The organism is Mesorhizobium sp. M0698 (assembly GCF_040320455.1).
Lineage (GTDB): Bacteria > Pseudomonadota > Alphaproteobacteria > Rhizobiales > Rhizobiaceae > Mesorhizobium.
The window spans coordinates 443668-500633 of record NZ_JAMYPQ010000001.1; the positions used below are offsets into that span (position 1 = coordinate 443668).

General features: G+C 62.2%; 54 protein-coding genes, 3 pseudogenes and 1 riboswitch (2 of these 58 only partly in view). Of the genes and pseudogenes, 38 read left to right on the forward strand and 19 right to left on the reverse strand.

The genetic code is table 11. The features are described from left to right. Positions 1 to 856, forward strand: the 3' portion of a protein-coding gene (locus NKI16_RS02260) for an S-adenosylmethionine:tRNA ribosyltransferase-isomerase (protein WP_352784756.1). 320 nt of this gene lie to the left of the window's left edge; only the last 856 of its 1176 coding nucleotides appear in the window; its start codon lies beyond the left edge, outside the window; it ends in the stop codon at positions 854 to 856. A gap of 288 nt (positions 857 to 1144) precedes the next feature. Here NKI16_RS02260 and NKI16_RS02265 read toward each other — a convergent pair whose 3' ends face one another. After that, positions 1145 to 1651, reverse strand: a complete 507-nt coding sequence (locus tag NKI16_RS02265; protein WP_156937336.1) for an alpha/beta fold hydrolase family protein — start codon at positions 1649 to 1651, stop codon at positions 1145 to 1147. A 30-nt stretch (positions 1652 to 1681) separates the two neighbouring features. Between NKI16_RS02265 and NKI16_RS02270 the strand changes: the two genes are divergently transcribed. Further along, positions 1682 to 2632 (forward strand): hypothetical protein, encoded by a 951-nt coding sequence (locus NKI16_RS02270; protein ID WP_156937335.1) that lies wholly within the window; start codon positions 1682 to 1684, stop codon positions 2630 to 2632. Between the two features lie 891 nt (positions 2633 to 3523). Here the strand turns inward: NKI16_RS02270 and NKI16_RS02275 are convergent. Then, on the reverse strand, positions 3524 to 3631 hold the full coding sequence (locus tag NKI16_RS02275) for a hypothetical protein (protein WP_245274694.1): 108 nt from the start codon (positions 3629 to 3631) through the stop codon (positions 3524 to 3526). Between the two features lie 358 nt (positions 3632 to 3989). Between NKI16_RS02275 and NKI16_RS02280 the strand changes: the two genes are divergently transcribed. Continuing rightward, a complete protein-coding gene (locus NKI16_RS02280; protein ID WP_245274693.1) occupies positions 3990 to 4865 on the forward strand; it encodes a MurR/RpiR family transcriptional regulator in 876 nt (291 codons plus the stop codon). A gap of 61 nt (positions 4866 to 4926) precedes the next feature. Here NKI16_RS02280 and NKI16_RS02285 read toward each other — a convergent pair whose 3' ends face one another. From NKI16_RS02285 to iolD, 3 genes are all read right to left on the reverse strand, one after another. Beyond that, positions 4927 to 5760, reverse strand: a complete 834-nt coding sequence (locus NKI16_RS02285) for an SDR family oxidoreductase (RefSeq protein WP_023676598.1) — start codon at positions 5758 to 5760, stop codon at positions 4927 to 4929. A gap of 3 nt (positions 5761 to 5763) precedes the next feature. Further along, positions 5764 to 6663, reverse strand: coding sequence for a myo-inosose-2 dehydratase (gene iolE / locus NKI16_RS02290; RefSeq protein WP_352568990.1), 900 nt, complete (start codon positions 6661 to 6663; stop codon positions 5764 to 5766). A gap of 125 nt (positions 6664 to 6788) precedes the next feature. Then, complete coding sequence (gene iolD / locus NKI16_RS02295) at positions 6789 to 8636, reverse strand: 3D-(3,5/4)-trihydroxycyclohexane-1,2-dione acylhydrolase (decyclizing) (RefSeq protein ID WP_352568989.1); 1848 nt, start codon at positions 8634 to 8636, stop codon at positions 6789 to 6791. Positions 8637 to 8743: 107 nt separating this feature from the next. On the opposite strand from iolD, the gene iolG reads away from it, so the two are divergent. From iolG to NKI16_RS02355, 11 genes and pseudogenes are all read left to right on the forward strand, one after another. Continuing rightward, the gene (iolG, locus tag NKI16_RS02300) at positions 8744 to 9751 is read left to right on the forward strand and encodes an inositol 2-dehydrogenase (protein ID WP_352568988.1); all 1008 of its coding nucleotides are present in this window, start codon (positions 8744 to 8746) and stop codon (positions 9749 to 9751) included. Positions 9752 to 9754: 3 nt separating this feature from the next. Next, positions 9755 to 11191 carry an NAD-dependent succinate-semialdehyde dehydrogenase gene (locus NKI16_RS02305; RefSeq protein WP_352568987.1) on the forward strand — a complete coding sequence of 479 codons (1437 nt, stop codon included), beginning with the start codon at positions 9755 to 9757 and terminating at the stop codon, positions 11189 to 11191. A gap of 10 nt (positions 11192 to 11201) precedes the next feature. Next, on the forward strand, positions 11202 to 12017 hold the full coding sequence (locus NKI16_RS02310) for an HpcH/HpaI aldolase family protein (RefSeq protein WP_023676593.1): 816 nt from the start codon (positions 11202 to 11204) through the stop codon (positions 12015 to 12017). Beyond that, the gene (locus NKI16_RS02315; RefSeq protein ID WP_352568986.1) at positions 12017 to 12982 is read left to right on the forward strand and encodes a hydroxyacid dehydrogenase; all 966 of its coding nucleotides are present in this window, start codon (positions 12017 to 12019) and stop codon (positions 12980 to 12982) included. The genes NKI16_RS02310 and NKI16_RS02315 overlap by 1 nt, the downstream gene beginning before the upstream one ends. Further along, a complete protein-coding gene (locus NKI16_RS02320; RefSeq protein WP_352568985.1) occupies positions 12972 to 14096 on the forward strand; it encodes a Gfo/Idh/MocA family protein in 1125 nt (374 codons plus the stop codon). The genes NKI16_RS02315 and NKI16_RS02320 overlap by 11 nt, the downstream gene beginning before the upstream one ends. 137 nt (positions 14097 to 14233) lie before the next feature. Beyond that, on the forward strand, positions 14234 to 14974 hold the full coding sequence (locus NKI16_RS02325; RefSeq protein WP_352449986.1) for an ATP-binding cassette domain-containing protein: 741 nt from the start codon (positions 14234 to 14236) through the stop codon (positions 14972 to 14974). Continuing rightward, complete coding sequence (locus tag NKI16_RS02330; protein WP_156937342.1) at positions 14967 to 16067, forward strand: ABC transporter permease; 1101 nt, start codon at positions 14967 to 14969, stop codon at positions 16065 to 16067. Before NKI16_RS02325 ends, NKI16_RS02330 begins: the two co-directional genes overlap by 8 nt. A gap of 58 nt (positions 16068 to 16125) precedes the next feature. Next, a complete protein-coding gene (locus NKI16_RS02335; protein ID WP_023676588.1) occupies positions 16126 to 17130 on the forward strand; it encodes a substrate-binding domain-containing protein in 1005 nt (334 codons plus the stop codon). A gap of 210 nt (positions 17131 to 17340) precedes the next feature. Continuing rightward, positions 17341 to 18381 (forward strand): Gfo/Idh/MocA family protein, encoded by a 1041-nt coding sequence (locus tag NKI16_RS02340; RefSeq protein ID WP_352784752.1) that lies wholly within the window; start codon positions 17341 to 17343, stop codon positions 18379 to 18381. 306 nt (positions 18382 to 18687) lie between these two features. Beyond that, positions 18688 to 19183 (forward strand): annotated as a pseudogene (locus NKI16_RS34035) (IS66 family transposase); the annotation flags it as partial. 847 nt (positions 19184 to 20030) lie between these two features. Beyond that, on the forward strand, positions 20031 to 20174 hold the full coding sequence (locus tag NKI16_RS02355) for a transposase domain-containing protein (protein ID WP_301942484.1): 144 nt from the start codon (positions 20031 to 20033) through the stop codon (positions 20172 to 20174). Positions 20175 to 20858: 684 nt separating this feature from the next. On the opposite strand, the pseudogene NKI16_RS02360 reads toward NKI16_RS02355, so the two are convergent. The 6 genes and pseudogenes from NKI16_RS02360 to NKI16_RS02385 form a co-directional block, all read right to left on the reverse strand. After that, positions 20859 to 21117, reverse strand: a pseudogene (locus NKI16_RS02360) (pyocin activator PrtN family protein). A gap of 1028 nt (positions 21118 to 22145) precedes the next feature. Continuing rightward, positions 22146 to 23201 (reverse strand): lipocalin-like domain-containing protein, encoded by a 1056-nt coding sequence (locus NKI16_RS02365; protein ID WP_023676582.1) that lies wholly within the window; start codon positions 23199 to 23201, stop codon positions 22146 to 22148. After that, positions 23191 to 25599, reverse strand: a complete 2409-nt coding sequence (locus NKI16_RS02370) for an ABC transporter permease (protein WP_023676581.1) — start codon at positions 25597 to 25599, stop codon at positions 23191 to 23193. Before NKI16_RS02370 ends, NKI16_RS02365 begins: the two co-directional genes overlap by 11 nt. After that, positions 25599 to 26255 (reverse strand): ABC transporter ATP-binding protein, encoded by a 657-nt coding sequence (locus tag NKI16_RS02375; RefSeq protein ID WP_352624793.1) that lies wholly within the window; start codon positions 26253 to 26255, stop codon positions 25599 to 25601. Before NKI16_RS02375 ends, NKI16_RS02370 begins: the two co-directional genes overlap by 1 nt. 371 nt (positions 26256 to 26626) lie before the next feature. Next, complete coding sequence (locus tag NKI16_RS02380; protein ID WP_023676578.1) at positions 26627 to 26812, reverse strand: DUF3606 domain-containing protein; 186 nt, start codon at positions 26810 to 26812, stop codon at positions 26627 to 26629. Positions 26813 to 26862: 50 nt separating this feature from the next. Beyond that, positions 26863 to 27237, reverse strand: coding sequence for a DUF1488 family protein (locus NKI16_RS02385; protein WP_023676577.1), 375 nt, complete (start codon positions 27235 to 27237; stop codon positions 26863 to 26865). A gap of 411 nt (positions 27238 to 27648) precedes the next feature. Between NKI16_RS02385 and NKI16_RS02390 the strand changes: the two genes are divergently transcribed. The 6 genes and pseudogenes from NKI16_RS02390 to NKI16_RS02415 all read left to right on the forward strand — a co-directional run bounded on the left by NKI16_RS02390 (position 27649) and on the right by NKI16_RS02415 (position 32524). Continuing rightward, entirely contained in the window at positions 27649 to 28086 is a 438-nt protein-coding gene (locus NKI16_RS02390) for a hypothetical protein (protein ID WP_352624791.1), read from the forward strand. 640 nt (positions 28087 to 28726) lie between these two features. Then, a complete protein-coding gene (locus tag NKI16_RS02395; RefSeq protein WP_023676575.1) occupies positions 28727 to 29041 on the forward strand; it encodes a co-chaperone GroES in 315 nt (104 codons plus the stop codon). Positions 29042 to 29091: 50 nt separating this feature from the next. Then, positions 29092 to 30735: a chaperonin GroEL gene (gene groL / locus NKI16_RS02400; RefSeq protein ID WP_023676574.1), complete on the forward strand. Its 1644-nt coding sequence runs from the start codon at positions 29092 to 29094 to the stop codon at positions 30733 to 30735. Positions 30736 to 30777: 42 nt separating this feature from the next. Further along, positions 30778 to 30852: pseudogene (locus tag NKI16_RS02405) on the forward strand (NADH-quinone oxidoreductase subunit D-related protein); the annotation flags it as partial. A 49-nt stretch (positions 30853 to 30901) separates the two neighbouring features. After that, positions 30902 to 31267 carry a 4a-hydroxytetrahydrobiopterin dehydratase gene (locus NKI16_RS02410; RefSeq protein ID WP_023676573.1) on the forward strand — a complete coding sequence of 122 codons (366 nt, stop codon included), beginning with the start codon at positions 30902 to 30904 and terminating at the stop codon, positions 31265 to 31267. Positions 31268 to 31456: 189 nt separating this feature from the next. Continuing rightward, entirely contained in the window at positions 31457 to 32524 is a 1068-nt protein-coding gene (locus NKI16_RS02415) for a cyclic nucleotide-gated potassium channel (protein WP_352922233.1), read from the forward strand. A 275-nt stretch (positions 32525 to 32799) separates the two neighbouring features. Here NKI16_RS02415 and NKI16_RS02420 read toward each other — a convergent pair whose 3' ends face one another. Further along, entirely contained in the window at positions 32800 to 33711 is a 912-nt protein-coding gene (locus NKI16_RS02420) for a phosphatase PAP2 family protein (protein ID WP_352624788.1), read from the reverse strand. 344 nt (positions 33712 to 34055) lie between these two features. Between NKI16_RS02420 and NKI16_RS02425 the strand changes: the two genes are divergently transcribed. The 4 genes from NKI16_RS02425 (at position 34056) to NKI16_RS02440 (ending at position 37122) form a co-directional block, all read left to right on the forward strand. Then, positions 34056 to 34373, forward strand: a complete 318-nt coding sequence (locus tag NKI16_RS02425) for an ArsR/SmtB family transcription factor (RefSeq protein WP_023676569.1) — start codon at positions 34056 to 34058, stop codon at positions 34371 to 34373. Further along, positions 34370 to 34852, forward strand: a complete 483-nt coding sequence (locus tag NKI16_RS02430) for an SRPBCC family protein (RefSeq protein ID WP_352624786.1) — start codon at positions 34370 to 34372, stop codon at positions 34850 to 34852. The genes NKI16_RS02425 and NKI16_RS02430 overlap by 4 nt, the downstream gene beginning before the upstream one ends. Positions 34853 to 35201: 349 nt before the next feature. Continuing rightward, a complete protein-coding gene (mgtE, locus tag NKI16_RS02435) occupies positions 35202 to 36599 on the forward strand; it encodes a magnesium transporter (RefSeq protein WP_502897560.1) in 1398 nt (465 codons plus the stop codon). Between the two features lie 136 nt (positions 36600 to 36735). Beyond that, positions 36736 to 37122: a MerR family transcriptional regulator gene (locus NKI16_RS02440; protein WP_023676566.1), complete on the forward strand. Its 387-nt coding sequence runs from the start codon at positions 36736 to 36738 to the stop codon at positions 37120 to 37122. A gap of 18 nt (positions 37123 to 37140) precedes the next feature. Here NKI16_RS02440 and NKI16_RS02445 read toward each other — a convergent pair whose 3' ends face one another. The 3 genes from NKI16_RS02445 to NKI16_RS02455 form a co-directional block, all read right to left on the reverse strand. Further along, positions 37141 to 37647 (reverse strand): methyltransferase family protein, encoded by a 507-nt coding sequence (locus tag NKI16_RS02445; protein ID WP_352454650.1) that lies wholly within the window; start codon positions 37645 to 37647, stop codon positions 37141 to 37143. 16 nt (positions 37648 to 37663) lie between these two features. Continuing rightward, a complete protein-coding gene (locus NKI16_RS02450) occupies positions 37664 to 38662 on the reverse strand; it encodes a heparan-alpha-glucosaminide N-acetyltransferase (protein ID WP_352624782.1) in 999 nt (332 codons plus the stop codon). 218 nt (positions 38663 to 38880) lie between these two features. Continuing rightward, positions 38881 to 40074 (reverse strand): aromatic ring-hydroxylating oxygenase subunit alpha, encoded by a 1194-nt coding sequence (locus tag NKI16_RS02455; protein ID WP_352638468.1) that lies wholly within the window; start codon positions 40072 to 40074, stop codon positions 38881 to 38883. Positions 40075 to 40215: 141 nt separating this feature from the next. Beyond that, a riboswitch (cobalamin riboswitch) is annotated at positions 40216 to 40412 on the forward strand. 35 nt (positions 40413 to 40447) lie between these two features. Between NKI16_RS02455 and NKI16_RS02460 the strand changes: the two genes are divergently transcribed. From NKI16_RS02460 to NKI16_RS02480, 5 genes are all read left to right on the forward strand, one after another. Next, positions 40448 to 40627 carry a CbtB domain-containing protein gene (locus NKI16_RS02460; protein WP_023676561.1) on the forward strand — a complete coding sequence of 60 codons (180 nt, stop codon included), beginning with the start codon at positions 40448 to 40450 and terminating at the stop codon, positions 40625 to 40627. A gap of 15 nt (positions 40628 to 40642) precedes the next feature. Further along, positions 40643 to 41425 carry a CbtA family protein gene (locus tag NKI16_RS02465; protein ID WP_352624778.1) on the forward strand — a complete coding sequence of 261 codons (783 nt, stop codon included), beginning with the start codon at positions 40643 to 40645 and terminating at the stop codon, positions 41423 to 41425. Further along, a complete protein-coding gene (gene cobU / locus NKI16_RS02470; RefSeq protein WP_352539634.1) occupies positions 41418 to 41939 on the forward strand; it encodes a bifunctional adenosylcobinamide kinase/adenosylcobinamide-phosphate guanylyltransferase in 522 nt (173 codons plus the stop codon). Before NKI16_RS02465 ends, cobU begins: the two co-directional genes overlap by 8 nt. Before the next feature lies 1 nt (position 41940). Continuing rightward, positions 41941 to 42558, forward strand: coding sequence for a cob(I)yrinic acid a,c-diamide adenosyltransferase (gene cobO, locus NKI16_RS02475; RefSeq protein ID WP_023676558.1), 618 nt, complete (start codon positions 41941 to 41943; stop codon positions 42556 to 42558). A gap of 474 nt (positions 42559 to 43032) precedes the next feature. Beyond that, positions 43033 to 43347, forward strand: a complete 315-nt coding sequence (locus tag NKI16_RS02480) for a hypothetical protein (protein ID WP_051406122.1) — start codon at positions 43033 to 43035, stop codon at positions 43345 to 43347. A 27-nt stretch (positions 43348 to 43374) separates the two neighbouring features. Here NKI16_RS02480 and cbiB read toward each other — a convergent pair whose 3' ends face one another. Beyond that, positions 43375 to 44346, reverse strand: a complete 972-nt coding sequence (cbiB, locus tag NKI16_RS02485; RefSeq protein ID WP_352643381.1) for an adenosylcobinamide-phosphate synthase CbiB — start codon at positions 44344 to 44346, stop codon at positions 43375 to 43377. On the opposite strand from cbiB, the gene cobD reads away from it, so the two are divergent. From cobD to NKI16_RS02500, 3 genes are all read left to right on the forward strand, one after another. Further along, the gene (gene cobD, locus NKI16_RS02490) at positions 44345 to 45403 is read left to right on the forward strand and encodes a threonine-phosphate decarboxylase CobD (protein ID WP_352623278.1); all 1059 of its coding nucleotides are present in this window, start codon (positions 44345 to 44347) and stop codon (positions 45401 to 45403) included. The genes cbiB and cobD overlap by 2 nt on opposite strands. Further along, the gene (locus tag NKI16_RS02495; RefSeq protein WP_352623279.1) at positions 45400 to 45903 is read left to right on the forward strand and encodes a tyrosine phosphatase family protein; all 504 of its coding nucleotides are present in this window, start codon (positions 45400 to 45402) and stop codon (positions 45901 to 45903) included. Before cobD ends, NKI16_RS02495 begins: the two co-directional genes overlap by 4 nt. 77 nt (positions 45904 to 45980) lie before the next feature. Next, on the forward strand, positions 45981 to 47177 hold the full coding sequence (locus tag NKI16_RS02500) for a serine hydrolase domain-containing protein (protein ID WP_352840395.1): 1197 nt from the start codon (positions 45981 to 45983) through the stop codon (positions 47175 to 47177). 60 nt (positions 47178 to 47237) lie between these two features. Here NKI16_RS02500 and NKI16_RS02505 read toward each other — a convergent pair whose 3' ends face one another. Beyond that, positions 47238 to 48041 (reverse strand): creatininase family protein, encoded by an 804-nt coding sequence (locus NKI16_RS02505; RefSeq protein WP_352623280.1) that lies wholly within the window; start codon positions 48039 to 48041, stop codon positions 47238 to 47240. Between the two features lie 57 nt (positions 48042 to 48098). Next, entirely contained in the window at positions 48099 to 48482 is a 384-nt protein-coding gene (locus NKI16_RS02510; RefSeq protein WP_352454641.1) for a RidA family protein, read from the reverse strand. Positions 48483 to 48758: 276 nt separating this feature from the next. Between NKI16_RS02510 and NKI16_RS02515 the strand changes: the two genes are divergently transcribed. From NKI16_RS02515 to NKI16_RS02540, 6 genes are all read left to right on the forward strand, one after another. Beyond that, positions 48759 to 49763 carry an ABC transporter substrate-binding protein gene (locus NKI16_RS02515; RefSeq protein WP_352568967.1) on the forward strand — a complete coding sequence of 335 codons (1005 nt, stop codon included), beginning with the start codon at positions 48759 to 48761 and terminating at the stop codon, positions 49761 to 49763. Positions 49764 to 49766: 3 nt separating this feature from the next. Beyond that, the gene (locus NKI16_RS02520; RefSeq protein WP_352623281.1) at positions 49767 to 50609 is read left to right on the forward strand and encodes an ABC transporter ATP-binding protein; all 843 of its coding nucleotides are present in this window, start codon (positions 49767 to 49769) and stop codon (positions 50607 to 50609) included. Continuing rightward, positions 50596 to 51447, forward strand: coding sequence for an ABC transporter permease (locus tag NKI16_RS02525; RefSeq protein ID WP_352623282.1), 852 nt, complete (start codon positions 50596 to 50598; stop codon positions 51445 to 51447). The genes NKI16_RS02520 and NKI16_RS02525 overlap by 14 nt, the downstream gene beginning before the upstream one ends. Before the next feature lie 17 nt (positions 51448 to 51464). Then, entirely contained in the window at positions 51465 to 52763 is a 1299-nt protein-coding gene (locus tag NKI16_RS02530) for a cytosine deaminase (RefSeq protein WP_023676546.1), read from the forward strand. Next, the gene (locus tag NKI16_RS02535; RefSeq protein ID WP_352617684.1) at positions 52763 to 54160 is read left to right on the forward strand and encodes an FAD-binding oxidoreductase; all 1398 of its coding nucleotides are present in this window, start codon (positions 52763 to 52765) and stop codon (positions 54158 to 54160) included. Before NKI16_RS02530 ends, NKI16_RS02535 begins: the two co-directional genes overlap by 1 nt. Positions 54161 to 54367: 207 nt before the next feature. Then, a complete protein-coding gene (locus tag NKI16_RS02540; protein WP_023676544.1) occupies positions 54368 to 54949 on the forward strand; it encodes an NAD(P)H-dependent oxidoreductase in 582 nt (193 codons plus the stop codon). A 214-nt stretch (positions 54950 to 55163) separates the two neighbouring features. On the opposite strand, the gene NKI16_RS02545 is transcribed toward NKI16_RS02540, so the two are convergent. Then, positions 55164 to 56966: the 3' portion of a GcvT family protein gene (locus tag NKI16_RS02545; protein WP_352623283.1), read on the reverse strand. It continues 672 nt past the right edge of the window; the window shows 1803 of its 2475 coding nt (coding positions 673-2475); its start codon lies off the right edge, out of view — the gene reads right to left on this strand; the stop codon is at positions 55164 to 55166.

Here is a 56966-nt window from a genome sequence, read left to right on the forward strand (position 1 = left end):
TCGACTCCGGCTCGGCCCGCTTAACGCCGTCGTAGAGCGCCTTCTCGACCATCCTCGCCTTCTTGAGCTGCGTTTGCCAGGCAACCGCGCAGCGGTGCTTGCAGCACTGGCGCAGCACGGCCGACCGATCCAATACGCGCATGTTCGTGAGCCGTTGGCACTGTGGGATGTCTGGACGAATATTGCCGCCGAGCCGGCCGCGTTCGAGGCGCCATCGGCAGGCTTCGCGCTCGACTGGCGTACGCTCCAGGTCTGGCGTCGGCGCGACGTTGGCTTCGCAACGCTCACGCATGCCGCCGGCGTTTCTTCCACCGGCGATCCCGCACTCGATTCGCGTCTTCCCTTCGACGAGCCCTACCGCATTCCCGAGCGCACCGCAGCGCAGGTCGTGCGGGCGAAGCTCCGCGGCAGCCGCATCATCGCGATCGGCACGAGCGTAGTGCGCGCCCTTGAGGCAGCCGCCAATTCCGATGGCGGTGTGCGTGCCGGAAAAGGCATTGCGACAGGGCGCATGGCGCGCGGCACGCCGCTTCGCGTGGTCGATGCGATTTTTACAGGCGTCCACCAGCCCGGCGAAAGCCATTTCGAGCTCCTGCGCGCCTTTGCCGACGATGCTCTGCTCGCCAAGGCCTCCACAGCCTTTGCCGCCTACCGCTACCGCGCGCATGAATTCGGCGATTCCATGCTGCTTAATCGCCAACCGCCGCTTCTATCGCGCGAACAAAATCGGGGCGAGGGGCTCGAGACGAAGGCTTTACTCGAGGTGTGCCATGATGTCGGCAGGATCGGTGGTATTTCGTGCTCGGCGCGCAAGGAAGTCGGAGCTATGTTACAGCGGACCAAATTCGGCATTTGACCCAAAGTCGAAGTTCCGAAGCCCTCACATTGGGTCCGCATTGCGGGCGAAGCGGACAACATGGCTTGCCGGGCGTCAATGCTTCGATACGTGCCACGGCAGGCAGAGCCTAGCAGGGTCCCAAGAATCGCAGGATTTCGGCCGCGAGCGCATCCGGTGCTTCCTCAGCCATGTGGTGACCACAGTCCAGGCCCTTCCCCTGCAGTCTCGCCGCCGTCCACGGTCGCCAAACTTCGAGAACATCGCCGTAAAGCTGCTCAAGGTCATCACGCAGCGACCACAGAACCATCATTCAATACGGCGGCCCGCCTCTCGGTCTTCCGCGTCGTGCAGACGGTCTATCGTGATACCTGCCCTATAATCTTCTATCATTCCCTGAATGACCCGCGGATCGTGAACGGCCGCGCTGTAATCGGCATAGGCCTCTGGGCCCATCTGTTCGGCGGAGCCACCATGCCAAGCATCGGGATCGGCATTGATAGCGCGCTCCGGCTTCTCTTGCTGGGCGAAGAAGAACCAATGCCACCACGCGGTTGCAAAGCGTGTATCACATCGTTCAAGCGCTTCGAGGATAGGAACGCCATCGAGCACGATGAGATGTGTCACCGCGGAGGGATGACCCATAGCAGTCCGAAAGGCGGTGTGGCTTCCCCGATCGTGCCCGGCGATTGCGAAGCGATCAAATCCAAGGTGCTGCATCAGGGCGATGTCAACGTTAGCATTGCTAATTGCCGTAGGTTCGGCGCATTTATCAAATGCACTGTCAATCGCCAATTGGCCTAATTGGTCAATCAAGTGTCTGCGCTAACCATATGACAGTTCGCGGTGCTTAGCGTCGTTCGACGCATTGAAATCGACCGACCACGTGTCAAGGGCGATCTCATTGTGGATGGGCCGAGGGCGCACGATGGCGAACCTGTCATCCCGCCAAAGGCGACGGTCCCGATTTCCACGCACTTCATGGTCCCCACTAGGAAGCATCACCTGAAGGCCACGAAACGCTACGATTTCACATTCGTCGATCACAACGGGCATCGGACGCGAAAACGGGGCATCGACTACAAGCCCGAGCGCCAACGCGTCAAGACGACGAAACTCAACTCCGAGGCGATTGCAGAGATCGCTGACCAAGACGAGAAGGCTCTGGCGTCGCTCCTGAAAGAGGAGATTGGGCGCTATGCGCGGCACGGTCGCCAGCATGGCGGGCTGGGGACCATTTCGGCAGTAAAGGGGAACGCGAAGATAAAGTCGATCTACCAGGATTGGTGGGCGTCCGACCGCGCTTCCGAGCGGCAGGACATCGTGGTCGAGAGCGGGCCGAAGATCGTCTCTGAGATTGGCGATGCGATCGTTGAGTACGCCTCAAAGCTTCCCGAAGATCGCTTGGCGAAGTTCCCGTCACTTTTGCTGGACCGCCTCGATAGGGATCGCGAGTATTACGGCGTGTCTTACCTCATCGTATACGCGTTGTGGCGGCTCAACCGGCTCGAAGACGCGCTCCAAACGGTATACGAGCGCTATGAATTCAAGCCTGCTCTCGTCGACAACATATTCCGGCGCTCGTACGTGAACCGGGTGCTCGAAAGGAACCAGCAGTACGGCTACAGCGACGTACTCGGGCTGCTGAATGGCATGCTGAGATACGAGCATCTGCATCTAGTAGAACGCGAGCTGGAGAAGATCGAATGGCTTGCTATGAATACGAGCGAGCACCCATTCCAGATCGCGCAAAAAATCACCTCGATTCGGGCGCTGCGAATAGCAAACCGTGAATGAAGGCTATGCGCGGTGAGCTCATTACGGTGGCGCTGTGGGGGCATTGAGCGATGACTGACGAGAGAGTTTTGCTGACCAAATGGTTCGGCTCTTTGAAGAGCCTGTTGCGGCGATTGGGATGCTGCTCTACGGCGCCTATCTTTACATGAGCAGGAGCAGTTTCCGCCAAGAGATGAACGCGGGCGTATCGAAACCGGACTAGGCTGCTACAACCATTCAAGTGGAAGCGAAGCGGATCGAGGGACAGAGAGAAATCGCACGCTGGCGTGCAAAATCGCGCCTTAGCGTAGAAAAGGCTTTGGCCCCGGGCTGAGCGAAACTGCGAAGCATGAGCTGCCGATCCCTTTCCAATCTACAAATCTACGCCACAGCCTACCATCAAGATCCGCAAGCGTGACCGCGAGCGCGCGGAGCGCGTCCTCTTGGCCGGTGGGCCGAAACCGTCACTCAAGAAAAACGGGCGATCGCACTCGCATGGGAGCGACAAGTGTGCGAACACGCGATCTCACGGACATCGGAATTCCGGCTGCTATCTGGCCCGGATGTGTGACGAGGGCCTGCTCATCAAGATCGGCTATGGCATCTATCGCGCCACAAATCGGAAGGCGGCATAATCGGATCTTGGCTAATCTCCGGAGAATGGCAACGTTTGCAGCGGTTCGATCGCTCGAATGGAAGCTATGGCGAGAAATCGGCGACGCGGCCAGGACATCCATGTCGATTTCAATGATGGACTGGACGGACTGTCCGGAAAAGCTAATAAAAATCAAAGCTTAAGGGGGTTTAAGTTGGCGATGCAGTACCAAATGCAGTACCGCTGAAGCGCAGCCGATGATGTTTTCAGGGTCGTAGGACGGACTTGCCGTTGCGAACGTCGGCGCGACAGGGCACTTACGGAGCCCGTGGTCGCAGAGGTTGCCCGAATGCACATTCGAGACCGGCTGAATCCCAGTCCGCGAGGTCTGCGGCGGCGCGATATGTGCTCTCCAGGACGACCATGAGGCTTGGTTCCGGATCGGTAACTCTGCGGATCGCATACGGCAGCAGGAATTCTCCAAGTCGTAGTGGGCGGCGTCGGCAAAGATCTTCGCCGCCGCGAAGCCTTTTGGTCGGGCGGTGGAGCGGTCGACTTTCCGGCCTTCTATTCCTACGCCTGTCCGAAACCGCTGCTCCTCTGACGCTTCTCCTTCGCACGGAGCTGTCGCAGCCCTCTTGGTGCGCGGACGCGCGGTGCGCACACAACTTGTGGCCCGATAACAGACCCGATAACAGACCCGATAACAGAGTTGACAACTCTCTGCTGGTCAAAAACCTTCAAAGACGCCATCATGCAACAAAAATTGCAAGGATGTGCATCGTGGACGAGAAGGTCGAGGCTCCCAAGGACTATGAGGATCTCATCCGCGTGATACACGACCGGTATGATGGGATGAGCAAGTCGTACCAGAAGATTGCGTTGTACCTCACCCAAAATCCGAATGACGTCGCGGTGCGATCGGTGAACTCGATCGGGGAAGGCAGCGGCGTTCACGCGTCCAGCTTCGTCCGATTTGCCCAAGCATTGGGGTATGAAGGGTTCAAGGACCTGCAGAGCCTCTTCCAGAAACGATTGTCCACCGCGGCTCCCGGCTTCGAAGCCCGCGTCAAGGCGTTGGAGAAGGAACTGGGGGAGCGGACAGATCGCAGCGAGATGGGATTGATGCACGACCTGGTCGTCCGTGACATCGCGTCCCTGAAAGAGATGCTCACCGATCTTCAACCCGAGGATCTGGCAGAAGCCGTTAGCCTGCTCGAGAAGGCCGACGTCATCTATCTGATGGGACAACTTCGCTCGGCACCGGTCGTCGAACTCCTTCGCTATATACTGACCATGCTAGGTAAGCGCTGCGTGCTCCTGGATCCGGGCGGCGGACTGGCCACGCATATGGCCCGCGCGATGCGGAAGACGGACCTGCTGTTTGCGGTGTCGTTCCGCTTCTATGCGAACGAGGTCGTCAATGTTGTGGAAGAAGCCGTGGGGAGAGGTGTACCCATCGTGGCGATCTCGGACAGCACGCTGTCTCCATTGGCCAAGAGCGCGCGCGTTCTGTTCGCCGTACCGGAGCACGAATACACTTTCTCGCGCTCGCTGGCAGCTCCTATGTGTCTTGCGCAGGCTTTGACCGTGGCCTTGGCGGCCAGGCTTCAGAACAACGCAGTCGATCCCCGCATTCCAACGGTTACCGAGCGGTAGGGACTGCGAACCGCGAAACCTGGCCTCATTGTAGCATTTTCGGACCGCCGGCCGTCGATTCTCAATCAGTGTCGGAAGGCGAGAGCGCCATCGCCTTTTCAGGCACGGCCATGGGGCCGGATGCGGCACCGAGGACTGTCTGGTCGTAATCCACCACCGCACCTGTCATGAGCCCGGCATCGTCCGAAACGAGGAAGTTGACGGTGCGGGCGGCCTCGGCCGGATCGACCAGCCGGCCGAAGGGCAGGTTCGCAACGGCTTTCGCTTCCCAATTGGGATCGCCCGTCTCACTCGCCTGCAATTCTCGCTCGTTATCAGACGCCATCCAGCCGACATCCAGCTGGTTGACGCGGATGCGGTTCTTCATGACGGAAAACGCCGTGTTGCGGGTCAGCGTCGCCAGCGCCGCCTTAGTGGCACAGTAAACGTTGATGAAAGGCTGGCCGGCATGTTCCGAGATCGAGCCGATGTTGCAGATGGCGCCTTCAATGCCGTCGCGGATCATGCGGCGGATGGCCTCCTGCATCAGGAAGTAGGGTCCGCGCACGTTGACGGCGAACAGGGCGTCGAAAAGTTCGGGCGAGGTATCGAGGATGGTGCCACGGTCCGTGCGGGCACCGGCGTTCACCAGCACATGTATCTTGCCATAAACGCGCTCGGCCTCCGCCATCACGCTTCGGCAATCCTCGACTTTGCCGAGATCGGCCTTGACAAAGTGGACAGGCACGCCGGTGTCGTGCGTGATCGCCTCGGCCGCGGCACGGCCCTTCGCCTCGTTGCGGCCGAGAGTGACAAGACCGGCAGCGCCGGCTTCCGCCAGCCGGCGCGCAATGGCCGCTCCCAACCCCTGCGTTGAACCCGTGACAACGCAGACCTTTCCATCCATGCGATTCATACTTCAGCTCTCCACAGTGTAGCCAGCCGCGGCCATGACGCGCCGCAATTCCTTATGCCCGATCTTCGCCATTTCGAGTGGCGGACTTTTGACGGGATCCTGCTCGGCTTCAACGACGAACCAGCCTTCGTAACCGTAGGAGGCCAGCCGCTTCACGATCGCCTCGAAGTCGAGCGAGCCGTCACCGGGTACGGTGAAGGCCCCCTTTACCACTGCGTCGAGAAAACTTTCCCGGCTGCGGTCGAGCCCGTCCACGACCGCTTGGCGGATGTCCTTGGTGTGTACATGCGAAATCCGGGCGTGGTGCTTGTCCACCACCCGCAGCACGTCGCCGCCGGCAAAGGCCATATGGCCGGCATCGTAGAGCAGGGGCAGACCCTCGCCGGAATGCTTCATCAGCAGATCGACGTCCTGTTCGCTTTCGATCGGCGCGGCCATGTGGTGGTGGTAGCAAATCGGCATGCCCTGACCCGCGCACCATTCGCCGAAAGTGGTGAGCTTACGGCCGTAGGCCTTGATCTGATCGTCGTCGAGACGCGGGCGCATAGCCAGCGGCGTTCCGCGGTCGCCCTGAATGGTGCGACCCGTCTCGCCATAGACGATGCAGGGCGCGTTGGTCGCCTTGAACAACTCCATCTGCGCGGCGATGCGGTCCTTCTCTTCATCGATATTGCCGACCAGCAAGCGGCCGGAGAACCAGCCGCCACAGACGCTCATGGCATGCTGCCTCAGGATGGGCTCAAGCACCGCCGCGTCCATCGGGAAGCGGCGGCCAGTCTCCATGCCGGTGAAGCCGGCCTGACGGGCCTGCCGCAGGCACTCCTCCAGCGAGACGTCGTCGCTCAGTTCGGGAAGGTCGTCGTTCCACCAGGCGATCGGCGCGATGCCAAGCTTGGCTCTCATCGTCATCTCCAATCATGATTTTCGAATGCTGCTGGCTGCCTGCGCAGCGACAAAAAACTGCCGGAACAATGCTCAGGGAGTTTTGCATCGTTCCGGCAGGGGACGCCCCCGCGCGCCCGAACGGTTCAGACACCCACGCGCTGCTTCTTGCGACCTTCGGTTTGCGCGGCATGCGCGTCGCGGACCTGCTGGCGCCCGCTGATCTCGGGCACGCCGACGTCCCACCATGCATCCCCGGGCGTCCAGCTGAAGGCGTCGGAGACGATGGTAATGACGGTGGTTCGGTCGGTGGTCTTCGCCCATTCGATCGCTTGGCCGAGATCGGCAAGGCTTTCGACACGCCGCGCCAGCGCGCCCATGGCTTCCGCGTGCTTGGCGAAGTCGACCGAGAACGGCTCCTTGACCCGGCAGTCCTTGATAAGGTTATTGAAGGAGGCGCCGCCCTTGGCGTTCTGCAGCCGATTGATCACCGCATAGCCGCCATTGTCGCATACCACGAGAATCATCTTGTGGCCGGCGAGCACCGACGAATAGATGTCGGAGTTCATCATCATGTAGGTGCCGTCGCCGATCATGACGATCGGCGTGCGGGTAGGGTCGGCCATGGCCGCGCCCCAGCCGGCAGAGATTTCATAACCCATGCAGGAGAAGCCGAACTCGCAGTCGAAAGTGTTGGGTTCCTTCACCCGCCAGTTCTTCATCACCTCGCCGGGCAGTCCGCCGGCCGCGGTGATCAGCAGGTCACGCTCGCCCGCCTTGGCGTTCACCACGCCTACGACCTGCGCATAGGTCGGGACCGGCTCGTTGGTCGGCTTCTGGAAGCCGTCAAGCATCGTGTTCCACTTGGCGAACTCGATGCGACCCTTGTCTGTCCAGGCCCTCTCCGCTTTCCAGTCGCCGAGGGCACCTTCGAGTTCGCTCACCGTCTCCAGCGCGTCGCCGACGACGGCGAGCGCCCGGTGCTTGGTGGCATCCCAGCGTGCGGCATTGATCGAGACGAACTTTGCGTCGGCCGAGAAGGCGCTCCAGGATCCGGTGGTGAAGTCCATGAGCCGTGTGCCGACGGCGATGATCACGTCGGCTTCCGCCGCCAGCGCGTTGGCGGAGGTTGAGCCGACGATGCCGATCGGTCCGACATGCGCGGGGTGGTCGTGCGTAACCGTGCCTTTGCCGGCAATCGTCTCCGCGAGCGGGATCCCATGCCTTTTGGCGAAATCGCCAAGAACCTTCTCGGCACCCGAATAACGCACGCCACCACCCGAGATGATCAGCGGCCGCTTTGCGCCTTTGAGGAGGCGCGTCGCTTCGGCGAGCCGGCTGCGATCGGGCCGGGGGCGTGGCACCTCATTCACCGTCTGTTCGAAGAAGGCTTCGGGATAATCCCAGGCGATCTCCTGCACATCCTGCGGCAAAGCGATGAAGGCAGGCCCGCAATCGGCCGGATCAAGCAGCACCGCAACCGCCTGCGGCAACGACGAGATGATCTGCTCGGGATGGACGATGCGGTCCCAGTAGCGCGTGACCGCCTTAAAGGCGTCATTGACGTTGATGGTCGGGTCGCCGAAGTGCTCGACCTGCTGCATGACCGGATCGGGCCGGCGACTGACGAAGGTGTCGCCTGAGAGCATCAGCACCGGCAGCCGGTTCGAATGGGCGACACCCGCCGCCGTCACCATGTTCAGCGCACCCGGACCGATCGAGGTCGCCGCAACCATGATCTGGCGCCGGCGCTTCGCCTTTGCAAAGCCGATCGCTGCAAGCGCCATCGACTGCTCATTCTGGCCGCGCCAGGTCGGCAGCACGTGCTTCACCGCCTCGAGTGCTTCAGAAAGGCACGTCACGTTGCCGTGCCCGAAGATGGCGAAGACTCCCGGAAAAAGCGGAACTTTCTCGCCGTCGACGACCGTGAACTGGTTGCACAGATAGCGCACGAGCGCCTGTGCCATGGTCAGACGGACGGTGGCCCTGGTCATCTTTGTCTCCTCCCTAACGACGGTCTTTCCAAATCTATATGGAATGCCCATTGACAAATCAATATGTTTGCAACGATCATTGCAAAAATTCAAACCGGGAGGACTTCTTGCTCAGGATAGCTGTGCTCGGCTGCGGTCGGATTGGCAGGATGCATGCGGCAAACATCGCCGCACATCCTCGTGCGGAACTAGCCACCGTCTATGACATCGACGAATCGTCCGCGGAGACTGTCGCGGCGCGGCACGGCGTTCGCGCTTCGGGATCCGCGGACGAGGTATTTGCCTCGGCAGATGTAGATGCGGTCCTTGTCGCGACGGTGACTGACACGCATGCCGACTACATCGAAAAGGCGGTGGCCGCTGGCAAACCCGTGCTCTGCGAGAAGCCGATCGATCTCAGCCTGGAAAGGGTGAACCGTTGCGCCGAAGCAATTTTGTCCAAGGGCGTGCCGGTCCAGATCGGTTTCAACCGGCGTTTCGATCCCGGTCATCGTGCGGCGTGGAACGCCGTACGATCCGGCGAGATCGGCGAATTGCACCAGGTTATTATCACCTCGCGTGATCCTGGCATGCCGCCCCGTTCCTACTACGAGGTCGCGGGCGGGCTTTTTCGCGACATGACGATCCACGATTTCGACCTCGCCCGCTTCATGCTGGGAGAGGAGCCGGAGGAGGTGTTCGCCATCGGTGGCCGGCTGATCGACCCGGCCATGATGGCGGAGCTGAACGACTACGACAGCGTCATGGTCGTGATGCGGACCAAAAGCGGCAAGCAGTGCCACATCAACAACTCCCGAACCTCCACTTATGGCTACGACCAGCGCGTCGAGTTGCTGGGCAGCACCGGCATGGTGATCAGCGGCAACAGGAAGCCTCACGAACTGCGCCGCTACTCGGTCGCGCAAACCGAAGCCGCCGCGCCTTATCTCGACTTCTTCATCGAGCGATACCGCGAAGCGTTCGATGCCGAGATCGACGCCTTCGTCACCTGCGTCGAGAAGGCCGAGCCGCCGCTGGTCGGTTTCGAGGACGGGCGCCGCGCTCTGGTCTTGGCCGAAGCGGCGATGAAATCGGCGGTCGAAGGCCGCTTCGTGAAGGTCAGCGAGATCGGATAAGCCATGTACGCGAACTACGGACTGTTCATCGACGGGAAGTGGCGCAAGGCATCCGACGGCGGGACGGCGCCGGTGACGAGCCCGGTGACGGAAAAGCCGCTGGGCGAGGCTCCGGTCGCCACCCGCGCGGACACGGAAGAGGCGCTGGTTAGCGCCGCCCGTGGGTTTCCCGCATGGAAATCCAAGGGTGGTTTTGAGCGCGCGTCCGCCCTGCATGCTATCGCGGACGAGATGATCCGCCGCAAGGACGAAGCCGCGCGGATGATCTCCAGCGAGACCGGCAAACCTATTGCCCAGTCCGAGCGCGAATGGGGGCTGGCGGTCGATCAGTTCCGCTGGTACGCCGAGGAGGCCCGCCGGATCTATGGGCGCGTCATCGAATCGCGCGTGCCCGGCGGTCGTTTCGAAGTTCTGCACGAGCCTGTCGGGATCGCAGCCGCCTTCACCGCCTGGAACTTTCCGGCGGCACTGGTCGCCCGCAAGGTGGCGCCGGCGCTTGGCGCTGGCTGCTCGACCATCGTCCGGCCGTCAAGTCAGACGCCCGGGACGGCGATGCTGATGGTCGACTGCATCCGCGCCTGCAATCTTCCTGCCGGCACCGTCAGCCTGGTCGTTGGGCCCACGAGCACGACCTATGCGCCGATCATGGCTTCGCCGGCGGTGCGCAAGGTGTCCCTCACCGGCTCGACCCGCGTCGGCCAGCAGATGATCCGCGATGCTGCCGACACGGTGAAGAAGGTGTCTATGGAGCTTGGCGGCAACGCGCCCCTGATCGTCTTCGACGACGCCGATCTGGATGCCGCGCTCAACGTCTCCGTGCCGACCAAATACGCCAATTCCGGCCAGGTCTGCGTCACACCGGATCGTTTCTTCGTCCACGAAAGCCTGCACGACGCCTTCGTCGAGGGCTTTGTGCAACGCGCCAAAGCGTTGAAACTGGGCGACGGGCTCGACCCATCCGTGCAGATGGGCCCGCTCATCAATGCCGGCCGGCTTTCCGAGATCGAAGACATCGTGTCCGACGCTATGAAAGCCGGTGCGAAGCTCGTCGCGGGTGGCCATCGGGTTGCGGCGTTCAATGCCGGCCATTTTCATGAGCCCACGGTCCTGACCGATGTTGCCGACGACATGAGGGTCTTTGCCGAGGAGAATTTCGGGCCGATCGCGGCGATCACCCGGTTTTCCTCGGATGAGGAGGCGCTGGAGCGGGCGAATGCTTCGCCAATGGGATTGTCGGCCTATGCCTTCACGTCGAGCCCGAAGCGTGCGCGCCGCACGGTAGCCGAGCTGAAGGCAGGCATGGTGGGCATCAACAGCTTCGCTCTCGCCGCATCGGAAGCGCCGTTCGGCGGCACGAAATATTCCGGAATGGGTCGCGAAGGCGGCAGCGAAGGTATCGGTGACTACCTCGACACCAAGCTTGCGCAGATTGTGTTCTGAGGAGGCCGCCTTGATCAAGAACGAGCTCAAGCAGATCTGGGCCGAAGGGCGGCCCACGATCAATGGCTGGCTTTCGATCGGCAGTCCATTCACCGCCGAGATCATGGCCGCGCAGGGCTATGACAGCGTGAGCATCGATGTCCAGCACGGCGCGCTCGACTATTCGATGCTGCTTCCGATGTTCCAGGCGATGCGTGCATCCAGGGTGGTGCCCATGGCGCGCGTGCCGTGGCTGGAGCCGGGCATCATCATGAAGGTGCTGGATGCCGGCGCCTATGGCGTGATCTGTCCCATGATCAACACACCGGAACAGGCGGCTCAGCTCGTCAGCTACCTGCGCTATCCGCCGGCCGGCCAGCGCAGTTTTGGGCCGACGCGTGCCAACTTCTCGGCAGGTGCCAACTACGCGGCCGAAGCCAATGACGAGATCCTGGCTTTCGCCATGGTCGAGACCGCCGAGGCGATGCGCAATCTCGATGCGATCGCCGCAACGCCAGGGCTCGACGGCATCTATGTCGGTCCCGCAGACCTGACCTTCAGCCTGCACCAGGGGCGTCTCGCGCCGTCCTTCGATCGCGAGGAGCCTGACATGATCGCCGCTCTGCGGACGATCGTTGCAGCCTGCAAGAGGAACGGCAAACGCGCCGCGCTCCATTGCGGCACGGCCGACTACGCCGCACGTGCCATCGAATGGGGTTTCGACATGACCACCGTGTCAGGCGACTCCCGCCTGCTCGCAGCAGCGGCCCAGGCGTGTGTTGCCCGCTTTCGCGAATTGACCGGCGCGAAGCCCGCCTCTCTTGAAGCCGGCAAGGGAGGCTATTGATGCCGCACGTTCTGGTCGCCGGAAAACTTCATCCGAGCGGCATCGAACTTCTCGATGCGTCGCCCGGCGTCACCTACGACTATGTCGAAGATGTCTCCGAACCAAGCTACGCACCTCTGATCGGCAAGGCCGATGGCCTCGTCATTCGCACCCAGCCCTTGTCGGCTCCGACCGTCGCACGCGCCGAGAGGTTGAAGATCGTCTCGCGCCATGGCGTCGGCTACGACGCTGTGGATCTGCCTTCTCTCAACGAACGTGGTATCGCGCTGGCGATAGTCGGCGATGTGAACTCGGTGTCGGTGGCCGAGCACGCCATGATGCTGTTGCTGGCGGCAACCAAGCGGCTGATCCGAGCGGATCGTTCGGTGCGCGGTAACGAATGGGGTTGGCGCAACCGGCTGGAGCCAAGCGAACTCTCGGGCAAGCGGCTTCTGATCCTCGGGTTCGGCCGGATCGGCCGCCACCTGGCGCGCATGGCGGCGGCATTCGGCATGGACGTGCGTGCCTATGATCCATTCCTTGAGAGGCAAGGCTGGCCGGAGGGGCCGGTCGCGCCGGTGAGCGATTTGCAAACGGGACTCGCCTGGGCCGATGCGATCTCCGTCAACGTACCCAAGGCCGAGCGCCCGGTGATCGGCCCCGTGGAACTCTCGGCGATGAAACCGACTGCTGTTCTCATCAACACAGCGCGGGGCGGCATCGTCGACGAGGCGGCGCTGATCGCGGCGCTGCGAGCGGGGCGCATCGCAGCGGCCGGTATCGACGTCTTCGACGATGAACCACCCGCCGCGGACCATCCGCTCTTCGGCTTCGACCAGGTGATTCTGACGCCGCACATTGCCGGGCTCACCGCCGAGTGCGGCGAGCGCATGGCAATCTCGTCCGTGCAGAACGTGCTCGATTTTTTCGCCGGGCGGATCGACTCAGCGCTGGTGGTAAACGGAGCCGAGTTGAATGGCCGGTGAAAAACCTCAACTCAGAATCGGCCTGATCGGCACCGGCTTCATGGGCAAGACCCATGTGTTCGGCTTTGCTGCCGCACAACGTGTCTTCGATCTTCCCTACGAACTGGTGCTCCACACGGTTGCGGACAGAACCGAGGACCTCGCCGCGCAGGCGGCGCAGGCCTTGGGGTTCGCGCGGGCGAGCGGGGACTGGAGGCGTCTGGTCGAGGACCCGGAGATCGATATGATCGATATCACGGCGCCGAACGGCTTCCACAAGGAGATGGCGCTCGCCGCCATTGCCGCCGGCAAGCACGTCTATTGCGAGAAGCCGCTGGCGCCCCTTGCGGCGGATGCCCGACGGATGGCCGAGGCGGCGGAAGCGGCCGGCGTCAGGACGCAGGTCGGGTTCAATTATCTCTGCAACCCGCTGCTCGCGCTGGCGCGGCAGATGATCCGCGCGGGCGAGTTGGGCGAGATCCGCAGCTATCGCGGCATTCACGCCGAGGACTACATGGCGGATGCGGAAAGCCCATTTACCTTCCGGCACGATCCTGTCGGCGGTGGCGCATTGGCGGATCTGGGCAGCCATGCTCTGGCCACGGCGGAGTTTCTGCTTGGCTCGGTGGAACGGGTCCTCGGCGATTCCGTCACCGTCATAGCGAGCCGTCCGGATGGCCGAGGCGGGCGCCGGACCATCGAGGTCGACGACATCGGTCGCGCATTTCTGCGTTTTGCCAATGGTGCATCCGGCAGCATCGAAGCGAGCTGGGTCGCCACCGGCCGCAAGATGCAGCACGATTTCGAGGTTTATGGCACCAAGGGGGCGCTCGTCTTCAGCCAGGAGCGCTTCAACGAGCTGCATTTCTACAGCACGGCCGATCCCGGCGGCCGGCGTGGCTTTCGGCGCATCGAGGCCGGTCCGGATCACGATCCCTATGGACTCTTCTGCGTCGCATCAGGCCATCAGCTCGGCTTCAACGATCTGAAGGCTATCGAGATTGCGCGGTTCGTCGATGCGATCGCCGGGAAGCGAGACGAGTCTTTCGGCTTCCGGGCCGGCCAACGCATCCAGGAACTCGTGGAGGCAATTCAGGGCTCGGCCCGGGAGAGCAAGTGGCTGCGAACAGACTGATGCGAGGGAGAGTTGGTCGCCGCCCCGCATGCGTCTGAAATAAACATTGCATGTTTGTACATTTTGCAATATAGATTGCAGCCGGAGAGAGGTACGTCGGCTGAGTGCTCAAGTCGACGTCGCACAGGGAGGAGAATGTGTCTGTGCTGGACGTACGAAGCGTCTCGAAAAGCTTTGGTGCTATCCGCGCCTTGTCAGATGTTAGCTTCGCGGTTGCTGCCGGCGAGGTGGTTGGCCTGATGGGCGACAACGGTGCCGGGAAATCGACCATGGTGAAGCTGATTGCGGGGAACTTCCCACCCTCCGACGGCGAAATCGCGGTGGACGGCAAGGTTTGCCATTTCCACAAGCCGATCGAGGCACGGGGCGAAGGGATCGAGGTCGTCTATCAAGATCTGGCCTTGGCCGACAATCTGACGGCCGCCCAAAATGTCTTTCTCGGCCGCGAGATTAAGAAGGGGTTTTGGCCGCTCCGCGTGCTCGACAAGCAGGCGATGATCAACCGCTCGGCAAAACTGTTCGCGGAGCTGAAGTCGGAGACGCGGCCGCGCGATCTGGTCAAAAAAATGTCAGGCGGCCAGCGGCAGGCGGTCGCCATTGCCCGCACCCGGCTATCCAACTCCAAGCTCGTGCTGATGGATGAGCCGACCGCGGCGATTTCGGTCCGCCAGGTAGCCGAGGTGCTGGAGCTGATCCGGCGGCTCAAATCGCAAAATGTGTCGGTAATGCTGATCAGCCACCGCATGCCCGATGTGTTCGCGGTCTGCGACCGCATCATCGTGCTGAGACGCGGCTCGAAAGTGGCCGACAAGGCGACGGAGAAGACATCGCCGGAGGAGATCACCGGCCTAATTACGGGAGCGATCCGTGATGCATAGCCAGAGCGACATGCTGAAGGAAGGCCATGCGTCCATCGGTGATGTGGTCGGCATAATAGAGCAGAGCGTTTTCCAGAAGATGATCGCCAGCCAGGCCTTCTGGGTCGCGATCGCGCTTTTCGTGTTGGTGGTCTTCATGACGTGGCTGGAGCCCAGCTTCGGCACGGTCGACAACGTTACCAACACCACCCGCAATTTTGCACCTATCGCCATCATGGGGCTGGGCATGACGGTGGTGCTGATCACCGGCGGCATCGATCTGTCGGTCGGCTCGGTGATGGGGCTGGTCGCGATCGTCGCCGGCCTGCTGCTCACTTGGCACCAGCCTTGGTATGTGGCGTTTGGCGCGGGTCTGCTCGCAGGCATCGCCTGCGGAGCCTTTAACGGTTTCTTCGTGGCCTATATCGGCATGCCGTCCTTCGTGGTGACGCTAGGCATGCTGTCGATCGCGCGCTCGCTGGCGGTCGTGCTGTCCGGCAACCAGATGCTTTACCAGTTCGGACCCGATGCGCCGATCGTCAAGGCCATCGGCCAGGCCAAATGGCCGAGGCACACGCCTGACGGCTGGGTGCCTCATTGGATCCCGGAACTGTCCTCGCAGTTCTGGGTGATGGTGATCCTCGCGCTCATCGTCGGCTCCGTCTTCATTTTCACCGCCTGGGCGCGCCACCTCTTCGCGATCGGCGGCAACGAGAACGCCTCGCGGATGACCGGCGTCCCCGTCGACTGGATCAAATTCCAGGCCTATGTCTTCTGCGCATTTACCGCATCGATCGCGTCCCTGCTGCTGCTCGGCTACAGCGGCTCGGCCATCAACGCGATGGGAACCGGCTACGAGTTGAGGGTGATCGCCGGCACCGTCATCGGGGGGGCCAGCCTGATGGGCGGCTACGGAACCGCGTTTGGCGCTGTGATCGGTTCGGCCTTCCTCGAGGTCATCCGCAACGCGCTGCTGATGGCCGGGATCGATTCGAACTGGCAGGGCGCCTTTGTCGGGGCCTTCATCATTCTTGCCGTGCTTCTCGGCATGCAGACCTCGGGCAAGTCGCTGCGGGCGACGCTGGAGGGTATGTTTACCTGGAAGCGCAAATAGAATCCGGCGGCCGCAAGCCGTCGGGGATAGTGGACGTCAAAACAAAGTGGAGGAACAGGTGAAAAAATACATTCTGACGGCGGCCGTGGCGTTTTCCGCGCTGATGGCAGGGCAGGCCTATGCCCAGCAGAAATACGTCTTCGCCCTTGTGCCGAAGAACATGAACAATCCTTTCTTCGACCAGGCTCGTGACGGCTGCAAGAAGGCCGAAGCCGAATCCAGCGGCGCGATCGAATGCATGTATATCGGCCCCGGCGAGCATGGCGGCGGCGAGGAGCAGGTGCAGATCGTGCAGGACCTGGTGGCCAAGAAGGTCGACGGCATCGCCGTCGCCCCGTCGAACGCCGCGGCAATGGCCGTCGCGCTTCAGGCCGCCAAGGAAGCGGGCATTCCCGTGCTTACCTGGGACTCGGATGTGCTACCGGAGAACAAGGACCTGCGTGTCGCCTATATCGGCACGCACAATTACGAAATTGGCGTCAACCTCGCCAAGATCGTGCAGACCATCAAGCCGAAAGGCGGCACCATCTGTATCCAGTCGGGCGGAGCTGCCGCGGCCAACCACAATGAGCGCATGAAGGGTATACGCGATACGCTGGCCGGCAAGGAGTCGGCCGCCTCGCCAGGTGATGCCCTGACCGGCCAGAACGGCTGGACGGAAGCACCGGGCTGCCCTCTCTATACCAACGACGACTTCCCTCTGTCGGTTCAGCAGTTCCAGGACTTCATGGCGAAGACGCCAAACCTCGACGCCTTCGTGCCGACAGGCGGCTTTCCGCAATTCATACCGGATGCGAATCGCGCTGCGGTCGAGCCGTACAAGGATAAGATCGCCAAGAAGGAGCTGGCTCTGGTCGTCGCCGACACGCTGCCGGTGCAGATGGACCAGATGAAGGAAGGCCTGTCGCTCGGCCAGGTCGGACAGCGGCCGTTCGAAATGGGCTACAAGACCATGCTGGCGCTGAAGGACATCAAGGACGGCAAGCCCGCGCCGGCCGACCCGACCTACACCGGTCTCGACGTCTGCACCCCCGAAACCGCCGACACCTGCATCGGAAAGTAGGCGGGGGGCGCAACTCTGCGGCGGGCGAGGGATGACTCTTGCCCGCCTTTGCCCCTGAGAGGCGACAACAGACCCATCGAGCGACTGGCTCAAATCGACCGCTGCCGTCAGGCCTCAGAGACGCTCCGCTGGCCACGGCGTGACCATTTTTAGACGAGTGCCGGGAGTGATCCCATTCGGGAGGAGCAATTGAGAAAGATACGATATGCCGTGGTGGGCGCGGGCTGGATCACACAGGAAGCCTTTATGCCCGGTGTGTCCCAGACCGGAAACTCGACAATCACGGCGATCGTCAGCGGCTCGGCCAAAAACGCCGCCAAGCTCGCCGAATTCTACGGCGTGGAACACGTCTTCAGCTATGAGCAGTACGACCAGATGCTCGCATCGGACGTCGCCGATGCAGTTTACGTGGCATTGCCGAACTCCATGCATGCCGACTATGCGATCCGAGCCCTGAGAGCCGGCAAGCACGCGCTCGTTGAGAAGCCGCTGGCCACGACCGAGGCGGAATGCGAGGCGATGATCGCCGCCGCCAATGAGAGCGGAGCGTACCTGATGACGGCGTATCGGCTGCACAACGAGCCCGGCACTGTCGAGGTCCTGGAGCGCATCCGCAGCGGTGAGATCGGCGATCCCCGCATCTTTGCCGCGGTCTTCTCCTTCGTAGCGTCGTCCGACAATCACCGCCTCAAGGCCGCCTATTGGGGCGGTCCCTTGCAGGACATCGGCGTCTACTGCCTGAATGCCGCGCGCCATATCTTTGCCACTGAGCCGATCGAGGCAGTCGCGGTAAGGAGTTTCGGCAGCGCCTCAGTCGGGGAGGTAGAGGAAAGCATTGCCGTGACGTTGCGCTTCCCCGAGGGCCGGCTTGCGCAGTTCATTGCCAGCTTCGGCGCGGACAATTCGGATTTTTACCACGTGGCCGGAACGAAGGGGAGCGTAACGGCCGACCCTGGCTTCCGTTTCGAGACTGCCGTGCAAATGAAGCTTCGGCATGGCGACATCAGAACCGAAAAGGCGTTCCCGCAGACAGACCATTTCGCCGGACAGACCGCGTACTGCATCCTGAATGCACAACCGCCTGAAGCCGACGGTGGAGAAGGATTTGCCGACGTGCGCGCCCTGCTTGCCATTGAGCGCGCCGCCAGCACCGGTCAGCCTCAGAAGATAGACACGCCGGCACGGCAGGTTCATCCTACTGCGGATATGATCCGCATCTTGCCTACAACGGACCAGCGGCTGCTTCTCTGACGCGCTTTCGCCCGCGGAGCCGGCCAGGATTCATTGCGAGAAGCGTCTCACGAAACGGCATCGCGTACCGCGTTGTACGGTGCAACCGTTCATGCGGAGGCAGTCACGATCTTGTTTCCGAACGTGCTCGACGGGCTGCGCTGGGTGAAATTCATCCAGGCGGCCGCCGACTCGCACGAGGCCGGAAAAGCCCGGACAACCGGCTGGCTTGACTGAACGCATTGGAATAATACGGAGGTCAACTTGAGTATACGCGTTGGAATTATCGGCGTAGGGGTAATGGGTGCGGATCACGCGCGGATGCTCGCATCACCTCAAGCCCGGCTTGCCGCCCGACGGGAGCATTCCGCGCCCATCATCGCTGCCCTGAAACCATGGTTCGAAAAGCAGCTATCGATGATCTCCTCCGGCTCTGGCCTGGCCGAAGACATCCGGCATGGGCTCGGCCACTGGCAAGGCCTGACCCGCTTCCTGGACGATGGCCGCCTGGAACTCGACACCAACCCGGTTGAAAACGCGATCAGGCCAGTATGCCTGACCAGAAAAAAATGCCCTGTTTGCAGGTCACGAAGTCGGGGCCGAAAATTGGGCGCTGCTCGCCTCCATCGTGGCCACCTGCAGGCTCAACGACGTCAACCCGGTCGCCTACCTCGCCGAAACCCTCGACGCCATCATCAACGGCCATCCGCAAACCCAGATCGAGGAACTCATGCCCTGGCGATTCCGAAAAACGTCAAGCCCAAATCCACAGGCGATCCGCGAGGCGCTCACCCTAAGTTTTATCATTGACGGTCTGACTTGACGTCTGGCCCGAGGGCGGCGTTCGCTACTATTCCGAAACTTAAGGTTTCGCCCTACCGCGTAATTGGGGTCGGCTGTCTTAAGAGGGCCGCTGCCCACGGTGCCTACTTCTTAACGCATTGGCGGACTGGTGCGGCCGAGCAAACTTCGCCCACGCCGCAGTCCAGGTCGCGTGAACAAGGTTTCGGCATTTGCGGTGGCTCCAGCGTGACGAAGGGCGTCCTCGGCTCTTCCCCCGGTCTCGCCGTTCTCGGGAGGAAGGCGCCGGGATCACCGAGCGACTTCACATATCGATAGAATGACCGAATGTCGCTCTCCGGCATGACGCGAACGTTGTACCAAGGCATCGGCGGCAATGTGCGAAGTGTCTTGATGTAGGTTACATACCCGTCTTCGCTAAGGTCTTGCGCGCTCCATCTCAGATTGCTTGCATACGTTGTGCCCCACGGCCCCCGCCAACCTATTACTTTCCCTCTCAATGCCTTGGTGGGGTCGAGTGCGCCTTCGGCTTCCCTGTAGCCGTCAGTATGGCAGTCGTGACAGCTGCTGATGATGGAAACCAGCCGTCCTCTCTCGACAGACACCTCCTCTGCCGCAAACGCTGCCCCCGATGCTGTCAATATTGCTGAGCCAACCAGGAGCTTAATGAAGTGCATGGTAGCCTCCAGCGCCCTCACACCGCTCGCTCAAAGCCAATAACAACGTCGAGACTTTACCACAATTTTGAAAGTTGGGGTGGGGAAAGCAACGGATCGTTGGAGGCAATAGTCCCTAAGAGGCTCCTGGGACACTGTCGACAATCGCAGCACAGCACTACGTTCGACAACTGGGCGCTGCTCGCCTCCATCGTGGCCACCTGCAGGCTCAACGACGTCAACCCGGTCGCCTACCTCGCCGAAACCCTCGACGCCATCATCAACGGCCATCCGCAAACCCAGATCGAGGAACTCATGCCCTGGCGATTCCGGAAAACGTCAAGCCCAAATCCATAGGCGATCCGCGAGGCGCTTACGCTTCCACCGCAACGGTCTCGCTGCTTTCGCCCCTGCGCACCGAGATCAATTCGGGTCTGTCGCGAGGAACGGCCTATCCCGCGGACTGGCGTCCTCGCTTCACCGATGCCTATCGCCTGCAGGCCCAGGCCTGGATCCATTCAATACTCAGCGGAATTCCGGCCGGAGCAAGCTGCTGGACGGATACCGGGCTGCAATCGCCGCCGAGGCGGGTCTGCAATCACTATCAGAAGGGCGAAAGGCAGTTATTGGCGCAATGAGTAAGCCAGAACTGTACAAATAGCTGACGGCATTTGAATTCATAATGACCTCGGCAGCCGACTAATAATCTTCTTTTTCAGGCCCCTCCCGTCAGCGTGTTCCACGCAGCCGGTGCGCTGCTTCGGCTCGTCGCAGGGACACGTGCGTGTTCTGTAGGATCATTTCGCGAAACGCCTCGTTTGATACTGCAAAGTTGTACCATCGTGTCCAACATCAGATGGGACGCGGTCCCAGCAAACATGCAGTTCAGACAATCGATTACGCGTCTTTGTTGAAGTCGTGCTGTACCAATACAGTACCGGCCTTGAAACGGTTGATCCAGTTTCGTCGCTCATCAGGCCATAAGCCGCCGGCGGCTGTGTACGGCAGGCGCCGAATGAAACTCTCATTCACGCTCCCTCGCTACTCCGTGAGACCCCTCATTTCCTTCCTTGCAGCCTCAGCACGGAACTCAAGGTATGTGACCAAATCGGCGAGATGGACGCCCTTGGCACACTTCTGGCTGTCCTCGATCCGCACGAGCGGAAGGGCAATTTCTCCCATGGAAATCTTTCGGACCAACTTCGGCGGCGTCAGGTGAGAGAAATAGTCTCGGCAGACGTCATCGATCGGTATGGTCGCCTTGCCCATACTGAGCCATCAAAAGCAGTGCTGTGTTCATTCCAGGTTGCTATCCCTTGTTAGGAGCTTGGCAGACTAGCAAGCCGCCCAACGGGTTCAACGGCCGGGCAGGGGGGCGCGTGCAAAAGGGTGGGCGCGACCTAAGCAACGGCCGGGGCGTTCAAGTCGCTAGAGGGATACCGCCAATACAGTGCTGTGACCGAGTTCGTTTGCTGACGGGCTTCTTAATCGGCGCAAATCGGTCCGACTCCAACCTCCGCAACCAGTTCCAGCATAAATCACTAATAGTCGCGATCTGATCAAAGCCCCGCCGGAAAAAACGGCAAGGCTTTTCCCACGGCAGGTTTGGCGAAGCGCGGAAGGGCACTCTGCCGCCCAGAGTAAGCGGCCTGCACGGTGAAGACGAGAGGGACGCTTTTCCAAGCGCGGAGTTCGAATCCCTCCGAGCCCACCAAGTCGCCTCCCTGCAATGCTGGCCTGGACCTGTCAAATCGTCACGTCAATGATGTCGGTATCGGTGGTTGCGTGTCCCCGCAACCACTTCTGTCATAGTACGATAACCGTCTCGGTCTAACCGAGGCGGTTTTTTCGTGTGGCGAGTTTGAAAATGTCTGGATTGCGTGAGGCCGTGAGGCCGGGCATTAAGGCGCATATTTTGCGGGAAGGCCTTCATGAACCTCAATCATCGGCAGAATGCGCCGTGCAGCGTAACCATCCGGTGTGGACCGCGGCAGACGCCGTTTCGCGTGTTAGACTGCTTGGCATGGAGATCGACACCGACAAGATTGACGCGTGCAGCGGTGGTGCTTCGACGTAGAAATCGGAAAACACGCTCGCGGCAACTCTGCACTACGCAGATGCGCGCCCATCTCCGGCCACGCAACATCGATCCGCAATTCGGAGCCATGTAGTGGTAGGTGGCGGCGCAGGACCGCTACATCGCCAGAGCCATTACCTGAGATAGTGGGTTTGAGGTGGTGGTAGAGGGAAGGGCGCTGGAAACTAACCTTCTCCATTTTCGGCAATTCGCCAACCGTCGCGATCTCGCGATTGAGCAGTGTCCTCCAGTCACTCATAGCCTGTCATCTCGAGATAGCCGCGCCCGGCATGGGTTCCCTCAAATCGGATCGGGCCTTCCCAATAGGGAGAGCGTGTGTCCATCCAGGCTTCTGGGTTTAGCGTCCGGATGGTCACATCCACTCCGTTTTCCGGCAATTGCACCCTCCAGCGGATCGGCACGCTACGTCCCGCGACTGCCGCCGTTTCGAGCGGCGTCACCCTTAGCGCGCCGGGGGCCTGCGGCTGCGGCCTGCCGTCGGCCTTGATCCATGTGGCCGATGTAAAGCCCGCGCCTCCGTCGCGCAGGCGAAAGCCCATCATCTTTTCGCCGCTGTCGAAATGCAAGGAGAACCAGTCCCACCCGGTCTGATCCTCAGCCAGCGGCTGCGAGGACCATTCGTGGTCCAACCACGCCTGACCGGACACCGCGATCACGCCCGCCGGAAGGGTCAGTGTACCGGTCACGTGGTAGAATGGTTGCGAGTAGTAATAGCTCGCCTGCCCCTTCTCGGATTTCACCGAGTAGCCCTGCACTCCCTGCGGCACCAGAGGGCCTTTGGCGTCCAGTGCCAGTTCGTAGGAAAACGCCTGTCCCGCCGCGTGCAGGTCGAGCGCCGACAGCGCATCCGCCTCTGGCAGGGCCCGACCTGCCATCTGCCAATTGTCAATCCAGGCCGCAAAGGGTGCAGCCGAAACCCCCGCCTGGCCGATGCCGCCCCGTGCCAGCCGTTCGGCCACGAATTGGTGCGTTCGCGTCGTCAGCCCGGCATGGCCCATCCAAAGCTGCGGACTAGACCAGCCGGACCGCTCCACCGGGGCCAGGGCGGATCGGAAAAGAGTCCATTGCACGCCAAAGTCCGCTCCATCCGCAGCTTGCAGGTTGGCCGTCAAATACCACCATTCGATCCGGTAACCGGGGTGCGGGCCGTGGTCTGCCGGAAAGTTGAATGCAGTCCCCGGCTGCGGCACTGAAAACCCGTCAGCCTCTGTGCCAAGCCCAGCAAAACCCTGGCCAAAGGCAGGTGCGGCCAAGCTCATGTAGATCAGCAATGCTCTAACGCTCATGTGCAAATACCTTCAGCAAATCCGATGGCGAAAGACGCGCCAGCCGCCAGGCAGGCACGGCGGCTGCAAGTCCGGCCGCCAGCAACGCGAGCGCCGCCAGCCGCGCCCAGTCACCGGGAAAAAGGTGCATCGGCAGACGCCAGCCAAAAGCCTCCACATTCACCACCGCCAGTAGAACAAAGGCGAGCCCGATACCTACAGGCAGAGCGGCCAGCATGGTCAAGGCTGCCAACAACAAGCCGCGCCAAAGCTCCAGCCATACGAGGTGGCGGCGGGGCAGACCCATGGCCCAGACCGGCGCCAGTTGCGGTAGGCGCATCCCCGACAGGGTCATGAGGCTCGCAAACATCGCCAGCCCCGCGACTCCCAGCGTCAGCACATTCAGCGCGGCTGTCACTCTGAATGTGCGCTCAAACACTTTGAGCGAAAAGACCTTGATCCCGGCCTGGTCAATCACGTTCTGCGCGGGCAGCCCGAATTCCGCCCGCAAACCCGCAGCCAGTGCTTCGGCCTTGCCGGGGGCAATCCGAATGGCATAGCGCAGGCGGGAGACGTCAGGGTAGTGCCGGACCAGTGTGTCGATCCCGATGATCACTTGGCCGATCGGGTTGCCATAGTCGGCATAGACGCCGACGATGCTGGCCCGCCAGCCACCGGGCAGCGTGATCTGGTCCCCTAAGCCCAACTCCTGGCGCCGCGCCAGTTGTTCGTTGATCAGGGCGCCGTCGCCTGTGGCGATCCGGTCCCACACCCCCGGCACTGCAGAGAGGATCGGCCAGTTGTCGCGATAGGTGCCATGATCGGCCACGCCGTATATTGCCGCGGGCTGGCCTGCGACCCGGCCCTCAATGCTCCAGATCGGCAGGACCGCGTCGCTGCGCTGGGCCAGCCAGTCGCGTATCGCCGTGGCCTCTGCTTCGGTGCGGGCGGTCACGTAAAGCTCTGAGGCGAGACGCTGATCGAGCCAGCCGGTGAAGGTCAGCCGAAAGCTCGACACCATCGTGCTGACGCCCACATTGACGGCCAGCGCAAGCAGCAGTGCCATTAGCGCCAATGACAGGCCGGGAAGCTGTTGACGCGTGTCGGCCCAAAACCATTCAGCCAATGGTCCACGCGCCAAGCGGCCGCCAAGGTGCAATATCCCCGTCAGCACGAGCGGCAGCGCCAGTGCCGCCCCCAACAGCAGTGCCGCCAGAAGCGCAAAGCCCGCCTCGAGGCCGGATCCGAAGTGTGCAATTCCCGCCGCCGTCAACAGGAGCACCATCGCAGCCACGCCTTGCGCGCGCAGGGCCCGCTCCGAAGCCCGCGCCCAGGCCCGAGGCTGGGCCGGCGCAAGCAGCGGCAGGTGCCATAGCCGCCAGAGGCTTTGTGCGGCCGCTACCAGCGTGCCGATTACCGCGATCGCCAGCCCCGCTGCCCACACTGCGGGGCGGATCGACAGCGTTCCCGGCACATCGGCCCCGTAAAGTCCGCGCAGGGTGGCGGCGACGTCGGGCAAAAGGGCCGAGGCGACTACATAGCCAAGTGCCACGCCCACCAATCCCGCGAGGAGGGCGAAGATCAGCAGCTCGGCGATCAGCAAAAGGACCAGCACGCGGGCCGGCAAGCCCAGTGCGCGCAGCGTGCGAAACACCGGGCGGCGCTGTTCAAAAGCCAGACCGATGGCGGAATGCACGATGAAGAGCCCCACCGCAAAGGCAAGAAAACCGAAAGCCGTCAGGTTCAGGTGAAAACTGTCGGTCAGCCTGGCAAGATCCCCCGTTTCACTCGGCTCGCGCAGGGTCAGGCCGGGGGCTGTCACCTCTAGAGGGGCACGGCCAATCGGTTGGTCCGGCCAGAGCAAAAGACGAGAGATCTTGTCCTTTGCCCCAAGCAAGACCTGCGCCTGCCCGATGTCGGTGAGGACTGTGCCAGGCGGCAAACCCTCGGCCACGCGCACGGGAGGTGTTGCTTGCTCGGTTAGTCGTGCCGCGGTTTCCGGAGTTGCATAGAGCACCCCGGGCGCCGTGATGAACGGCAATAGCTCATCACCCACTGCAACATCCACCTGCTGCGCCTGCGGCGGCAAAGTCAGTGGGTCAATGCCGAGGACGCGCAACCGCACATCCCCAAACCGCATTTCACCTTCAATCACCGGCGAAGCCAGCCAGCCTGCTCGCCGCAGTCTCACAAACACCTGTTGATCCATCCGGGTCCCGTCCTCACGCACCAGTTGCGCGAGCCGGTCCTGCCCAAGGATCGCCGCTGCACGGTCATAGCTCGCCCGCGCCTCACCGTTGATCGCCTGAATCGCTGACCACAACGCCGTTGCCAGCGATAGCCCCAAAAGCAGCATCGCCAGTTGGACAGGCCGCCTGCGCCAATGCGACAAGAGCGCTGACAACCCGGTCCACACCATCAAGCCAGCCGTCCCGCGTGCAGGTGAACGCGGGCGTTCAGCCGGTTTGCCAGACGGTTGGAATGGGTAACCATTAACAGGGCGGCACCCGTTTCAGCCACCAGCGACAGCATAAGATCGAGTACAGCGTCCCCTGTTGCCTCATCGAGATTGCCCGTGGGCTCATCGGCCAAAACCAGCCGGGGCCGAACGGCTAGGGTCCGCCCAATCGCCACCCGCTGTTGTTGCCCACTCGACAGCTGTTCAGGGTAGCGCGTTAGGACCTTGGCCAGGCCCAGCCGTTCAGCAAGGACCTTCAGCCACGCCGGATCAGGACGGCCGGCAAGTCGAGCCTGAAAGGCAAGGTTGGCTGCCACATCAAGCGAAGGGATCAGGTTGAACTGCTGGAACACAAGTCCGACTGTTCCCCGCCGCAGGGCGGCAAGGGCCGTATCGTTCAGCCCCACAATATTGGTACCGCCAAGGTGGATTTCTCCCGCATCAGGGCTGTCGAGCCCTGCAACGAGGTGCAAAAGCGTGCTCTTGCCGCTGCCAGACTCGCCGGTCAGCGCAAGGCTCTTGCCCGCCTCCAGCGAAAGATCGATCCCGTGCAGAACATGCAACGGCCCTTCGCCAGTGGGGTAGAATTTGTCGATCTGGTCCAGCCTCAGCAGCATGTTACTCCCCGGAGGCCCGCGTGCTTCTGACACGGCATGCCAGTGAAATAGCGCCAAACAACGACCCCTTTCATACAGCCTCCAAACCCACTGCCTTAATTGGACAATGGTTTTCTTCAGAGGCTCGCGTTTTGCATCTAACGCGACCTCCACTTGGAATTCGATGTACAATTACGATCTAGAGCGGTTCTCAGCTAGGCGGGATAGGCGTTGACCGTGCCGTCGCAACTCACTCTCCAAACGGAACTGGAGCGCTGCCTTCAATTCCTCAGCAGTGCCGATGCCGTTGCTGAAAAGCGCCATGATTATGCCTGCAGCCTGGTCACACTCAGGCGTGCTTGGCTCTATGCCAGCCTCACGGGAATACGCGATCAAACCTTTCGGGCAAAGAGTTCCTCTTCGATCTTTGCGCGGTTGTTTCCATACTTTTTTACCAGCCTGAGGGCATCAGCCCGTTCGAGATGGTGCTTCTTCATGAGGTACCCGACTTCATAGTCTTCGCCACCGTCGACCCGTGCTCTGTCTTGCGGACCACGCTTTGACTTGTCGTCTGCCATGACAACCTCCATGGGCGATCGCCTCGCCCAAACGTGTCAATGATAATCCTCTAATCGACGGGGACAAGGACGTAGTCGCCAACCATGTCGAAACCGCACAACTCCGCGGTCGCAGGGATAAGCCGATCCCTTACGGGGAACGCTTTGCTCGTCCGCCGTTCGAAGCGTCGAGGTCTTCTGGGCTGGTACACGTTCTTGCGGCCGTGGGAGGAAGCTTTCCGCGCGACATCACGAATGGAGTCCCTTGATGCATCGAAGGTCGCCAAATAACCCGCTTCGGCTGTGGCTGCTTCCGGTTTTGCGTTCGCGAGCGCTTCAATCTCAATCAAGAACGGCATTTCAAACATGCCATCGTAGCCGAGAAAATGGAGGTATTGTCCGGCCTCGTCGTAGCTGCGGCTTCGGTTCGGAAAAGTCAGCGCCAAGGTTGAACATACCTCAAGCCGTCAAGAACCGCGTAGCGAACGTCTGTTGCAGGCTCGCGGCCTTGCGTCTCTTCGCATTGTGCGCGTTCAGAATTACGGCGGTTTCGAAGCTAAACTGCCACTCGCTTGATCCCGCTGCCCGGCCAGCGATGGAGCCGGGCTACTCCAGCACAGACTCTGCCGTCGATCACCTCGATCGGCACGGACTCCAGACCGACATCGTCGAACAGCCGCGCATTTGACCGCGTTCGCCAAATTAATGGCCGGATCTTTGCGAAGCCTCCGCATTTTTGTGGGGGGAAGCCCTCCCAGCATCATCGTGATTGGACTTCACGATCGGTCGGAGTCACGCTGGCCGCAGGTATAAGAAGGATATGGGTGGGCCAACTATCGTCCGAATAGGAGGCTAAAATGAAGCACCAGACGCTTGAGCAACTGCAGATCGTCGCCGAGATCGATCAGGACTACCTGCGCCAGGCCATGTCGCGCAGCGAACGTCTTGAACGCTGGGCGGAGCTCCTTGAACGGAACCCTGACCGGCGACTCTCGACGCTACACCAAACCGAGTATCAGCCGGTTAGATCACGCGGGGCCATGCGCGGCGACGGCTCGCCGATCTCAGTCGCTTTCGAGGATCCTGTCCTCCGCGCCGCCGGGTTGGAAAGCGACAACTACGGCGAAGCGAAGCGGTTCTTCGAACTGACCGACAGGCAATTGCATGAGATCATCTGCTATTGTCATTTCGGCGCGACGGTGAGCGCCGTAACGGCCGCCCGTCACATCCGTGCGGCGATTGCCCGGAGACAGCCCGGCATGTTCGCTCGGATGCGTGAGGCGTTCGTCGGATAAAGCCGGAGCCGTTTCGCAGCATCATTTTTGAAGCGGCTCGCATGGAAAGCCGCCGCCGTAGCGCGGGCAAGCGCTCCCCACGCGGGGAGGCTGCGTTGCATGAGGGGGTGCGGCTTTCCGCAGGAGCACGCCGACGCCCCTCCTGCATCTTTTCCATCCGAACCGGAAAGATCCCAATGCTGCCAGTACATCCGTGGTCAGCGCCGTGGTTCAAAGGCTCGAACAGAGCGACATGCGCGCCGGATAAGCGCTATACATTCGCTGTCGAAAATTCGGTGCTTCATGGTGGGTCGAAGGTCGCGGACCTATGTCGATCGGGACCGGGAAAGCCAAATCGTGCCAAATTTTCGCGAACTGTATATATCTCTCGATGCACATTCAATCAAGGCTCGATAGGTTTGTCTCGTAATTGCGGATTAATATAGTCTGTTGTCGGCAAAATTAAGAGGGATGAATTACAATAAAATTGCTTATGGCTCCGCCTTTCGGACGGCCAAAAGCGCCGGTAAAAACGACTGATTTCATTTCAAATATTTTCGGTTTGAGGAATTAAAAATTTGGCACTCCTATCATTCGAGTGCCAAAGGGGCTATGTTAAGTGTTGCAGTCGCTCTATGTGCGGCGGCAGAAAGAACCCCCAATGAAATTCCGGCCACTCCACGACCGCGTCGTCATTCGGCGCGCGGAAGGCGATACCAAATCCAAGGGCGGGATCATTATTCCCGACACCGCCAAGGAAAAGCCTCAGGAAGGCGAAGTGATCGCCGTGGGCCCGGGCTCGCGTGACGAGAGCGGCAAGCTGATCCCGCTCGACGTCAAGGCCGGCGATCTCATCCTGTTCGGCCAATGGTCCGGCACCGAGGTCAAGATCGACGGCGAGGACCTCCTGATCATGAAGGAGAGCGACATTTTGGGCATCGTCGAGAAGATCAAAGCGGCCAAGAAAGCCGCCTGACCGGGCGATTTCCGATCCCGCAATTTCAAGACTGAACTGGACGTAAAATCATGTCTGCCAAGGAAATCAAATTCGCTACCGATGCCCGCGACCGGATGCTTCGCGGCGTCGAAATTCTGAACAACGCCGTTAAGGTGACGCTCGGCCCCAAAGGCCGCAATGTCGTCATCGACAAGGCCTATGGCGCGCCGCGCATCACCAAGGATGGTGTCGCCGTCGCCAAGGAAATCGAGCTTGCCGACAAGTTCGAGAACATGGGCGCCCAGATGGTGCGCGAAGTGGCCTCGAAGACCAACGACCTCGCCGGCGACGGCACGACGACAGCCACGGTGCTGGCCGCTTCCATCCTGCGCGAAGGTGCCAAATTCGTTGCCGCGGGCATGAACCCGATGGATCTCAAGCGCGGCATCGATCTTGCTGTGGCTGCTGTGGTGAAGGACATTCAAGCCAGGGCCAGGAAAGTCAAATCTTCGGACGAGATCGCCCAGGTTGGTACGATCGCCGCCAATGGCGACGCGTCGGTCGGCGCCATGATCGCCAAGGCGATGAACAAGGTCGGCAATGAGGGCGTGATCACCGTCGAAGAAGCCAAGACAGCCGAAACCGAACTCGATGTCGTCGAAGGCATGCAGTTCGACCGTGGCTATCTCTCGCCCTATTTCGTCACCGATGCCGAGAAGATGCGCGCGGAGCTGGAGGACCCTTACGTTCTCATCCATGAGAAGAAGCTCGGCAATTTGCAGGCGTTGCTGCCGATCCTCGAAGCTGTGGTGCAAAGCGGTAAGCCGCTGCTGATCATCTCGGAAGACGTCGAAGGCGAGGCGCTAGCAACGCTGGTCGTCAACAAGCTGCGCGGCGGCCTCAAGGTCGCAGCCGTCAAGGCGCCAGGCTTCGGTGACCGGCGCAAGGCGATGCTGGAAGACATTGCCGTGCTCACCGCCGGCCAGATGATTTCCGAGGATCTCGGCATCAAACTCGAGAACGTCACGATCGACATGCTCGGGCGGGCTAAGCGCGTGCTCATCGAGAAGGATACGACGACGATCATCGACGGCGCCGGCGAGAAAGCCACCATCCAGGCGCGCGTCCAGCAGATCAAGTTGCAGATCGAGGAAACGTCCTCGGATTACGACAAGGAGAAACTCCAGGAACGTCTCGCCAAGCTGGCTGGCGGCGTTGCTGTCATTCGCGTCGGCGGCGCGACCGAGACGGAAGTCAAGGAAAAGAAGGACCGCATCGATGATGCGCTGAACGCCACTCGTGCAGCCGTGGAAGAAGGCATCGTTGCCGGCGGCGGTGTTGCGCTTTTGCGCGCCAAGGCAGCTTTGACTGAGCTTACTGGCGCGAATGCTGACATGACGGCAGGTATTTCGATTGTGCTGAGAGCACTTGAAGCGCCGATCCGCCAGATTGCCGAGAATTCCGGCGTTGAAGGTTCGATCGTCGTCGGCAAGCTCTCCGACAGCAAGGATCACAATCAGGGCTTCGACGCCCAGAACGAAGTCTATGTCGACATGATCAAGGCCGGTATCGTCGACCCCGCCAAGGTCGTTCGGACGGCCCTGCAGGATGCCGGCTCGATTGCCGCGCTCCTGATCACCGCTGAAGCAATGATCGCGGACATTCGGCAGAAGGTTTCGCCCGCTATGGGTGGCGCGGGAGGTATGGGCGGAATGGGCGGAATGGACTACTGAGCGGCGCCTGAAACTATAGCCAGGACGACGGAAGGCCAGCGACGCGGGCACATGCGAGCCGATATCTCGGCGATCATCGGTTCGCTCGACATCGTGTTCGGGGAGATCGATCGATAGGCTCGTCGCTGTCGTATTTGCTGCTAAAAATGGTCTTGGAGACAAGAACATGACCGACACTCTTGCCGAGAAAACATGTACGCCTTGTCGCGGCGGCGTCCCGCCGCTCACGCGTGATGAAGCCCAACGCTTCCAGGCACAGGCTCCTGATTGGGAGCTGGGTGACGATGCCCACCGCATCCAGCGGAGCTTTCGATGCCGCAATTTCCGGGACGCGCTCACCCTTGTTCAGGAGATCGGTGAGCTCGCCGAAACCGAGGGCCATCACCCCGACATCAGCTTCGGCTGGGGTTATGTGACGGTTTCCCTGAGCACCAAGAAGATCAAAGGACTGCACGAGAACGATTTCATCATGGCGAGCAAGATCGATCGGATGCTCGATCGCGCGGGGCGGCCCCTCGACCGCCAACGGTGACACGGCAAATCCATTGCCAATCAAGTGAGGTCGTTTATGCCACACATCCGTCGAGGGGCAGCTCGATCTCGCCCGTGATCGGATGGTTCATGGCCTATGGTCCAGCGACGATCGCAGCGAAAATAAGCACCTTTGCGCTTGCCTTGAAGGCATCCTATTCTGGAGGGTAGTATCCGCTCGGGGCATAGAATGTCGGTACTGCCTTCCTTAAGAATTTGCGCGCCGCTCAACGCGGTGCTGGCTGCGACTGGGCTTGTGGCGGTGGCTACGCTCACGACACCGGACCTGTCCGGACGAAGCAGACTGGCTTTGGCTGCCGTGCTCGCGGTCATTTGGGGCGTCTATCTCCTGGAATTGGCCGAGAAACTGCTCAAGCGCCGGGCGGGAGACGTTCGGGACAGGACGCCGGCAATCGCCATTGATGTGCTCGCGGTTTTGGTTCCACTCGCCGCATTTCTGCTCGTCGGCACGCCCGACCGGAGCCTCTACTGTGCTGTCTGGCTGCTGAAACCGCTGCGCGATTCAACTTTCTTCCCGCTGCTGGGCAGAATCCTGACCAACGAAGCGCGCAACCTGATCGGCGTCGCCACGGTCTTCGGCATCGTTCTTTTCGGTTTTGCGCTCGCAGCCTATGTCCTCGAGCGCGACGTCCAACCGCAACAGTTCGGCAGCATCCCCCAGGCAATGTGGTGGGCGGTGGTCACGCTGTCCACCACCGGCTATGGCGACGCTATTCCGGAAAGCTTCGCCGGCCGCGTCCTTGCCGGGGCGGTCATGATGAGTGGCATCGGCATCTTCGCGCTCTGGGCTGGCATTCTTGCCACCGGCTTTTATCAAGAAGTCCGTCGCGAGGATTTCGTCCGCAATTGGCAATTGATCGCCGCCGTGCCGTTGTTTCAGAAGCTCGGCCCGGCCACGCTAGTCGAGATCGTGCGCGCATTACGACCTCGCATCGTGCCGGCGGGCGCTGTGATCTGCCGCAATGGCGAGACCGGTGATCAGATGTTCTTCGTCGTGGAGGGGCGCGTCAGCGTCGCGACGCCGTACCCGGTGGAGCTGGGCCCTGGCGCCTTCTTCGGCGAGATGGCGCTGATCACCGGCGAACCGCGCTCGGCGACCGTCAGCGCCACAACGGTGGTCTCACTCCTGTCGCTACACTCGGCGGATTTCCAGATGCTGTGCAGCAGCAGCCCGGAGATCGCAGAAATCATCCGCAAGACCGCGCTCGAGCGGCGTGGCGCGGCGCCTAACGGTTGACCGTATTAGACTAGGTGTTCGTCAGGAGGAGGATGCGATGCCAAGGCGGCCAATTGCCTGCCGATGGCGGCTGGCTGGAACTACATGCTCTGCCGCTGCCGAACCACCCTCAATACAAATCGAATTCGAAAGTGGAATCTCTTGCCCGTTGAATTCGAGCACGGCAGGGAGCGTCCTTGTCAGGGCACGTGCTGTTTGCCTGATTGCGGTCGCGAGTTTGGCTTATGCGAAGTGGCCATCGGCGGGCATGGCCATCTATCGAAAAGCGCACATAACTATTCGCGCACCAGGCGTCCGGTCGCCCACCAGATCACCGATACAACAACGATCGATGCGTAGCCGTCCACGGCATAGTGCCAGCCAGTGAACACCGATCCGTACAGGATCAGGGCTGCAAAGGTCCAACCCGGAACGCCAAGCCAGCGATTGATCGATGACAGCAAATAGGCGTTCAATGCGGCAAAGGCGACATGCATGCTTGGCATGGCCGAGATGCCGCCGCCAAGACTTGGCCGGCCGCTTTGGTAAGCCATCAGGAGATATGCCGCGGGTTCCCGCACCATGTAACTATGGTCCAGCCTGTCCAAGGCCGCATTCAATCCGTGGAAGCGATCCACGCCGACAAAGTGGTGGTAGTAAACCGGTCCGACCGATGCCAGCGCCAGGGCCAAGACCGTTCCGAGTGCGGACAGCGTCAGCGCTGCTGCGCAGAGATAGCGGATGCGGGCAATCTCGTCCGACCAGAGCGACACGAAAAGGATGGTGCCGAACCACTGGTAAAACCAAATGACTTCATAGCTGTTGAAGACGACGAACGACCAATTGTTGCTGTCGAGCTTATGGACGATCTCCCATGGCGGCATCCCGTGCAGCCATTCATCAGCGTCGGCCAACCAGTTGTCGGCATAGTATGGGACGACGGACGGGATGGCGATCTTGTAGGTAGAGAACGCGGTCAAGCTGGCAAAGCAGAACAGCAGCACCAGCAGACAACCGCGCCAGCGCCCTTGAACCAAATCCAGTGCGTAGCGAACCGGTTGCCGCCGGCCATGGATTAGCGCGGCACAGCAGACGCCACCGATAAACAACACCGGAATGCCAACAAGAAACTTGTGAGAATAGATTAAGGCTGACGTATAGAATACTTCTGGATATAGTGCAGATGCGCCTAAAATGTATGTCGCCATGAACAAGGAGAGGCGCAATTGCCATATGGCGGAGGGCCTGTAGCGAGAGGCTTCCGTGGTTAGGGCCAAACCAATTTACCCGTTCTTAACGTTTCGCCGGAGAGACACAAACACCGATAAGGTAAAAACCTTGCCGCCAGGTTTACTTTTCCCCGGTGGTCGACATTTGCCGGCTGGCCCGCATGCGGTGGATTGATTCCCTGAGCAGTCTTGCATCCGCATCGCTGTCCATGCCCCCGCGTCAAGGAATTGCCCCGGAGCCTCGGGGCCGAGCCTGCCGGTTGCTTGAACACGGTCCACCGCTCCCTGTTTGACATATCATAAGTTTTAGCTTATCATAAGTCATGATTTATGATTATGCAGGAATGGTGGCCTTGGCCGATCCGACGCGCCGCAAGGTGTTCGAGCTCATCGCCGATCGGCCACGCTCGGTCATCGATCTGACGCGAGTGCTTCCGGTCTCGCAGCCGGCGGTATCGCAGCACCTCAAGGTTTTGAAGGAAGCCCGGCTGGTCCGCGCAGAGCCGAAAGGTGCCAGCAACATCTATCATCTCGACCCGCATGGGCTCGGCGAGATGCGCGCCTGGCTCGACCGCATGTGGGGCGATGCGCTCGACGCCTTCAAACGGGAAGTCGACAACAGCAAGGAGAAGAGGAAATGACGACCATGATCAAGCCCGCGCCGGTCAGGAAGTCGGTGACGGTGGAGGTGCCGCTCGACAAGGCATTCGATGTGTTCACCACAGGATTCGGGCACTGGTGGCCGGCTTCGCACTCGATCGGCAAATCCGCCCTGACGACCGCGGTGATCGAACCGAAAGCCGGCGGCCGCTGGTACGAGATTGGCGAGGATGGGTCACAATGCGATTGGGGCGAGGTTCTCGCCTGGGATCCGCCGTCCAGGCTGACGCTCGCCTGGCGCATTGGAGCCGGCTGGCGCTACGATCCGGCATTGCTGACCGAAGTCGAGATCCGCTTTGTCGCGCTCGGCGAGAACGCGACGCGTGTGGAACTCGAGCACAGGCTTCTGGAGAACATGGGCGAAACCGCAGAGGCGATGCGCGAGGCCTTCGAATCGGAGGGTGGCTGGAGCGGTCTCCTGGACCGCTATGCGGCTGAGGCCAAGCGCCACGCCGCCTGATCGGGAAGCTTTCCAGTCCAATACCAGCGAGGCCCTCGCACTGTCGGCCTCGCCGTTTTGAATCGGTGTCGATCTGCCCATCTGGTTGACCGGGGCGGGGAGATACGCTGCCCTTTACCTGCCGCGGCGAAGGTTTGCAGCGCCGCAGGTTTGTAGAACGTCCTCTCCTCCTACCATCCGGTATGCGCCGCGTCGTTTGGACGCGCGAACGGCGCTGTAGCAATTTGTCGTTGTGCATGGTCCTTTCGCAAAATCGATTCCGATTGTCAGGGTCATGCGTTAGACCTGACAGGCACCTTATCCGGAAATCCGATGGCGGGAGGCGCTGGTGGAAGGCCAGGACGAACAGATGACCGGCGCCAGGGCCGCCGAGGAGCGCCGCGCCGACATCTATGACGAGGACGGCGTCATCCTGTCGTCGTTCCTCGCCCAGATCGGTGCCGCGATTGCCGATCGCGATACGTTGACGCTGAAGCGTGAAGTCGACGATCTGCACCAGTCGGAACTCGGCCACCTGCTCGAGGCCCTGCACCCGGAACAGCGACGCGCGCTGGTCGAATTGCTGGGCAAGGATTTCGATTTTTCCGCGCTGACCGAGGTTGACGAGGCGATCCGCCGCGACATCGTCGACAGTCTGCCCAATGCGCAGATCGCCCAGGCGGTGCAGGATCTCGATTCCGATGACGCGGTCTACATTCTCGAAGACCTCGACCAGGAGGACCAGGACGAGATCCTGTCGCGACTGCCGTTCACCGAGCGGATCAGGCTGCGGCGTTCGCTCGACTATCCCGAAGAGACCGCCGGCCGCCGCATGCAGACCGAGTTCGTCGCGGTGCCGCCGTTCTGGACGATCGGCCAGACCATCGACTACATGCGCGAGGACAACAATCTTCCCGACCGTTTCAGCCAGATCTTCGTCATCGATCCGAGCTTCAAGCTGCTCGGCGCCATCGACCTCGACCAGATCCTGCGTACCAAGCGCTCGGTCAAGGTCGAAGAGGTCATGCATGAGACCAGGCATGCCATCCCGGCCACCATGGACCAGGAGGAGGCGGCACGCGAATTCGAACAATACGATCTTCTGTCCGCCGCCGTCGTCGACGAGAACGAGCGGCTGGTCGGCGTGCTGACCATCGACGACGTCGTCGACGTCATCCAGCAGGAGGCCGAGGAAGATCTGCTGCGCATGGGCGGCGTCGGCGACGAAGAACTCTCGGACAGCATCTTTTCGACCTCGCGCTCGCGCGTGCCCTGGCTGCTGGTCAATCTTTTGACGGCTTTCCTGGCGGCCTCGGTGATCGGCCTGTTCGACCGCACCATCGAGCATATCGTGGCGCTGGCGGTGCTGATGCCGATCGTCGCCGGCATGGGCGGCAATGCCGGCTCGCAGACCATGACGGTCACGGTGCGGGCGCTGGCGACCAGGGACCTCGACATCTACAATGCCGGCCGCATCATCCGCCGCGAAATCGGGGTGGGCTTCATCAACGGCATCATCTTTGCCATCCTGATCGGCCTCGTGGCTGCTGCCTGGTTCCACGATCGCAATCTCGGCGGCATCATCGCTGCTGCGATGATCATCAACATGTTCGTGGCGGCTCTGGCGGGCATCCTTATCCCGCTGCTGCTCGACCGCTTCAAGATCGATCCGGCTGTGGCATCGGCGGTTTTCGTCACCACGGTCACCGATGTCGTCGGTTTCTTTGCCTTTCTCGGGCTCGCCACATGGTGGTTCGGCGTGCGTTGAACGTCACCTCAATTGACTTTTACGTAAATGCCATGCGAGGCTTTGAAAGGTGCCTTGTCCGCCGATTCTGGTACGCGCCTGGGCGCCGGCGCCGGCCAGTTGGAACTCGCGGCGTGGCCGGGGCATTGGAGTGACGATGCGGGAATATTATTCGATCACGGAGCTGACCCGCGAATTCGACGTGTCGACGCGGACGTTGCGCTTCTATGAGGACGAAGGGCTGGTGCAGCCAGTAAGACGCGGCCGCACTCGGCTGTTCCGTCCGTCGGACCGGCATCTCATCCGCCAGATCATGCGCGGCAAGAGGCTCGGCTTCTCGATCAACGAGATCCGCGAAATCATCCAGATGTACAGGGAGCCGCCCGGCGAGGTCGGCCAGCTCAAGCTGATGATCAAGCGCATCGAGGAAAAGCGCGAGGATTTGCGCCAGAAACGCCGCGACCTCGAAGAGACCTTGGCCGAGCTCGACCAGGCCGAGGAATCCTGCGTCGAGCGGCTGGTGGAGCTCGGCGTCACCACCTAAGCCGGTGTCAGCCTCGGCTCAAATCCAGCGCCGCACCCTTTTGGCGTAGTCCCGGTATTTCTTGCCGAATTTGGCCGTCAGCACCTTCTCCTCGCTCTCGATCGTCAGCTTCTGCGTCAGGAACGCCGCGATGACCGCCAACGGCAGAAACCAGGCGATCCCAGTGACAAAGGCGAGGCTGACCAGCAGCAGCGTGTTGGCGAGGTAGATCGGGTTGCGGCTGACGGCGAAGGGTCCGGTAGTCACCAGATGGTCAGGCACGCCGTTCGGGTTGAGCGTCGTCTTGGCGCGGATCATGGTGCGAATTGCCGTGAACCAGAGCGCGGCAACCGCCACCAACCCCACAAGGCCGGCGGCGAACAGGATGTCGCCGAGAAGATCGCCGATCCACGGCAGCGGATAGAACAGCCCTAGCGCGACGCTGACGATGATGGCGGCGATATAGATCAGCGGCGGCCATGGGATGTGCCCCAGCTTCGGCTGCCCAGGATTTTGCTGCACGGGTTTCGGGTGACTGTCGCTCATTATTGTCCTCCCTCGATTAGCGCGTTCCCGGTTCCGCCGCCTCGGTTTGGGCGGTGCAGGTGCCGGCGAGCTCGCCAATATGCGCCTTCCACTCCGGGGACTGGTCGTTGCTGTAGAGCCGGTCAAGCGAGGCTTCGCCCTGGAGACTGTCCAGCATGCAGGCACAATAGCTGGAGCAGAACTCGGTGTCGCGTGCCTGCTCGCAGGATATCTGGCAGGATTTCAGAAAACGCACCTCCCTGATTTCGGCCTGCGCCGGCATGAATTGCGAAAACAGCCAGACCGAGCCGATCAGCACCGGCTGATGGATCAGATAGAAGGCAAGGCTGTGCCGGCCGATGAAGACCAGCGGATTTGCCCAGCGGCCGGGCGCCAAGGCCGACAGCCGCGTCAGCGCGCCGGAGGTGGCGGCGAGCTTGGTAACCGCGATGCCGGCAAGTACGGCGCCGAACCAGGGCAGCAGTGGAACGTAGTCGTTGGAGCGCGGGTTGGTCGCCGACAGGCCGACCCACCACAAAGCCGGATGATCGAAAAGCTCAGATCGCAGGTAGAAAGGCGCGGCAATAGCGAGGGCCGCCACGGCAAGCGTCAGCAGCGCCGGGAGGCGCAGGAACGCCAGGCCGAGCAGGCTGGCGAGCGCGATCTCGTGCAATATGCCGAAGAAGATGAAGCCATCGGGCGTGGCGATGCGGGTGACCAGCGATATTGCGAGCGCTGCCCCGGCAACCATGGCGAAGCGCTTCCAGAAGCCGGTCCAGCGGATTTTCTTGCCATGGGCGAGATAGAGGCTGATGCCGACCAGGAACAGGAAGCTCGAGGCGATGCAGCGCGCGTAGATTTTCCACCAGCCGAAGGCGGTGAGGCCGGGATCGGTGTAGCCGAAGAATTCGAGGTCCCAGGTGAAATGATAGCTCGCCATGGCAAGCAAAGCGATGCCGCGTGCAATGTCGATAGCGGCGATGCGCTTCGACTTCGGTTGATCCTGAACGGCTGCGCTCGGCGTGTCGATGCTCATGGTCTCGCTGTCTTGGTTCAGCCCCGGCAAGACGACTATCACGGTTGCCACCGTCAAAAGAAGCAGGGCCTTGCGTCGCGTTGGTACCGGTCGGCATCAGAGCTGCTTTAGGCCAGAGCCGGAAAGCCTTTGGCCGGCGTGCAGGCGTTCTTCGGCCTGGGCGCGGTTTTCGCAACGCTCGGGCTGCTGGCGGCGGCCTGCGGCTTCGTCACCTGGCGCTATCTGCCCAAATCGCTTTGATGTTCGAGCGCCGCATGGCGCTCGCGCACCCAGTTGTGGAAGCGGTGCAAGTCGTATTCCTCGGGCATCAGTACGCCGGCCTTGTGGCGCATCGAGCGCAGGCCCATCTGGTTGACCTCGCAGATATCAGCATCCTCCTCCAGCACCTGGGTACCGAAGGCGACGATGTTGTCGATATCCGCGGCCGGTTCGGCGAGCGCTTCGGGCGAAAAAAGCCATTCGGCGGTAAGTTCGGTCTGCTCCGGGCCAAGCGGCACCAGCCGCACGGTCCTGACATAGTCGACATGGCCGACGACGAACATCGACGGCATGCTGGTGGCATAGGTCTGCCCGGCGGCACGCTCGCCCGGCGTCAGGCCGGAAAAGACCGAGCCGTGGACGCGCCCGTCGCGCGACCAAGTTTCGGCCCCGGCCCGCAAGCCGCCGGCAAATTCCGGCGCGTCATTGTCGGCGTGGCGCGCCCATTCGGGGTCGTCGTGCCGGCCCATCAGGCCGCGGCCATAGATCGGCACCAGCCGCGACAGGTCCTTGTGGACGCCGGGGCAGTGCAGGCACTCGTTGAAATTTTCCCAAAATACCTTCCAGTTGCAGTTTATCACCTTGCGCAGCACATGGCCGCTCAGCAGCGTTTCCAACGGCCAGTTGGCGAGGTTGCCGGATGCCGGATCGAAGGATGTTTCAGCCGAGCCGGCAGCGTCTTCCGCCAGATTGACGAAGACGAAACCGCGCCACACCGAAAGCGCGACCCGGTAGAGCGGATGATCGGCCTTGTCGAAGCCGTCCGGCAGCGATTTCGACGGCACGCGCACCAGATCGCCGTGCAGCGAATAGGACCAGGCATGGTATGGGCAGGTGATGAGCCGCGCCTTCAGCCGTCCTTCGCTCTGCTGGCAAAGCTGCGAGCCGCGATGCCGGCAGGTGTTGTGGAAGGCGCGCAACTCGCCGGTCTCGTCGCGCAGCACGACGACCTCCTGCGTGCCTATGCGGAACGTCCTGAAAGCCAGCGGCTGGGCAAGGTCGGCCTCGCGGCAGACGAGCAGCCAGTTGCGATACCAGATGGCCTCGAGATCGCGCTGATAGGCCGCGATGTCCCAATAGGCTGATGACGGCAGCGTCGGCTCGGCCCGCGTCAGGCCGTTGTAGGGACCGCGCTCATTCGGGCTGGGTTGCATGCCGGCTTCCTCCCCATCCGCCAGCCGACACCCGGCTGCGAAAATTGTCAATCGCGGCGCCGGCCGACCGGGCTTGGCGAGGCGGCGCATTCGCCACACGATCCGGCGGAATTTGGTTTGCCGGGCGCGGCGATTCTGCCTATAGTCACTGATGTCGTCGGTTCCGTTTGGAACCAAGAGGGAATGCGGTGAGGGCAAGTTGTTTGCCCAATGCCGTGGCTGCCCCCGCAACTGTGTGCGGTAGTCCTCTCCATATGCCACTGAAGGTTCGCCTTCGGGAAGGTGGGGAAGGGCGCTGATCCGCGAGCCAGGAGACCTGCCGGCGACAGGAAACTGACTTCTATGCCCTCGGGTGGAGGGCGAAAGGAAAGACATGAATACCGCTTCCGTTTCGCTCGGCGCTTCCGCCTCCTCGCAGTCGCGTCTCATGCAGCTGGCGCTTGCTGCATTCCTCGGCATTTTCGTCATGGGCTTTGTCGGCTTCTCGCATATCGATGCGGTCCACAATGCCGCGCACGACTATCGCCATTCGATGGGCTTTCCCTGCCACTAACAAGGGGCTGACATCATGACACTGTTTCGCAACGTCGTGTTCATCGCGGCGATCGCAGGGCTTGTGGCCGGCGTGGCTCTCGCCTGCATGCAAGCCTATGCCACGGTGCCGCTCATCCTGAAGGCGGAAGTCTATGAACAGGCCGGCGGCGGCCATGACCATGCCGCGGCACCTGCGACACCGGCCGAAAACGCCGCGGGCACGACGGCTATGAGCAGCGCCGCGCCGGCAGCGGCTGAAGCGATGGCTCCGGCGGAAGACGAAGGCTGGGCGCCGGCCGACGGTTTCGAACGCTTCGGCTTCAGCGTCGTTGCCAATATCGTCACCGGCATCGGCTTTGCGCTGGTCCTGGTTGCGGTTTCGGAATTCGCCGGCGGCATCGGCAATTGGCGCCAGGGCCTGTTCTGGGGGCTTGCCGGCTTTGCCGTGTTCACGCTGGCGCCGGGCCTCGGCCTGCCGCCGGAACTGCCGGCGATGCCGGCGGCCGACCTTGTCCAACGCCAGATATGGTGGTGGGCAACAGTGGTGGCGACAGCGGCCGGTCTCGGCCTTATCGTCTTCCGCAGATCGCTGCCGCTGGTGGCTCTTGCCGTGGCGTTGATCGTTGCGCCGCATATCGTCGGCGCGCCGCAGCCCGATAGCTTCGAGACGGCGATCCCGGAAGGCCTGCACCACCAGTTCGTGGTGGCGGTGACGCTGACCAATCTGGTGTTCTGGCTGGTGCTCGGCGCGGTCGTCGGCGTGGTGCGCGGACGCTTCACGGGCACGGCGACCAGCCTGCGCGACAGCTTTGCCTGACCGCGCTGCCGGGGCACTGACCCTGGTCATCGGCGGTGCGCGCTCCGGCAAGAGCGCGCATGCCGAGAGCCTGGTGACGGTCGGCCCGCCGCCTTGGAGCTATATCGCCACGGCGCAAGCCTATGACGACGAGATGCGCCAGCGCATCGCGCTGCACCGCTCGCGCCGCGGCGCCGGCTGGACGACCATCGATGCGCCGCTCGACCTTGCCGGCGCGATCGGAGCGCTGCCTGACGGCCAGCCGGTGCTGATCGACTGCCTGACGCTGTGGCTGACCAACCATATGCTGGCCGACCATGATGTCGAGGCCGAATGCCGGAGGCTGGCCGATGTGCTGTCGCGGCCGCGTGGGCCGTGGTTCGTGGTGTCCAACGAGGTCGGCCAGGGCATCGTGCCGGACAATGCGCTGGCAAGACGGTTTCGCGACGCCGCCGGCCGGCTGAACCAGGACGTCGCGGCTGTTGCCGGCACCGTGCTTTTGATGGTGGCGGGGCTGCCGCTCAAGGTGAAATGACATGGCTGATACTATCGATCCCAAGGACGAGGAACGCCACCGCGCCAAGATGGCCAAGCGCAAGGCGGTGCAGGACGCCGAGGTCGCGGCCAAGACGGTCGAGAAGGGGCTGCTGATCGTCAACACCGGACCGGGCAAGGGCAAGACCACGGCCGCCTTTGGGCTGGCGCTCAGGATGCTCGGCTATGGCAAGCGCGTCGGCGTCGTTCAGTTCATCAAGGGCAAATGGCACACCGGCGAGAAAGACGCCTTTGCCGCCTTCGGCGACCGTGTCGTCTGGCACGCCATGGGCGAGGGCTTTACCTGGGAGACACAGGATCTGAAGCGCGACATCGCGGCGGCCGAGGCTGCCTGGGCGAAAGCGCTGGAGCTGATGGCCGAGCCGTCGATCAGCCTCGTGGTGCTCGACGAGCTGAACATCGCGCTGCGCTACGACTACCTCGATCTCGAAAAGGTGGTCGCGGCGCTGAAGGCGCGTCGCGAAGGCCTGCATGTCGTCGTCACCGGCCGCAACGCCAAACCGGCACTGGTCGAGGCGGCCGATCTGGTCACCGAGATGGGCGTGACCAAGCACCACTTCTCCGCCGGCGTGAAGGCGCAGCAGGGGATCGAGTTCTGAGGGGGTTGCTGGGGAGGCAGAGGCGCGGTGTCTCGACCTCTCAAGATTTGGGTTCCTCGCCCGCCGCGAAGCGGGGGAGAGGTGGTCGCGAAGCGGCCGGAGAGGGGCTTTCGTAGAGCGCGGTTCCCCTCTCCGTCTCGGCTTCGCCGAGCCACCTCTCCCCACTTTCGTGGGGCGAGGAACCCAAGCTGGAACTAAGCTGCGAACCTTCAAGGCTGAAGGCGCCCTATTTTGTTCTTGCTTTGTGCCGGCAGCTATGCTACTAATTTCGGTATGGTGCTAATTGGCTCCAACGACCCGCCGCATGGTGGGTTTTTGTTTCGCCTGGGATCGGGCGAAGATCACAACAGAATTACGACCGTCGAGATTACCCCAAACAGTGCGATCAGCAGAAAGTCGGCGATCCGGTAGAGTTTCAGTGCCGCCGGATGTCAGGGATAGAGTTCTGGTCGCTTGCGAAGCTGGAGATTGTTCGTGGACCAGGCGGTAATCGTCTATCTTATTCTCAATGATGGTCAGTTTGGTGCCGCTGACGAACGCGAATCCATTTATGCGCTCGAGAATCGGCTAGAGAAAGCTATCGAGGATGCATCGGTCGGCGAGTTTGACGGTGACTTGTTTGGTGAAGGCGAATGCATCCTCTACATGTATGGGCCAAACGCTGAACGACTTTTTGTCGTAGTCGAACCCTTATTGAAATCTTCTCCCGTAGCTGCCGGTGGGTACGCGATCAAAAGGTTTGGCGTGGAAGCCGATCCGAGCGCAAAGGAAGTCCGTGTTACCTGGTAGGTCGGGTTTGCCGACCCATTCGGACGTTCACGCGGCGATGACGATCACCGCGACCACGCCGAACAGCGCGATCAGCAGTAAGTCGGCGACGCGGTAGAGTTTCAGCGCCCGTCGGATGTCGGTGCTCTCGACATCATCGCGCCGGCCGCCTTCGCCCATCAATGCGTCTTCGACCATGACGCCGTCATAGGAACGGGGGCCGGCGAGCGCCAGGCCGAGCGCGCCGGCCATCGCTGCTTCCGGCCAGCCGGCATTGGGCGAGCGGTGTTTTTTCGCATCGCGCCGCACGGCGTGCCAGGCGCCCTTGGCGTCGGCGCCCTTGACCAGAAAAGCGGCGAGTACGATCAGCAGCGCCGTCAGCCGCGACGCCGGCAGATTGATCCAATCGTCGAAGCGCGCAGCCGCCCAGCCGAAGGCTTCGTGGCGGGGGGTGCGATGGCCGATCATCGAATCGGCGGTGTTGGCGGCCTTGTAGGCGACGCCGCCGGCGAGCCCGCCGATACCGAGCCAGAAGGCCGGAGCGACGACGCCGTCGGAGAAATTCTCGGCCAGGCTTTCGATCGCGGCGCGGCAGACAGCGGCCCTGTCGAGCTTTTCCGGGTCGCGACCGACGATCCGCGAGACGGCAATGCGGCCCATATCCAGTCCGCCGCTGTCGAGTGCGTCGGCGACCGCTTCGACATGCTCGGCCAGGCTCTTCTGCGACAGCAGCGACGTCGCCAGGATTGCGGTGACCAACCAGCCGAGGGGAATGCTCCAAAGCAAGGTTTCGAGCCAGAGGGCGAGGGCGGCCGGCACCAGCACGATCACCAGCAGCGCGAAGACGCCCCAGCCGCGACGGTCGGCGTCGGAATCAGTGGCGCGGTTGAGCCTGCGGTCGAGAAAGGATATCAGCCTGCCGAACCAGGTGACGGGATGGCCGATGGCATCGAAGAGCCGGGCCGGGTAGCCGAGTACAAGTTCGATGGCCAGCGACAGGAAAGTGATCAGGATCGGCATGAAGTCTCTTGATGGAGTGACGGCGGCAGTGGACCACGGCGGAAGCCTTGGCCGGGCGAGGGCGCTTTTCCCTCACGCGCCGCTGCCTTTCGTCGACCTCTCGACCGGGATCAATCCGCACTCCTACCCGCTTTTCGATTTGCCCGCCACCGCCCTGTCGCGATTGCCGGAAACAGCGCGCAGCCGCGACTTGGCTGAACGCGCGGCAAGCGCCTATGGCGCCCCGTCGGCGGCGAATGTCGCAGCGGCGCCCGGCACGCAGATCCTGTTGCCGCGCGTCGCTTCCCTGGTCAGCCCGGGCACGGCGCTGGTGCTCGGGCCGACTTATGCCGAGCATCGGCGGGCAGCGGCGATCGCCGGCCATGCGGCGGCTGAAGTCGATGATTTCGAAGCCCTGGCGGCGGCCGACCTTGCCGTCGTCGTCAATCCCAACAACCCGGACGGGCGCGTCGTCGAGCGCGAAAGATTGCTTCGACTTGCCGGGACATTACGCGCCAGAGGTGGGCTGCTGGTGGTCGACGAGGCATTCATGGATGTCGGCCCGCGCAGCGAAAGCCTGGCCGGCGACGTCGACCAGGGCGGCATCGTCGTGCTGCGTTCGTTCGGTAAGTTCTTCGGCCTGGCCGGCCTGCGGCTTGGCTTTGCACTGGCCGATGCGCTGACGGTCGAGCGGCTGGAGGCGCAATTCGGGCCATGGGCGGTTGCCGGGCCGGCGCTCGAATATGGCATAAGGGCGCTTGCCGATACCGGCTGGCAGGCCGGGATGCGGCGCCGTCTGGCCGAGGATGCCGCACGGCTCGATACGCTGTTCGGCCGCTTCGGCGTGCCTGTCGCCGGTGGCACCGCGTTGTTCCGCTATATCAGGCTGGCGGGCGCCGCCGGCCTGTTTTCGGTGCTCGGCCAGCGCGGCATCCTGCTTCGGCATTTCGCCGGCCGGCCGGATGTGCTGCGCGCCGGCCTGCCGGGAGCCGACGAAGAATGGCGGCGGCTCGAATCGGCGCTTGCCGGCTGGGCCTCGCGGCGCGACGATGATGCCAAGGGAGAAACTACCCAATGATCCACGTCTGCTCGCTGTCCAAAGTCGAGGAAACGGTAACGAAGACCGGGGCCGAGCGGCTGCTTTCGCTGCTCGCTGCCGGAACGGAGGTGATGCGACCGGCCTCGATCACCAGGGAAAACCATCTGCATCTGGTCATGCACGACATTGCGGTAGCGCAGGAGGGCATGACCATGCCGGGCGAGGAGCATGTCCTGAACCTGCTCGATTTCGCCCGCCAATGGGATCGGTCGCGGCCGCTGGTGGTGCATTGCTATGCCGGCATCAGCCGCTCGACCGCCTCGGCCTACATCATCGCGGCAGCCTTGGCGCCGAAGCGCGACGAGGCCGAACTGGCCGAGACGCTGCGCGCGCTGTCGCCCACGGCGACACCCAATCCGCGGCTGATCGCGATCGCCGACACGCTGCTCGATCGCAGAGGCCGGATGATCGAAGCGATCCAGGCGATCGGGCGCGGCGCGGATGCTTTCGAAGGCACGCCGTTCGAATTGAAAATCTGAGCCTAAAAACAAATTCCAGGAAAAGTGCGCAGGAGTTCTAGGACACGGCCAAGGGGCGAATGATGATCGGGAGAATTTTGGCGATCGTTGTTGGCGTGGTCTGCGCGACAGGCAGCGCCATGGCCGCGTCCATGCCGGCTCTCAAGTCGATCGACCTGGCAGCGCTCCAAGCCACTGTCGAGGGTTTGGCCAAGGAACTTATGCTGCCCGGTGCCATGGTTTTGCTCAAGACTCCGCGGGGCAACCTCGTCTTCGGCTACGGTACGACTGAACTGGGTGCCACGAACCCGCCGCGCGCCGATACCCACTTCCGTGCGGCCTCGAACACCAAGACGATGACCGCCGCTGTCATCGTGCAACTGGTGCAGGAAGGGAAACTGAGCTTCGTCGATCTGATCTCGAAATACGTCCAGCGCGTTCCCAACGGCGACGAGATAACCATTCGGCAGCTCATAACAATGCGGAGCGGCCTCCCTAACTTCACCAATCCGCCGGAACTTGCCGAAAGCCTGGACAAGTATCCTTACAGGGTATGGACCGCTGATGAAGTACTCGGCATGGCGTTCAAACGGCCGCCGGACTTCGCGCCGGGTGCCGAATTCGAGTACAACAACACCAACTACTATCTGCTCGGCCTTGTTGCCGAGAAGATCGACGGCAAGCCGCTCTCGACCATCTTCCGGGACCGCCTGTTCGGGCCGCTCGGCATGAAGAACACGGCGTTGCCGCCGAGCACGTCGAACGCCATCCCCGAGCCATACTCAAACGGCTATCTCTACGGCAGTACTTCGTACGCCCTGGCTGATGCGCCCTATCCGGACGACCTCCAGGCTGCGGCCAGGGCGGGAACGCTCAAGCCCAACGACGACACATGGCAGAACCCGTCCGCCTACTTTGCGGCTGGCGGAGTCATCTCCACCGCGGATGACCTCGCGACCTGGATGCGCGCGCTGGTCGGGGGCAAGCTCTTCAATGCCGACTTCCAGCGGCAGTGGCTTGCAAGCCCTGAGGCGCCGGAGCCGGGCGAACCCGCCATGCAAAAATACGGCTATGGCATCCTAACGCTGACCTTCGGGCCTAACGAAATCTACTATCACGAAGGCGAGATGCCCGGTTACCAGTCCTTCATGGGCTACGATCCGGCCAATGACGTCACCCTGGTCATATGGACCAACCTGACTCTCGCGCTCGACGGCCAGGCGACCGCCAACACCTTGATGGTGAAGATACTGGACGAAATCTACACGGTGTCGCCGCTTCAAGAGGTGAAGTGAGGATCCTCGCGTGCGAATGGAATCGCCCCTCGTGAGCGAGGCCTGAGTTGGTTCAAACACCTACGCCAACCAATCCGCCAGCTTTGCCTTGCCCACGTCCCTCAGCAGGCCGATGAAGCCGTCGGACTGATGTTCGGCGGTCAGCCGGCCTTTTTCGGCGGTGGCAATGCTGGCGTCGCCGACCACGCCATTCGGGTTGAGGTCGCTGGAGATCCAGGCGAAGGCGTGCGTTCCGGTGTGGCGCAGCAGCGAAAATTCCTTTTCGGCGCGGGCGACCTTGGACACGAAATTGTCGGCCTTCCCCATATCGACGAGGTCGGGCCGGAAATGCAGCATCAGCGAGGTCTCGACGTCGCCGCCATGAATGCCGTGGCGGTCCTCGAGCTCGGTGTACATGCCGGCCGGCCGGCCAAAACGCTGCCAACTGGTCTTTACCGCCAGCATCTTTGCCCGCACGCGCAACTCGCGGGTGACGATGCCCATGATCTCTTCATTGCCGCCATGCGAGTTCACGACAATCAGTTTTCGGACGCCGGCGCGCGCGACCGACAGGCCAAGTTCGGTCCACGCCTCGACCAAGGTCGTCGCCGGCAGGGTGAGGGTGCCCGGTGCGTGCAAATGTTCGTTCGACTTGCCCACCGCCTGGACCGGCAGGATGCGGATGTCGAGATCGCCGGGCAGGCGCGCGATCACCGTTTCCAGCATGCCGTTCATGATCGAGGTGTCGGTCGAGACCGGCAGATGCGGGCCGTGCTGCTCAATCGCCGCCAGCGGCAGAACGGCAATGGTCGCCTCAGGATCGACGGTCGCGTATTCGGTGGTCCGGTAGTCACCCCACCATACGCGTTTTTTTGCAGCGGTCATGTCATGCCCTCTTGAACCGACAAGCCCAGACCTAACGCGGGAACGATCGGCTGTCGATCATCCCGCCGCGATGACCTCGATCTCGATCTTGAATTCCGGCCGGGCAAAACCAGAAACGATCATCAGCGTCGAGGCCGGCGCAGGGCTGGCGAACAGCCGGTCGCGAACCTCCATATAGGGGCGCAGGAAGGCGCGGTCGGTGACGTAGGCGTTGATGCGGACGATGTCGGACAGGCTGAGCCCGGCCTCGCCGAGAATCGCCGATATGTTCTGGAAACAGAGCTCGGCCTGTGCGCCGGCCTCTTCGGGGATCTGGTCGTCCGGGGTGATTGCGACCTGGCCCGAACACAGCACCAGCCGCTTGCCGGGCGGCAGTTCGACGCCATGGCTGTAGCGGGCGAAGGGCGGCTTGATCGACTTCGGCGTGAGAAATTTGAACATGGCAATCTCCGTTCACGGCAGCCTAAAGCGGGATCGATGCGGGCATCAAGATGGCGGTGCATGTCACGAGGGCGATTGTGGACAGGCGATCAAAAAATAGGCACGATGCCTTTCGTACAGCATGACCCGTCCGGCCTTCGCGCCGCCATTGCTCAGGCGGGCATTGCACAAGCGGGCGGTCCCGGCGCAACGCGCCGGTGGCATGTGTCTTGCTTCTTGAAACAATGGTGTCGAGCCCGGCGCGTGACGCGCCGGAGCGAACAAAGGGTGGTGTGGATGTACGGAAAACTCAAGATTTCGGCGGGCGCGATCGTGCTGCTTGGCGCAGGCACGCTTGCCGCGGCAGCGAACGAAAAAGTCACCTTCGGCACCAACTGGCTGGCTGAGCCGGAGCATGGGGGTTACTACCAGGCCGTGGTGGACGGCACCTATGCCGCCTGCGGCATCGACGTGACGATCATGCAGGGCGGCCCACAGGTCAGCGGCCGGCCGCTGCTGCTGGCCGGCAAGATCGATTTTTACATGGGCGGCAATCTGCTGTCGGCCTTCGATGCCGTGCAGCAAGGCATACCGATGCGCGTCGTGGCGGCCGACTTCCAGAAGGACCCGCAGGTCATCATGTCCCATCCCGGGCAGGGGCTGGACAAATGGGAAGACCTGAAGAACGCCGAGCAGTACATCCTTGGCGACGAAGGTGCGCAGACCTTCTTCCAGTGGATGGTCACCGACCTCGGCTTCGATGCCGCCAAGCGCGCGCCCTACACCTTCAATCCGGCGCCGTTCATCGCCAACAAGAAGTCGATCCAGCAGGGTTACGTCACCTCGGAGCCATTCGCCGTCCAGAAGCAGGGCGGTTTCACGCCGAACCAGTTCCTGCTGGCCGACTATGGCTGGGACACATATGCAACGACGGTCGAGACCATGCAGGAGACGGTCGACAAGCGGCCCGAGGTGGTCCAGTGCTTCGTCGATGGCTCGGCCAAGGGCTGGTACAATTATCTCTACGGCGACAACAAGGCCGCCAACGAGATGATCAAGAAGGAAAATCCGGATATGACGGATGAGCAGATCGCTTTCTCGATCGAGCAGCTGAAGAAGTTCGGCGTGGTCGATTCCGGCGACAGCGAAAAGCTCGGCATCGGCGCCATGACCGATGCGCGCATCCAGAGTTTTTACGACAAGATGGTCAAGGCCAAGGTCACGCCGGCGGGCATCGACATCAAGAAGGCCTACACGCTGGCCTTCGTCAACAAGAGCGTCGGGCTCGACCTGAAGAAGTAGGCCGTGAAGCTGGAGAAAGTGGCGCAACAGCCAGGAAGCGTATCGGGGCCGACGCTGTTGGCGCTGCGTGGCGTCGGCAAGGTTTTTTCCAACGGCGTCACCGCGCTCAGCAATGTCGAGCTGACGATCCGGGAAGGCGATTTCCTCAGCCTGCTCGGACCGTCGGGCTGCGGCAAGTCGACGGCGCTGCGGCTGATTGCCGGCCTGTCGACGCCGACCTCGGGCGTGCTCGACTGGCGCGGCAGCGGCGCCCTCGAGCGTTCGAATATCGGCGACCGTTCAAATATCGGCTTCGTCTTCCAGGAGCCGACGCTGCTGCCCTGGGCCGACGTCTTCGACAATGTCTGGCTGCCGCTGCGGCTGAAGGGCGTGTCGCGTGCCAAGGCGGCGCCGGCGGTGATGGAGATGCTGGCGCGGGTTCACCTGACCGGCTTCGAGAATGCCGTGCCGCGCGAACTGTCGGGCGGCATGAAGATGCGCGTCTCTATCGCCCGCGCCATGGTAACCAAGCCGCGCATTCTGTTGATGGACGAGCCGTTCGCCGCACTCGACGAGATCACCCGCTTCAAGCTCAACAACGACCTTCTCGAGCTATGGCAGGATGAGCGTTTTACCGTCGTTTTCGTCACCCACAGCGTCTTCGAAAGCGTATTCCTCTCCAACCGCATCGTCGTCATGGCGGCGCGGCCGGGCCGGGTGTTTGCCGAGCTTGCCGTCGATGCATCCTACCCGCGCGACGAGGCGTTTCGCACCTCGCCCGACTATGCCGCGCTCTGCCGCCAGGCATCCGACGTGCTGATCGGCGCCATCAACTCAACTGCCGGACCGCATCATGACGGCCATTGAAGAACAGATCCCGGCGCTCGACCCGGAGGAGGCGCGCCGCGTCCGCCAGGAGCGCTTCGAGCGCATCGGCAGATGGCTGCTGCCGCTGGCGATCATGATCCTGGCGATCTGGCTGTGGGACCGCGTCTGCGTCTGGAACGACATCCCGAAATACATCCTGCCGCGCCCCGGCGTGGTGCTGCAAACGCTGCACGACGATGCCGGGCTGCTGTTCTCCGCGCTGCTGGTGACACTCAGGATCACCTTCTTGAGCCTGCTTCTCGCCGTGGTCGGCGGTGTCGGGCTGGCAGTGCTGTTCGCTCAGTCGAAATGGGTGGAGATGTCGTTCTTTCCCTTCGCCATCGTGCTGCAGGTGACGCCGATCGTCGCGATCTTTCCGCTGATCAACATCTATGTCGACAACCAGACGACGAAGCTTTTGCTTTGTGCCTGGATCGTCGCCTTCTTCCCGATCCTCTCCAACACCACGCTCGGCCTCAACTCCGTCGACCGCAATTTGCGCGACATGTTCAAGCTCAACGGCGCCACTCGCTGGCAGCAATTGCGCTATCTGCGCCTGCCGGCCGCGATGCCTTATTTCCTCGGCGGGCTGAAGATCGCCGGCGGCCTGTCGCTGATCGGCTCGGTGGTGGCCGAGTTCGTCGCCGGCGCCACCGGCCAGTCGTCCGGCCTCGCCTCGCGCATCATCGAGGCCGGCTACCGGCTCAACGCACCAAGACTGTTCGCGGCGCTGATCCTGATCTCGCTCACCGGCATCCTGATCTTCCTGGTGCTGTCGCTGATTTCGCATCTCATTTTGCGGCGCTGGCACGAGAGCGCGCTGAGGCAGGAGCGGTGATGGTGAGCAGCGCCGCCTTGATACCAGCTTCTGGTTCCTACCATCTTTCCAACGTCCGGCTTCACGCGTCGCTGACGCCGGGGCTTGCGGCTGCCTTTGGCGCCGACGGATTTGCGCTCGCGGACGTTGCCGTCGCCGATGGCAAGATCTCCGGGATTACGGCGCATCGATCCAACGCACCGGCGGACGCCACCGATCTCGGCGGCCGCATCGTGCTGCCGTGCTTTGTCGACTGCCACACCCATATCGACAAGGGCCATATCTGGCCCCGAAAGCCCAACCCGGACGGCACCTTCATGGCCGCTTTGAACGCCACCGGCGCCGACCGCGCGGCGCGCTGGAGCGCCGACGACGTTGCCCGCCGCATGGATTTTTCGCTGCGCTGCGCCTACGCGCACGGCACCAGGGCGCTGCGCACGCATCTCGACAGCGTCGCGCCGCAGGAAGAGATCTCCTGGCCGGTGTTCGAGACGATGCGGGAGAAATGGCGCGGCCGCATCGAGCTGCAGGCGGCCTGCCTGCTCGGCATCGAGGGCGTGCGCGACAGGAAATGGTTCGAGAGGCTGGCCAAACGGGTGGCTGCCGCCAAGGGTGTCCTCGGCGTCGTCACCTATATGGTGCCGGATCTCGAAGAACTGCTCGACCAGGTGTTTGCGCAGGCGATCAAGCATGGCCTCGACCTCGATTTCCACGCCGACGAGACCGACGATGTCTCGGCGATCTCGCTGAAGAAAATCGCCGAAGCAGCCCTTTGGAACGGTTTTGACGGGAACATCCTGGTCGGCCATTGCTGCTCGCTGGCACGCCAGCCCGACCTCGACGTGCTCGACACGCTGGATAAGGTCGCCAAGGCCGGCTTGGCGGTGGTGTCGCTGCCGATGTGCAATCTCTATCTGCAGGACCGGCGAGGCGACAGGACAACGCCGCGCTGGCGCGGGGTGACGCTGCTGCACGAGATGAAGGCGCGCGGCATTGCCGTCGCCGTCGCCTCCGACAATACGCGCGACCCGTTCTACGCCTATGGCGATCTCGACATGCTGGAGGTCTATCGCATGGCGACGCGCGTCCTGCATCTCGACCATCCCGTCGCGGACTGGCCGCAAGCTGTCACCGCAACGCCGGCCAAGGTGATGCGGCTCGATAATTTCGGCACGCTTGCCGCCGGAGCGCCGGCCGATTTCGTCGTCTTCAGGGGGCGAAGCTGGACGGAATTGCTGTCGCGGCCCGAATCGGATCGCATCGTCGTGCGCGACGGGCATGCGATCGAGCGCCAGCTGCCCGATTATGCCGAACTCGATGATCTGATGGTGGAATGATGGATATTGCGGCGCTCAAGCGCGACCTGGACGGCCTCAAGGTCGATGACCATCCGGCCATCGTCCAGCAGAAGAGCCGCGACTTCTACTGGTACAGCCCGGTGCTGAAGCAGCAGCTCGAGCACGTCACCGGTGACCTGATCGTGACGCCGAAAACCGAAGACGAGGTCGTCCGCATTCTCGCCGCCTGCCACCGGCACGGCGTCCCGGTGACGCCGCGCGGCAGTGGCACCGGCAATTACGGGCAGGCGATGCCACTGTCCGGCGGCGTGGTGCTCAATCTCGCCGAGATGAACGCGGTCAAGATGATCGCGCCGGGCCGTGTCGTCACCGGCCCCGGCGCCGTGCTCGCCGACATCGACAGAGCGACGCGGGCGCATTCCGGCCAGGAGCTCCGCATGTCGCCGTCGACCTACAACACCGCATCGATCGGCGGCTTCGTCGCCGGCGGCTCCGGCGGCATCGGTTCGATCCGCTGGGGCGGACTGCGCGACCTCGGCAACGTCATCCGGCTGAGGACCGTGACGATGGAGGCTGAGCCGCGGGTCATGGAGCTCACCGGCGAGGACGTGCTGAAGGTGATGCACGCCTACGGCACCAACGGCATCATCACCGAAGTCGAGATGCCTCTGACCGCCAGCTATGACTGGATCGACGTCATCGTCGGCTTCGACGATTTCATGGATGCGGCTGGCTTCGGCAACGATCTCGCCATCCAGGACGGCATATTGGCGAAACTGATCACGCCGATCGCAGCACCCATCCCCTACGATTACTTCAAGCGCCACCAGCGGTTTTTCCGGCGCGGCCAAAGCATCGTCGTCTTGATGATCGCGCCGCATGCGATGGATGCCTTCCTCGCCTTCACGGCGCGCAGCAAGGGCGAGATCGTCTTTCGCGCCGACAAGGAGGCCGATCTCAAAGGGCTGCCGCCGGCCTATGAGCTGACCTGGAACCACACGACGCTGCGTGCCATCCGGGTCGATCCGACGATCACCTATCTGCAGACCCGCTATCCGTCGCCGGACCACCTCGGCCACGTCAAGGCGATGGTCGACCGCTTCGGCGACGAGGTGCCGGCGCATCTCGAGTTCATCCGCTTCGACGGCGCCATCGGCATCGCCGGGCTGCCGCTGGTCCGCTTCACCACGGCGGAGCGGCTCGACGAGATCATCCGCATCCACGAGGACAATGGCTGCTGGATCTTCAACCCGCACCGCTACACGCTGGAAGAAGGCGGCATGAAGCGCACCGACGAGGTGCAGCTCGCCTTCAAGCGCGAAACCGACCCGCAAGGGCTGCTCAATCCAGGCAAGATGATCGCCTGGGAAAACCCGGACTATGATTATCGCTCCGGCAAGTCGTTCCTGTTCAAGGGGCTGGAGAAGGCGGGTTGAGACGATGACGGGCGAGTGGCGCTGTACCCCCCTCTGGCCTGCCGGCCATCTCCTCAAGGGGGGAGATTGGCAGTTCCATCGTCTCGACCATCTTCCAACGTCGTCAACTGGCGAAAGCGATACTGACAGCCGATCTCCCCACTTGGGGGGGAGATGCCCGGCAGGGCAGAGGGGGGTGCTTGGTGCCGACTTGCGAGATGTTCTCCTGTGAACGTCTTCGTCCTCTACGCTCATCCTGTGGAGACCAGCTTCAACGCCGATCTGCACCGGACGATCATCGAGCGGCTGAAGGCCGCCGGCCATGTCGTCGACGACTGCGATCTCTATGCGGAGGGTTTCGATCCCAGGCTGACGCGGGCCGAACGGCTGTCCTATCACGACGAACGCAGCGACGGCGATCCGGCGTCAGCCTATGTCGAGCGCTTACTGCGGGCCGAGGCGCTGGTGCTGTCGTTTCCGGTGTGGAACTTCGGCTATCCGGCCATTTTGAAAGGCTTTTTCGATCGCGTCTTCCTGCCCGGCGTGTCGTTCAAGCTGGTCAACGGCAAGGTGCAGCCGTCGCTGCACAACATTCACAAGGTCGCGGCGGTCACCACCTATGGCGGCAGCCGGTTCCGCGCCATGCTGATGGGCGACCCGCCGCGCAAGCTGGTCAATCGGGTGCTGCGCGCCACCATCAAGCCTGGCGGGTCGGTCTCCTATCTCGCGCATTACTCGATGAACCTGTCGACGAACGAGACGCGGACGAAATTCATCGCGAAGGTCGCTGCCAAGATGGACGCGTTCTGACGCGGGAGGGGACTTTTCCTTCTCCCCTTGTGGGAGAAGGTGGATCGGCGCGTAGCGCCGAGCCGGATGAGGGGTGCTGGAAGAAACGCGGCGTGGGAAGATTGGGACGGGAGCGCTAAACGCTAATTCCGTTGAGGTAGCGATCCTTCCAACACCCCTCATCCGACCGAGCTTCGCTCGGCCACCTTCTCCCACAAGGGGAGAAAGAAAAGAGTTACATCCGCACCCGTTCCGATTTCGGATCGTACATCGGCTTGAGCGAGGCCTCGGCGGCAAAGCGCTCGCCGGCGATCTCGATTTCGTAGGACGACGCCAGGACGTCCGCCTCGCTTTCGCCCTTGCAAGTCACGTAGCCAAGCCCGATCGCGCCGCCGAGATGATGGCCGTAATTGCCCGAGGTGATCGGGCCGACGATCGTGCCGTCGCGCAGGATCGCCTCATTGTGGAAGAGCAGCGGCTCGGGGTCGTTCAGGCGGAACTGCACCAGCCGGCGTGACAGGCCGGTTTCTTTCTTCGTCAGCACCGCATCGCGGCCAAGGAATTCGCCCTTGGCCGTTTTCACCGCGAAACCCAGCCCGGCCTCCAGCACATTGTCCTCGTCGGTGATGTCGTGGCCGAAATGCCTGAAGGCCTTTTCGATGCGGCAGGAATCCAGCGTATGCAGGCCGCATAGCTTCAGGCCGGCGTCAGTGCCGGCTTCCGCGATCGCTTCGAAGACATGGGCAGCCTGGTCGGTCGAGACATAAAGCTCCCAGCCGAGTTCGCCGACATAGGTGACGCGGTGAGCGCGGGCCAGGCCCATGCCGATCTCGATCTCCTGAAACGTCCCGAACGGGTTGTTCTCGTTGGAGAAATCGTTCGGGCTCACCTTTTGGATCAGCTTTCTCGAATCCGGGCCCATCAGGCAAAGCACGGCTTCGGCCGCCGTCACATCGGTGATGACGACGAACTCGTCGGCAAGGTGTTTTCTCAGCCAGGCCAGGTCGCGTTGCAGCGTCGCACCGGGCACGACGAGCAAGAAGGTCGTTTCGGACAGTCGCGAGACGGTGAGATCGCTCTCGATGCCGCCGCGCTGGTTGAGCATCTGGGTATAGACGATCTTGCCCGGCGCCACGTCCACGTCGTTGGCGCAGAGCCTTTGCAGGAAGGCGCAGGCATCGCGGCCTTCGACACGGATCTTGCCGAACGAAGTCATGTCGAACAGGCCGACGCCGTTCCTGATCGCAAGATGTTCCTCGCGCTGGTTGTCGAACCAGTTCTGCCGCTTCCAGGAATAGCGGTATTCGCGCTCCTGGCCGGGCCTAGCGAACCAGTTGGCGCGCTCCCAGCCGGCGACCTCGCCGAACACGGCGCCGCGCGCCTTCAGATGTTCGTGCAGCGGCGAGCGCCTTATGTTCCGCGAGGTCGCCATCTGCCGGTAGGGGAAATGATCGGCGTAGAGCAGGCCGAGCGTTTCGGAGACGCGCTCTTTGAGATAGCGGCGGTTCTTCTGGAACGGCTGGGCGCGGCGGATGTCGACCTCCCAGAGGTCGAAAGGCGCTTCGCCATCATTGATCCATTGCGCCAGCGCCATGCCGGCGCCGCCGGAGGAGACGATGCCGATCGAATTGTAGCCGGTCGCCATCCAGTAGCCGGAAAGCTCCGGCGCCTCGCCGAGATAGTAGCGGTCGTCGGGCGTAAAACTCTCGGGACCGTTGAAGAAGGTGTGAATACCGGCGGTGGCCAGCATCGGCATGCGGTTGACGCCCATTTCGAGGATCGGCTCGAAATGGTCCATGTCCTCCGGCAACTGGTCGAAGCAGAAATCCTCGCTTATGCCGTTCATGCCCCAAGGCTTGGCCACTGGCTCGAAAGCGCCGAGCATCATCTTGCCGGCATCTTCCTTGTAGTAGGCACACTCGTCCGGCACGCGCAGCACCGGCAGGCGGGAGAGCCCGGGGATCGGCTCGGTGACGAGATAGAAATGTTCGCAGGCGTGCAACGGGATGGTGACGCCGTTCTGGGTGCCAAGTTCGCG

Bases quoted from the DNA above. Each gene is read 5' to 3' on its own strand.
- NKI16_RS02275 (WP_245274694.1), bottom strand. From the start codon at position 3,631: ATGGTCGTCCTGGAGAGCACATATCGCGCCGCCGCAGACCTCGCGGAC.
- NKI16_RS02285 (WP_023676598.1), bottom strand. From the start codon at position 5,760: ATGAATCGCATGGATGGAAAGGTCTGCGTTGTCACGGGTTCAACGCAG.
- NKI16_RS02445 (WP_352454650.1), bottom strand. From the start codon at position 37,647: ATGAGCGACAGTCACCCGAAACCCGTGCAGCAAAATCCTGGGCAGCCG.
- NKI16_RS02440 (WP_023676566.1), top strand. From the start codon at position 36,736: ATGCGGGAATATTATTCGATCACGGAGCTGACCCGCGAATTCGACGTG.
- NKI16_RS02305 (WP_352568987.1), top strand. From the start codon at position 9,755: ATGTACGCGAACTACGGACTGTTCATCGACGGGAAGTGGCGCAAGGCA.
- NKI16_RS02380 (WP_023676578.1), bottom strand. From the start codon at position 26,812: ATGGCAGACGACAAGTCAAAGCGTGGTCCGCAAGACAGAGCACGGGTC.
- iolD (WP_352568989.1), bottom strand. From the start codon at position 8,636: ATGACCAGGGCCACCGTCCGTCTGACCATGGCACAGGCGCTCGTGCGC.
- NKI16_RS02315 (WP_352568986.1), top strand. From the start codon at position 12,017: ATGCCGCACGTTCTGGTCGCCGGAAAACTTCATCCGAGCGGCATCGAA.
- NKI16_RS02410 (WP_023676573.1), top strand. From the start codon at position 30,902: ATGACCGACACTCTTGCCGAGAAAACATGTACGCCTTGTCGCGGCGGC.
- NKI16_RS02320 (WP_352568985.1), top strand. From the start codon at position 12,972: ATGGCCGGTGAAAAACCTCAACTCAGAATCGGCCTGATCGGCACCGGC.
- groL (WP_023676574.1), top strand. From the start codon at position 29,092: ATGTCTGCCAAGGAAATCAAATTCGCTACCGATGCCCGCGACCGGATG.
- NKI16_RS02395 (WP_023676575.1), top strand. From the start codon at position 28,727: ATGAAATTCCGGCCACTCCACGACCGCGTCGTCATTCGGCGCGCGGAA.
- NKI16_RS02430 (WP_352624786.1), top strand. From the start codon at position 34,370: ATGACGACCATGATCAAGCCCGCGCCGGTCAGGAAGTCGGTGACGGTG.
- NKI16_RS02370 (WP_023676581.1), bottom strand. From the start codon at position 25,599: ATGGTGTGGACCGGGTTGTCAGCGCTCTTGTCGCATTGGCGCAGGCGG.
- NKI16_RS02495 (WP_352623279.1), top strand. From the start codon at position 45,400: ATGATCCACGTCTGCTCGCTGTCCAAAGTCGAGGAAACGGTAACGAAG.
- NKI16_RS02330 (WP_156937342.1), top strand. From the start codon at position 14,967: ATGCATAGCCAGAGCGACATGCTGAAGGAAGGCCATGCGTCCATCGGT.
- cobO (WP_023676558.1), top strand. From the start codon at position 41,941: ATGGCTGATACTATCGATCCCAAGGACGAGGAACGCCACCGCGCCAAG.
- NKI16_RS02515 (WP_352568967.1), top strand. From the start codon at position 48,759: ATGTACGGAAAACTCAAGATTTCGGCGGGCGCGATCGTGCTGCTTGGC.
- NKI16_RS02460 (WP_023676561.1), top strand. From the start codon at position 40,448: ATGAATACCGCTTCCGTTTCGCTCGGCGCTTCCGCCTCCTCGCAGTCG.
- NKI16_RS02375 (WP_352624793.1), bottom strand. From the start codon at position 26,255: ATGCTGCTGAGGCTGGACCAGATCGACAAATTCTACCCCACTGGCGAA.
- mgtE (WP_502897560.1), top strand. From the start codon at position 35,202: ATGACCGGCGCCAGGGCCGCCGAGGAGCGCCGCGCCGACATCTATGAC.
- NKI16_RS02425 (WP_023676569.1), top strand. From the start codon at position 34,056: ATGATTTATGATTATGCAGGAATGGTGGCCTTGGCCGATCCGACGCGC.
- NKI16_RS02525 (WP_352623282.1), top strand. From the start codon at position 50,596: ATGACGGCCATTGAAGAACAGATCCCGGCGCTCGACCCGGAGGAGGCG.
- NKI16_RS02455 (WP_352638468.1), bottom strand. From the start codon at position 40,074: ATGCAACCCAGCCCGAATGAGCGCGGTCCCTACAACGGCCTGACGCGG.
- cobD (WP_352623278.1), top strand. From the start codon at position 44,345: ATGAAGTCTCTTGATGGAGTGACGGCGGCAGTGGACCACGGCGGAAGC.
- cbiB (WP_352643381.1), bottom strand. From the start codon at position 44,346: ATGCCGATCCTGATCACTTTCCTGTCGCTGGCCATCGAACTTGTACTC.
- NKI16_RS02535 (WP_352617684.1), top strand. From the start codon at position 52,763: ATGGATATTGCGGCGCTCAAGCGCGACCTGGACGGCCTCAAGGTCGAT.
- NKI16_RS02505 (WP_352623280.1), bottom strand. From the start codon at position 48,041: ATGACCGCTGCAAAAAAACGCGTATGGTGGGGTGACTACCGGACCACC.
- NKI16_RS02465 (WP_352624778.1), top strand. From the start codon at position 40,643: ATGACACTGTTTCGCAACGTCGTGTTCATCGCGGCGATCGCAGGGCTT.
- NKI16_RS02450 (WP_352624782.1), bottom strand. From the start codon at position 38,662: ATGAGCATCGACACGCCGAGCGCAGCCGTTCAGGATCAACCGAAGTCG.
- NKI16_RS02365 (WP_023676582.1), bottom strand. From the start codon at position 23,201: ATGAGCGTTAGAGCATTGCTGATCTACATGAGCTTGGCCGCACCTGCC.
- NKI16_RS02420 (WP_352624788.1), bottom strand. From the start codon at position 33,711: ATGGCGACATACATTTTAGGCGCATCTGCACTATATCCAGAAGTATTC.
- NKI16_RS02390 (WP_352624791.1), top strand. From the start codon at position 27,649: ATGAAGCACCAGACGCTTGAGCAACTGCAGATCGTCGCCGAGATCGAT.
- iolE (WP_352568990.1), bottom strand. From the start codon at position 6,663: ATGAGAGCCAAGCTTGGCATCGCGCCGATCGCCTGGTGGAACGACGAC.
- NKI16_RS02415 (WP_352922233.1), top strand. From the start codon at position 31,457: ATGTCGGTACTGCCTTCCTTAAGAATTTGCGCGCCGCTCAACGCGGTG.
- NKI16_RS02510 (WP_352454641.1), bottom strand. From the start codon at position 48,482: ATGTTCAAATTTCTCACGCCGAAGTCGATCAAGCCGCCCTTCGCCCGC.